We start from the raw sequence: 57671 nt of genomic DNA, 5'->3' as shown, positions 1-57671 counted from the left end.
GAGCGGGTGCTCGCCGCGCTGGCCACCACCCGGGAGCGGGCGGTGCCGGTGGCCCCGGCGCTGCTCCACACCGTGCCGGCCGGCGCCGACCTGGCGCCGCCCCCGCTGCGCGGCCTGGGCAGCCCGTCCGAGCGGGTCACCGGCGCGACCGTCGGGGACGTCTACCTGGTCCGTAACTCCGGCGGCGGCCGGCAGTACGCGGTGGCCGCGCGCAGCGGCCTGGCCGGCGTCACCGAGTTGCAGGCCGCCCTGCTGCTCGCCCGCACCGGCCAGGGCGACCCGGAACCGATCACCGTCGGCCGGTTCGCGGCCCTGCCGAAGCTCCCGGACCTGGTGCCCACCGGGCCGGCCGCCCCGCCCGCCGTCCCGCCCGCGCTGGCCACCATGGAGGGCGGCGCGCTCTGCGCCCGGGCCGGCGACGACAGCGGCGTACGCGAGGTCCGGCTCGGCGTCACCCCGCCGGACCTCTCCGCCGCCGCCCGCACGCCGGCCGGCCGGAGCGGGCTGGCGGACCAGGTGCTGGTCGAGCCCGGGCGGGGCGCACTTGTCGAGTCGGTCGCCGCTCCCGGCGCCACCGGCGGCGCGGTGTGCGTGGTCACCGACCTGGGCCGGCGCTACGCGCTGGCCGGCGCCGAGGTGCCCGGCATGCTCGGCTACGCCGGGGTGCGTCCGGTCCGCCTGCCGGCGGGCCTGGTCAGCCTGGTGCCGGCCGGCAGCCCGCTCGACCCGGCCGCCGCCCGCACCGTGGCCGCCCCGGCCTGACCCGGCCGCCGCCCGCACTGTGGCCTTACCCGGGCCGCTGCGCCCGCTTCTCGCGGCTCGCCGTCCCGGCCGCACCATCGGCCGCGCGCCGGGTGGCGCCGTCCCGGCCGCACCGACGGCCACGCGCCGGAACGGGCGCGGCGACGGCTCAGGCGGCCGGTCTGCGGAACACGGTCACGGCGAACTCCGCGTCGTCGTGCCAGGGGCGCAGGTCCCAGGTGGCGAAGCGGTGTTCGAGGCGGAGCCCGGCGGCCACCGCGTCGGCGTCCAGCCCGGTGACCGGGTAGCCCCGGTCGGTGCCGAAGCCGACCACCACGAGGCCGTCCGGGCGGACGTGCGCGGCGACGCGGGACAGCACCGCGCGCTCGGTGCCGGGGGCGACGAACACCATCACGTTGCCGGCCACCACGGCCGCGTCGAACGGTTCGGGCTCGTCCTGTGCGGCCAGGTCCAGCTCGGCCAGGTCGGCCACCAGGAAGCGCGGGCCGGGATGATCGGCGCGGGCCGCGTCGACGAGCACCGGGTCGGCGTCGACGCCCACCACGGTGTGGCCCCGGGCGGCCAGCGCGGCGGCCACCCGGCCGGTCCCGCAGCCGGCGTCCAGGATCCGCGCGCCGGGCGGGACCAGCGCGTCCAGCAGCCGGGCCTCGCCGGCCAGGTCCGCCCCTTCGGCGGCGAGCCGGCGGAACCGGTCGATATACCACTGCGAGTGGCCTGGCTCGGTCTCGGTCACCCAGCGGGTCGGCTTACCCATGCCGTCACGGTAACTGATCTTGTCGGGCCAGGGCGGGGGAACCTCGGCCGAGGGCTGGAAGGCGCCGGTGGCGGCCGGGGCGCCGGTGCGCGTCCCGGCCACCACCGTCCGCCACGGTCGGTCAGCCCTTCTCGGCGCCGCTGGTGAGGCCCTCGGTGAGCAGCCGCTCGCTGGCGAAGAAGAGGACCACGATCGGCAGGGTGAGGATGACCGAGCCGGCCATCAGCACCGTCTTCGGCACCTCGACGCCGTCGGCGAGCAGGGACAGGCCCAGCGACACGGTCCACCGGTTGGGCCGGTCGACCAGGAAGAGCAGCGCGAAGAGGAACTCGTTCCAGGCGATCATGAAGTCGTAGAGGGCGACCGCCATCACCGACGGCGCGGCGAGCGGGAGGCTCACCCGGCGGATGATGCCGAGCCGGCCGGCCCCGTCGATCGCCGCGGACTCCTCCAGGCTGACCGGGATCGTCTCGAAGTAGTTCTTCAGCATGTAGACCGAGACCGGCAGGGTTTGCGAGATGTAGACCAGCACCAGCCCGACCAGCGACCCGCGCAGCCCGGCCCGGGTGAAGACCACGAAGAGCGGGATCGCGATGACGATCGACGGGAACAGGTAGACCGCCAGGAACAGCGCGCTGACCTGCCGGCGGCCGAAGAACCGCAACCGGGACACCGCGTACGCGCCGGGGATCGCGATCACCAGGGTGAGCGCGGTGGCGGCCAGCGCCACGATGCCGCTGTTGCGGATGAAGGCGAGGAAGCCCTGCCCGCCGTCCTCGACCGACTTGAGCACCTCGGCGTACGTGGCCACGGTCAGCTCGCCGACCGGCACGAGCAGCGAGCCGGGGTCGAGCAGCAGCCGCTCGATGGGGCGCACGGAGAGCACCAGCATGTACCAGAACGGCAGCAGGGTGACCACGAGGAAGGCGGCGATCACCAGTCGGCGCAGCCAGCGCAGGCTCACCGTCTCGACACGGTCCCGGTCCATCACGCCTCCTCCCGCCGGCCGCCGAAGAAGCGCAGGTAGATCGCCACGAAGACGATCAGCACGACGGCCAGCACCACCGCCTGCGCCGCCGCCGCGCCGATATCGGTGCGCGCGGTGAGGAACTGGTAGACCCGGACGCTGACCACCTCGGTGCCGGCCGAGCCGCCGGTGAGCAGGTAGACGTCGTCGAACTTGTTGAAGGTCATGATGAACCGGAGCACCCCGATCAGCGCGATCACGGGCATGAGCTGGGGCAGCAGGATGTGCCGGAAGCGCTGGGTCGGGGTGGCGCCGTCGACCCGGGCGGCCTCCTCCAGCTCGGCGGGCACGGCCTGGAGCCGGGCCAGCAGGAACAGGAAGGCGAACGGGAAGTAGCGCCACGCCTCGAACGCGATGACCGTCCAGAGCGCGGTGGACTCCTGGGACAGGAACGGCACGGGCGCGTCCCAGCCGAGGAACCGCCGTCCCCAGTCGTTGACGAAGCCGATCTGCGGGTCGAGCATGACCTGCCAGACGAACGTCATGGCGACCACCGGCGCCACGTACGGCAGCAGCATCGACGCGCGGACGATCGTGCGGCCCCGGAACGGGCGGCGGACCACGAGCGCCGCCACGAGGCCGACCAGGATCGATCCGGCCGTCCCGCCGGCGCTGTAGACGACGGTGGTCCAGAGCGTGTCGGCGAAACCGGGGGTGTGCAGCACCCGGTCGATGTTGTCCAGGGTCAGCTCTCCGAAGAGGCCGGTGCGGCGCAGGGTCGCGAGGCGTACCCGTTGGAAGGCCAGCACCACGGTCCAGACGATGGGGATGCCGATCACCGCGACCACGACGAGCAGGGTGGGGGTGACCAGCGCGAGCCCGGCGCGGGACTCGCGGCGGCGCAGGGTGAGCGGGCGTCGGCCGCCGGGTCGGCGGGGTCGCTCCCGGGTGGGGGAGCGGCCGGCCTCCGGCGCGGTGGTGGTCAATTCACGCCCTTGGCGATCGCGTCGACGTCCTTCTTCGCCCGCTCGGCGGCGGCGCGGGCGTCGGACTTGCCGCCGATCACGTCGGCGAGCGCCTTGGGCACGGGCAGTTCGCCGAGGATCGCCCCGACCAGCTTCCCCTGGCCCTGGGTCAGCCCCCAGCGCTGGAAGGTGTCCGGGCTCTTGCGCAGGGTGGCGAGCACGTCCTCGCCGTAGACCGCCGACAGCGGCTGCTTGCGGTCCACCCCGGCCTGGCTGGTGTTCCAGGCGGTGAGGAAGTTCTGCTTGTCCTCGGCGGTGCCGGTGCGGACCGGGAAGCGTCCCTCGGGGGACATGCCGAACCAGCGCGGGTAGCCGTCGGAGAGCATGTACTCCACGAAGGACGACGCGGGGTCGCTCGCGCCGTCGAGCACCGTCCAGGAGCTGATCTCGCCGTACTGGGCCGGCTCGGCGCCGTTCGGGCCCTTGATGGCGGTGACGAAGCCGCTGTTCTTCGCCAGCCACGCCGGGTCGGACTGGCACTGCGGGCAGGTCGGCTTGGCGTCGTTCCGCAGCCCGGCCAGCTCGTCGAGGATGAACGGCGACCAGATCAGCATTGCCGCCTTGCCGGCGAAGTAGGTGGCGCGGGTGGTGTCCACGTCCTGCGCGCCCTTGACCGAGTTGTTCCGCATCAGGTCGCCGTAGAAGCGGAACGCCTCCACGCACTCGGGGGAGTCCAGCGTGACCTTGCCCGCGTCGTCCGTGAGCTGGCAGTTGTTGGCCAGGGCCAGGTGCTCGAAGGTCTGCTGGGTGAAGACGTCACCGGGTGCGGTCGCCGCGGTGATGCCGGCGACGCCGCCGGTGTTCAGCTTCGCCGCCGCGGCGGCGATCTTCTCGTACGTGTCGGGGGCGGGCAGGCCGGCCGCCGCGAACAGGTCCTTGCGGTAGACCAGCAGCTGGCCCCACCCGTCGCTCGGCACGGCGAGCTGCCTGCCGTCCTCGCTGGTCAGGTCGAGGGCGCGCGGGGAGAAGGTGTCCCGGCCGAGCTTCTCGACGACCCGCTTGTTGGCGTCCGGCTCCAGCAGGTCGTTGCCGGCCAGGGTGCGCACCCCGGCCAGGGAGACCGAGCCGACCACGTCGGGCAGGTCGCCGGCGGCGGCGCTGGAGGCGATGAGGGAGGGGAACTGGTCCTCGTTGACGGTGACCAGATTGACCTTGACGCCGGTCTTGGCGGTGTAGTCGGCGATGATCGCCTTGGTGGCGTTCACCCGGTCCGCGACGTCTTCCAGGCTCCACACGGTTATCTGGGAACTGTCGGATTTCGGCTCGTCGTCACCGCAGGCCAGCAGGGTTGTCCCGGCAAGTGCCATGATCAGGGTGGAGGCGAGCATCCGCATCGAGGGTGATGACATCGGTGGCACTCCTCTCGAAGGGTACATCAGGGATTCAACGCCCTCGATTGATCAATTACAAGACATTTGTCGATATTTCGGGGTAGGATCGGGTCCGGCACTTCCCTCGGAGCGACGCCATGGGCAACTGGGTTGTCTCTCTGGCCGGGCCCCGGCGCGTGAGCCTGGAGCCCTGCCCCCCGGACCCGCTCGGCCCGGGCCAGGTCCGCGTCCGCACCTGCTACTCCGGGATCTCCGCCGGCACCGAACTGACCCTCTACCGGGGCAGCAACCCCCGGCTCAGCAAGGACTGGGACGACGCCACCCGGATGTTCGTGCCCCGGCAGGCCGCGCCGGCCTACCCCGTGGTGGGCTTCGGCTACGAGGAGGTCGGCGAGGTCGTCGAGGTCGCGCCCGACGTCGCCGACCGCCGGCCCGGCCAGGTCGTCTGGGGCATCTGGGGGCACCGCGCGGAGGCCGTGCTGGCCGCCGGCGCGGTCACCCCGCTGCCGCCCGGGCTCGACCCCCTGGTCGCCGTCTTCGCCCGCCCGGGCGCCATCGCGCTGACCGCCGTGCTCGCCGGTGACCTGCACCTCGGCGACTGGGTCGGTGTCTTCGGGCAGGGCGTCATCGGGCTGCTCGGCACGCGGCTCGCCGTGCTCTCCGGAGCCCGGGTGGTGGCCGTCGACCGGGTGCCCGACCGGCTCGCGCACGCCACCCGGCTGGGCGCCCGCCGGGTCGTCGACGCCGCCGTCGACTCCGCCGCCGCCGCACTGCACGCGGCCACCGGCGGCCGCGGCGCGGACGTCTGCCTGGAGCTGTCCGGGTCGTACCCGGCGCTGCACGAGGCGATCCGCGCCACCGCCCACGCCGGCCGCGTCGTGGCCGCCGGCTTCTACCAGGGGTACGCGCACGGGCTGGGACTCGGCGAGGAGTTCCACCACAACCGGATCCAGCTGGTGGCGGCCCAGGTGTCCGGGCCCGCCCCGGCACCCGGCACGGCCGGCCGGTGGACCGGGGCGCGGATCGCGCACACCTTCATGGACCTGGTGGCCGAGGGCAGCGTCGACCCGCTGCCGCTGGTGAGCCACGTCGTCGACGCGGGCGCGGTGGCCGACGCGCTGGCGTTGCTCGACCGCGGTGACGGTGACGTCCTCCAAGTGGTGCTGAGGTTCTGAATGACCATCCCACTCGCCTGCCAGGAGCAGTTGCTCCCCGGCGCCGGCCTGCCCGAGAAGTACGCCCTCGCCGTTTCCCTCGGCTACCAGGGCATCGAGCTGCGCGGCCGGGGTGACCTGGCCTTCGCCCGGCGGCTGCCGGAGCTGCGCCGCGCCCGCGCCGAGGGCGTGGTCATGCCGACCGTCTGCGTCGAGATGGACCACTTCATCGGCGACTTCGACCCCGAGCGCTCCCGCGACGCCGTGCGCAACCTGCGCTCCCAGCTCTCGGTGATCGCCGAGCTGGGCGGGATCGGCGCCATGACCCCGGCCGCCTGGGGGATGTTCTCCCGCCGGCTGCCGCCGTTCGAGCCGCCCCGCCCGCCCGAGGGCGACCGGCAGGTGCTGGTCGACACCCTGGGCGAGCTGGGCGAGCACGCCCGCGCCGAGGGGGTCACCCTCTTCCTGGAACCCCTCAACCGCTACGAGGACCACATGGTCAACCGGCTCGACGAGGCGGTCGACCTGTGCCGGGCCGTCGGGCTGCCCTCGGTGCGGGTGGTCGCCGACACCTACCACATGAACATCGAGGAGGACGACGCCTGCGCGGCGCTGCGCGCGGCCGCGCCGTACCTGGGGCACGTGCAGGTCAGCGACTCCAACCGGCACCAGCCCGGGGCCGGGCACCTGGACTGGCCGGGCCTGCTCGCGACGCTGGACGGGATCGGCTACCCCGGCTGGCTGGCGCTGGAGTGCCGGCTGCGCGGCGAGCCGGTCGCCGCCCTGCGCCAGGCCGCCACCGTCCTGGCCCAGGCCCGGCCGCGGCGGGCGGCGGCGTGAACGCCGGTGTGCCCGGCGGCGCCGCCGGGGTACGGGCCGGCGGGCCCCGTCGCACCGGCGCCGAGCGGGCCGCCCGGCTGCGCCGGCTGGCGCTGGCCACGCTCGACGCCAACTGGGAGCACGACCACACCGTCCCGTCCCGCACGCTCTACCCGCACCAGTGGAGCTGGGATTCGGCGTTCATCGCGGTCGGGCTGGCCCACGTCCGGCCCGACCGGGCCTGGCGGGAGCTGCGCACCCTGTTCGCCGCGCAGTGGGCCGACGGGCGGGTGCCGCACATCGTGTTCAACCCGGCGCTGCGGGTCGGCGCGTACTTCCCCGGGCCCGAGTTCTGGGACTCGGCCCGGGCCGACGGCGCCCCGGCGGCGGCCACCTCGGGGATCGTCCAGCCGCCGGTGCACGCCCCGGCCGCGTGGCTGGTGCACCGCCGCGCCCCCTCCGAGGCGTCCGTGGCGGCGCTGCGCTGGCTCTATCCGCGGCTGGTGGCCCAGCAGCGCTACCTGACCAGCCGGCGGGACGTCGGCGGGGGCGGGCTGGCCGCCGTCGTGCACCCGTGGGAGTCCGGCCTGGACAACAGCCCGGCCTGGGACGCCCCGCTGGCCGCGGTGCCCGCCGACGAGGCGGTGATGCGGGCGTACCGCCGGCACGACACCGCGCACGCCGACGCCGCGCACCGCCCCACCGACCTGGACTACGCCCGCTACGTCGCGCTCGTGGACGCCTACCGGGCGGGCCGCTACCGGGACGAGGGGCTGCGCGGCCGGCACCCGTTCCTCGTGGAGTGCCCGCTGGTCAACGCGGCGCTCGGGCTCTCCGAGCAGGCCCTCGCGCGGATCGCCACCGTGGTGGGCGCCGACCCGGGCCCGCACCGGGACCGCGCGGCGCGGATCACGCAGGCGCTGGTCGACCGGCTCTACGACCCCGTCACCGGCACCTTCCGCCCGCGCGACGTCCGGGCCGACCGGCTCGTCCCGGCCCGCACCGTGCTCGGGCTGATGCCGCTGATGCTGCCCGACCTGCCGGCCCAGCACGTGCGGGCGGTGCTCGCCGAGGCGTGCTCGCCCCGGTTCGGCCTGGCCGCCCGGATGGACCGCCCGCTGCCCACGTACGACCGCACCGCGCCGGACTTCGAGCCGCTGCGCTACTGGCGCGGCCCGAGCTGGGTGAACACCGGCTGGCTGCTGTGGCGTGGGCTGCGCGCCCACGGTCACGCCGACCTGGCCGCCGGGCTGCGGGAGTCCCTGCTGGACCTGGTCGACGCGGCCGGCTGCCACGAGTACTTCCACCCGGACACCGGCGCCGGGCTCGGCTCACCGGCGTTCGGCTGGACCGCCGCGCTCGTGCTCGACGCCCTCGCCGAGGGCTGAGCCGCCCGCGCCCGCCGGCGTCGCGGGGGGAGGCGACGCCGGCGCCTCAGGCGGGCAGGGTCAGGCGATGCCGGCGGGGGTCGCGCCGCCGGCCCGCAGCGCGGACATCGGCGCGTCGTCGATCGCGTAGCCGAGCGCGTCGACCACCTCGACCACGCCGCTGACCTGCCGGGCCAGCCGCAGCGCCAGGCGCACGGTGGACCAGCGTTCGAGCTGCCCGGTCATGGTCACGACGCCACCGTGCACGGTCACGTCCACCACGCCGTCGGGCATGCCGAGGGTCCGGCGCAGCACCTCCTCGCGGACGTCCCGCCGGATGTCGGCGTCCGGCCGCAGGTGCACCTTGAGCAGGTCACCGCGGGTCACGATGCCGACCAGCCGGCCCAGGTCGTCGACCACCGGCAGCCGCTTCACGCCACGGGCATCCATGGTGCGGGCCGCCTCGACCAGCGACGCGTCCGGCGCGACGGTGACCGGAGGTGCGGTCATCAGGTCGTCGGCCCGGGTCGCGCCGGCCTTCGCCCGCGCCTCCCGCCGGTGCCGGTCGGGCAGGATCCGCCGCGGCTGCGGCTGCCCCAGCAGCTCCACCTTGTACATGAGGTCCGCCTCGGAGACCACCCCGAGGACCAGCCGGGCCTCGTCCACCACCGGCACGGCCGTGACCCGCCGGGCGGTCAGCACCTCCACGATCTCCCGGTACGCCGTGTCCTCCCGTACCGTCGCGACGTCGACGGTCATCACGTCCTGCACCTGCCACGTTCGCATGGCGACCTCCCTCTTCCCTCCGGCACTCCAGCTCGGCGCCTCTTGCGCTCCGCCGCGACCTGGAGCCGCCGGTTCCGACGCTACGGACGGGCGGTGAATGGGAGCAGGGGCTCAGGGACCGGGCCGGCGGGCCGGAAGTCCCGGCTCAGCCGGCCGGCACCGGCGCCGGATCGGCGGGTGCGGCCGGGGTCGGCACGGCCGCCGCGCCGTCGGCGGGCGGGTCGGGGATCAGCAGCTCGGCCGGCACCGGCTCGACCTCGACCCGGCAGTCGTGGAACGTCGGCGCCGCACCCAGGTCGGTGTCGCGCACGGCGGTGACCGCGTTGACCGTGGCCCGGCCCGGGCTCAGCCGTGCCCAGTAGGCCTTGTAGGTGAACGCCAGGCCGGGCCGGGTCGCCTCGTCGACGGCGACCGCCGCGAGGAACGCGCCCCGGTCGTTGCGTACCCGCACCGCGTCGCCGTCGGCGAGGCCGCGCGCCGCCGCGTCGGCCGGGTGCAGGTGCACCCGGGGCGGCCCGGTGCGCCGGGCGTGCCAGGGCAGCGAGGCGAAGGTGGAGTTCATGAGGAACCGGCCGGCCGGGGCGAGCAGCACCAGCGGGAACCGGCGGGCCAGTTCGGCGTCGGCCGCCTCGACGGGCGGGGTGTGCCCGGGCAGCGGGTCCACCCCGAGCCGGGCCAGCGCCGGGTCGTGCAGCCGGGCCCGGCCGTCCGGGGTGGGGAAGCCGCCGGCCGCGAAGGGCGCGGCGCCGACCGGCACCCCGGTGGTCCGGGCGTACGTCTTCTCGCGCAGTTCCTCGAAGCCGACCGGCGTGCCGGCCAGCAGTTGCCGGGCCAGGTCCTCGTCGCTGTCGCGGAACCGGGGGTGGTCGATGCCGAGCGCGGCGGCGATCCGCCGGAAGATCTCGGTGTTCGGCAGCGCCTCCCCGGGCGCCCGGGTGACCGGCAGGTTCAGCGTCGTGTAGTGGTGACCGTAGGACGAGTGCAGGTCGAGGTGCTCGGGCTGCATGGTCGCCGGCAGCACCACGTCGGCGTAGTCGCAGGTGTCGGTCCAGCGCTGCTCCAGCACCACGGTGAACAGGTCGGCGCGGCGCAGGCCGGCGAGGAGTCGGTTCTGGTCCGGGGCGGTGGCGGCCGGGTTGGCGTTGAACACCACCAGCGAGGTCACCGGCGGGTCGGCCTCGCCGGTGAGCAGGGTCGCCAGCCGGCTCATGTTCAGCTTCCGGGCCCGCGGGGCCGGCATGCCGGGCGGCCGGACCACCCGGTCCTCGTCGATCGGGTGGTGCCCGCTGGTCGACACCAGCGCGCCGCCGCCGGGGTGGCGGAAATCGCCGGTGACCAGCGGCAACGCGCAGATCGCCCGGATCGCCTGGCCGGCGCCGTGGTGGCGTTGCAGGCCCAGGCCGACCCGCACGGCGGTGGGCCGGGTGGCGGCGATCCGGTCGCCGAGCCGGCGGACCACCTCGACGGGCAGGCCGCACTCGGCGGCGGCCCGCTCCACCGGCCACTCGTCGAGCCGGGCGGCCAGCTCGGGCCAGCCGACGGTGTGCGCGGCCAGCCACTCCTCGTCGGCCGCGCCGGCGTCGCGCACGTGCCGCATGAGCCCGAGGGCCAGGGCCGCGTCGGTGCCGGGCAGGAGAGCGACGTGCTCGTCACCGCGGGCCGCGGTGTCGGTGCGCAGCGGGTCGACGGTGACCACGTACGCGCCGCGTTCCCGGGCCTGCTGCACGAACGGCCACAGGTGCAGGTTGGTGGCGAGCGGGTTGGCGCCCCACAGCACGACGAGCTTCGCCGCGACGATCGACTCCGGCTCGAAGCCGACCGAGCCGCCGTAGATCGACTGCAGCGCCGCCCGGGCCGCGCCGGTGCAGATGGTGGTGTCCAGCCGGGACGCGCCCAGGTGGGCGAAGAGCCGCTGGCCCATCGTCCAGCCCTGCACGTGGCCCATGGTGCCGGCGAAGTAGTAGGGCAGCACCGACTCCGGCCCGTCGCGGTCGATGCTCGCCCGCAGCCCGGCGGCCACCCGCTCGACCGCCTCCGCCCAGCTCGCCGGCCGGTAGGCGACCCGCCCGGCGCCCTTCGGGCCGGTGCGCACGTAGGGCGTGGTCAGCCGGTCGGAGCCGTTGACCGCGTCGAGGTAGCGGTTGACCTTGCCGCAGAGCGCGCCCCGGGTGAACGGGTGGTCGCGGTCGCCGCGCAGCGCGACGGCCCGGCCGTCTTCCACGGTGAGCTGCCAGACGCAGGTGTCCGGGCAGTCCAGTGGGCAGGCGCCGGGGTGGGTGGTGCGGGCCATGCGGCGAGCCTACCGAGCCGCGGGCGCCGGCCGGTTCCCGCAGCGGTGGCGGGGCGGGTCAGGCGATCGGTCGCCAGTCCGGTCCCTCGGGCCGCCCCGTCGAGGTCAGCGCGGCGAGCATCACGTCCTCGACCTGCTCGGGCGTCAGGTGCTCCCGGCGGTCGGCGCCCGGCACGTACGCGCCCCACGCCCGGCCGTCGGGCTCCTGCAGGACGACACCGACCGGGTCGCGGTGGTCGCTCACCGCCGCGATGACCCCCCACGGCCGGCGGATGTGGACCTGCTGCCGGAGGTCCGGGTCGAGTTCCCGCAGCCATCGCCGGACGGTCTCCCGGTCGTCCAGCCCGACCGTCTCCGTCGTGGTGCGGAAGAGGCTGTACGTGGTCAACAGCTCCGCGACGTCCTGCCGCGGCCGGTCCGGCCTGCCCAGCAGTTCTCCCAGCCATCCCATCCGGCTGCTCCGTTCCCGCGTCGGCGCCCCGGCCTCCGGGCGGCACGGCGGAAGTGCCCCGTCGTGCGGCGGCGGCAAACCCGACGGCCGCCGCGGTGGCCCGCCGGCCCGGGCGGAGCCGCCCGGACGCCGGGCCCGGCGGAGTGCTCGGACGGCACTACGCTCCCCACGCGGTGGTTCGCGGAGAACCGGGTTCGGTGCCTGGATGTGGGGAGCACGAGGAACATATGCGCGAGATCGACAAGGTTGCCTGGATCCGGATCGAGGACGGCCGGGTGCTGAGCACCCGGTCCCGGGGCAAGGACGTCTGGTATCTGCCCGGCGGAAAGCGGGAGGCCGGTGAGACCGACCTGGCCACGCTGGTCCGAGAGGTCGCCGAGGAGCTGGACGTGGCCGTCGTGCCGGAGTCCGCCGCGCCGGTGGGCGTCTTCACCGCGCAGGCCCACGGCCACGGCGCCGGCACGCTGGTCCGGATGACCTGTTACGCCGCCGACTACCGGGGCACGCTCCGGCCGGCGAGCGAGATCGCGGAGCTGGCCTGGCTCGGCTACGCGGACCGGGACCGCGTCTCCCCGGTGGACCAGATCATCTTCGACCACCTCCGGTCCCTCGGCGCACTGCGCTGACCGCCGCTCCCTCCGGCAGCAGTCGGGCCAGGGCGCGCAGCGCGGTGCGGACCGTCTGGTCGTCGGCGCTGAGGCTGACCCGCAGCCCGGCCGGGGCGCCCCGCCGGGCGGCGAACTCGTCGGTGCCGGCGACCGCGACGCCGCGCCGGCGGGCGAGCGCGGTGACCGCCTCGGCGTCGCCGTCGAGGCGTACCCATGCGAAGGGGGCGGGCCCGGGCGCCGCGACCCGGTCGCCGAGCAGTTCCCGGGCGAGCGCCGCCCGGCCGGCCAGCTCGGTGGCGCGGGCGGCGGCGAGCTGGTGCGCGTGCCCGCCGAGCACGAGCTGCGTGGCGACCTCGGCGACCAGGGGAGCGGGCGCCCAGGCGAGGGCGCGGGCCGCGGCGCGCAGCGGCTCGGCCAGCGACGGCTGGGCGTACCGGTAGCCGATCCGTAGCCCCGGGGCGAGGGTCTTGGTGAGCCCGCTCAGGTGGACGGTGCGGGCGTGCCACGCGGCCACCGGCGCCGGGCGGTCGGGCAGCAACGCGCCGAACGGGTCCTCCTCGATGACCACCAGGTCGCGGGCGGTGGCGACGGCGGCGAGCTCGCGGCGGCGGTCGGCGGGCACGGTGAGCCCGGTCGGGTTGTGCAGCGTGGGGTGCAGGTGCAGCGCGGCGACCGGGCGGCGGGCGCAGAGCCGGTCGAGGGCGTCGGGCCGGGGGCCGGCCGCGTCGCTGGGCACCGTGGCCAGCTCGACCCGGAGCAGCCGGGCGGCGGCGAGCAGGCCGGGGTTGGTGAGTTCGGTGGTCACCACCACCTGCCGGGGCGCGGCGAACGCGGCGAGCGCGGCGGCCAGCCCGTGCTGTCCGCCGGCGGTCACCTCGACCCGGTCCGGCTCGGGCCGCCAGCCGGCGTGCGCCATCCAGCGGGCGCCGGCGATCCGGTGCCGGACCGCGTCGGCGTCCTCCGCGCCGATGGCGTGCGGGTCGGCGGCGAGCCGGTGCAGGATCGGCGCGACGGCCCGGTGCACCGGGCCGTGGCCGGGCGGGTGCACGGCGGCCACGTCCAGCACGGGCGCCGCGCCGGCCGGTGGCGGGGCGGGCGCCGGGGCGACGAAGGTGCCCCGGCCCACCTCGCCGGTGAGCAGGCCGCGCCGGGCGGCCACCTGGTAGGCCCGCCCGACGGTGGCGACCGTGACGCCGAGCCGCCGGGCCAGGTCCCGCTGCGGCGGCAACCGGTCGCCGGGGCCGAGCCGGCCGGCCGCGATGTCGGCGCCGATCGCGTCGGCGAGCGCCAGGTAGCGGGGCCCGAGGCTGACCAGACCCGTCGGCTCCCAGATTGTCACCGTGACAATCTAGCTGCCGCGCGCCCCGGCCGCCGCCGGATTGTCACCGTGACAATCCGCACCGGCCGGTTCCCCTGGTACGCGCCGGAGGCTGCCCGCATGACCGCCACCTCGGCCGCCCTCTGGCGGCACGCCACCTTCCGCCGGCTCTGGCTCTCCGACGCCGTGAGCACCCTCGGGACCCACGTGACCAGCGTGGCGCTGCCCCTGGCCGCGCTGACCGCGCTCGGTGCCGGCGCGACCGGGGTCGCCGCGCTCACCGCCGCCACCACCCTGCCGTACCTGCTGCTGGGTGTGCCGGCCGGTGCGCTGGTGGACCGGCTGCCCCGCCGCGCCGTGCTGGTCGGCGCCGACCTGGCCCGGGCCGTGCTCCTGGCCAGCGTCCCGCTCGCCTGGGCGGCGGGCCTGCTGAGCCTGGCCCACCTCGTCGCGGTGGCACTGCTGGCGGGCTGCGCCACCGTGCTGTTCGACGTGGCGTACTTCGCGGCCGTGCCGGCGGTGGTGCCCGCCGCCCGGCTGGCCGACGCCAACGCCCGCCTCGAGGCGACCCGGGCGGTCGGTCAGACCGCCGGCCCCGGCCTGGCCGGCGTCCTGGTCGGCGTCCTCGGCGCGCCGCTGGCCCTGCTGGTCGACGTCGCCAGCTTCGTCACGTCGGCGCTCTTCCTGGCCGGTACGCCCCGGCTGGCCCGCTCGGCGGCGCCGGGATCCGGCGGGCTGTGGCGGGACGCCGCCGGGGGGATCCGTTTCGTGTTCCGGGACCCGGTGGTGCGGGCGCTGACCCTGTGCTCCGGCCTGACCAACCTGTGGCATGCCGGCTTCCTCGCCATGCTGCTGGTCCACGCGGTACGCGAGCTGCGGCTGCCCGCCGCCACGGTCGGCCTGCTGGTCGCCGCCGCCAATGTCGGTTACCTGCTCGGCGCGGCGGTGGCCGGCCGGGCCCGCGCCCGCCTCGGCGTCGGCCGGGCGGTCACCGGGGCGGCGGTGCTCCAGGCCGGGGCGGCCCTGGTGCTCTGGCCGCACCCGGCCGGCATCGCCCTCGGGCTGGCGGCGAGCGCCTTCGCGAGCGGGCTCTACAACGTCAACGCGGTCAGCCTCCGGCAGGCCGCCACCCCGCCGGCGCTGCTGTCCCGGATGACCGCCACCAGCCGGTTCGTCATCTGGGGCGCGATGCCGCTCGGCGCGGCGCTGGGCGGCGCGCTGACCGGGCTGCTGGGTGCGTCGGCGTACCTCGGGCTGGCGGCCGCGGGGATGGCCGCCGCGGCGCTGGTGACCCGCTGCTCGCCGGTCTGGCGTATCCGGGACTTCCCGGTCCCCCGGGCGACGCCGGCGGACGCCGCGACGCCGGCGGCGCGATGAGCGCCGTTTGCCGTCGGAGGAGTCGGGTAACCGCGGGCGCGACACTCCGGGCCGGCTCGGGCCGGGGCTGTCGGACATCCGGCGGCGTCCGGCGACGACAGGAGTACGGCTGTGCGGTTTCCCCGATTCGTCGAGGCGGTGTCCCGCCGGTCCGAGCTGCCCACCGAGCAGGCCGCCACGATCTCCCGGGCGGTGTTGCAGACCCTCGCCGAGCGGATCACCGCCACCGAGTCGGTGGACCTGGCCGCGCAGCTGCCCGACGAGGTCGGCAGCTATCTGGCCGCGCCGGGTGAGGGCGGCACGACCGGCGGGGCGGTCGCCTTCCTGTACCGGGTCGCGGAGCGGGCCGGAGTGGACCCGGCGGTCGCCGAGGTGGGTGCCCGCGCGGTGCTCGCCACGCTGCGCGACACGGTCACGGTCGGCGAGTTCGAGGATCTCGTGGCGCAGCTCCCCAAGGGATTCGACGCGATGGTCGACCCGATCCCGCGTCCGCCGTACGATGTGTAGGCAGGCTCCCCGCGACCCGGGTTGAGCTGCGGCGACGAGGCCGCCCAAAGTGGAAAATCCACGGCCGGGAAGTATTTTCACCGTAAAATAACTCGCGAGTAGACGCCTACGCGGTAAATCGTCTACGCGCTAGAGGGATGATCGGACGAATTCCTCCGGCCGAGCTTCCACGTGTTGTCATCCCTTCGGTCTTACCTGCATCGATGGCCTCCCCATCGAGAGATTGAGCTTTATTCTGCATCCAATGTGAAGTCCTGGGGGGGATCATGATCACATTCACCGAACGCTGCGCTCCTGCCGTCAACGGGGAACACACAGCCCGCTGACATGGCACAGCCGATGATCATCAATCGTTTCGGCGAGATCGCGGCGCGTCACGGTGATCGCAAGGCCCTGCTCGGTGAGACCCACGAGGTCACCTATGCCGAGCTGGCCGCGATGGCCGGGGGACACGCGGCTGCGCTCGTCGCCGCCGGCGTCCGACCCGGTGACCGCGTCGCGCTGCTCACCGCCCATGGCGCCCCGACCGTCGCGGCGCTGCTCGGCGCCCTCGCCGCGGGGTGCGCGTACGTGCCGCTGGACCCGGGTTTCCCGGTCGACCGGCTGCGCCACATGCTCGCCGCCGCCGGGGTCACCGCCCTCGCCTGCGCCGCCGAGCACCGCGAGCTGGCCCGGGACCTCGCCGACGGGCGCACCGTGCTGCCACTGGACCAGGTGCCGCCCGCCCCGCTGCGGCCCGTCCCGGTCGACCCGGACGCGCTGGCGTACGTGCTGTTCACCTCCGGCTCCACCGGCGTGCCCAAGGCCGTCGGGCAGACCCACCGCAACCTGGCGCACGTCGTCGACAACCAGATCGCGGCGCTGGCGATCGCCCCGACCGACCGGCTCAGCCTGCTCGCCTCGTTCAGCTTCGACGCCGCCATCCCCGACCTCTACCCGGCGCTGCTCACCGGCGCCGCGGTGGTCCCGGTCGACCTGCGCCGGCAGGGGCTCGCCCACGCCGTCGCCCAGCTCGACCGGCACCGGGCCACCGTGCTGCACTGCACCCCGACCGTCTACCGCTACCTGCTCGACACCCTCGGCGACCGGCGCCTCGACGCGGTCCGGCTGGTGCTGCTCGGTGGCGAGCAGGCCACGTACGCCGACGCCGCCCGCGGCCGGGACCGGTTCGCCCCCGACTGCCGGCTGGTCAACGGCTACGGCGCCACCGAGATGACGTTCGTGGCCCGGCACGTGCTGCCGCTGTCCACCGTGGATCCGGCAGCCACCGGCCCGTTGCCGATCGGCACCGCGTTCCCCGGCTACCAGCTCGACCTCGCCCCGGACACCGGCGAGCTGGTGGTCCGCAGCCGGCATCTCGCCCCCGGCTACCTCAACCAGGACAGCGACCGGTTCACCGTCGACGCCGACGGGACGCGGTCGTACCGCACCGGCGACCTGGGCCGGCGGCTGCCCGGCGGCGAGCTGGTCTGCCTGGGCCGGCTCGACCGGCAGGTCAAGGTGCGCGGGCATCGGGTCGAGCTGACCGAGATCGAGGCCGTGCTCGCCGCCCAGCCCGGCGTGGCCGGGGTGCGCGCCATCGCCCGCGACGGCGAGCTGCTGGCGTACGCGCGCCCGGCCGGCGACCGCCCCGACCCGGCCGCGCTGCGCGCCGCGCTCGCCGCCGCCCTGCCCGGCTACGCGCTGCCCCGCGCGGTCGTGGTGCTCGACGAGTTCCCGCTCACCGTCACGGGCAAGGTCGACGAGCGGGCGCTGCCCGATCCGGTGGCCGAGGTGCCGGCCGGTGCGGCGCCGGTCACCGACACCGAGCGGGCCGTGCACGACATCTGGTGCGCCGTGCTCGGCCGGCCGGCGGTGGGCCGCACGGACAGCTTCTTCGACGTCGGCGGGCAGTCCCTGCTGCTGGGCCAGGTACAGCAGCGGCTCGCCGATCGGTTCGGCGTGCGCCTGCCGATGCTGCGCCTCTTCGACCACCCGACGGTGGCCGCCCAGGCGGCGCTGCTCGACGCCCCGCCCGAGGCGGTCCGCGCCCCGGTGCTGCCCGCCCCCGCCGCGCCCGCCGCGGCGGCCCGCGAGTACACCGGAGACGAGATCGCCGTGGTCGGCCTCGCCGGCCGGTTCCCCGGCGCGCCCGACGTGGCCACCTTCTGGTGGAACCTGTGCACCGGAGTCGACGCGATCCACGAGCACACCGACGACGAGCTGGCCGCCCTCGGCGTCGGGCCGGGGCTGCGCGCCGACCCCCGGCACGTGCGGGCCGTCGGCCGGCTCGACGGGGTCGCCGACTTCGACGCGGAGTTCTTCTCCTTCGCCGCCGACGAGGCCGCCCGCACCGACCCGCAGCACCGGCTGTTCCTGGAGACCGCCTGGGAGGCCCTGGAGGACGCCGGGCACGACCCGGAGCGCTTCCCCGGCCTGGTCGGGGTCTACTCGGCCACCTCCGCCAACCGCTACTTCCTGTTCCACCTCATGGACAACCCGGCCGTGGTGGGCGACGTCGACCCGGACGACTGGGAGGCGCGGCTCATCGGCCGGCAGTTCACCGACCACCTGCCCGGGCAGGTCGCCTACCGGCTCGGGCTCACCGGGCCCGCCCTGGCCGTGCAGAGCGCCTGCTCCAGCTCGCTGGTCGCGGTCTGCCTCGCGGCGCAGAGCCTCGCCGACTACCAGTGCGACCTCGCGCTGGCCGGCGGGGTGACCGTCACCTGGCCCCGGCACCGGCACGTCCCGGGCGGCCTGGCCTCCCCGGACGGCCGGTGCCGCGCCTTCGACGAGGGCGCCAACGGCTCCGGCTTCGGCTCCGGCGTCGGGGTGGTCGCGCTGCGCAGGCTCGCCGACGCGCAGGCCGACGGCGACCGGATCTACGCCGTGCTGCCCGGCTGGGCGGTCACCAACGACGGTGCGGACCGCGCCGGCTTCGCCGTGCCCGGTCCGGCCGGGCAGGCCGCCGCGGTCGCCAACGCGCTGGCCACCGCCGAGGTCGCCCCCGGCGAGGTCGGCCTCGTCGAGGGGCACGGCAGCGGCACGCCGCTCGGCGACGCCATCGAGGTCGCTGCACTGCACGAGGTGTACGCGGGCGCCGCGCCCGCCGAGAGCTGCGCGCTCGGCTCGGTGAAGACCAACATCGGGCACCTCGACGCGGCCGCCGGGATCGCCGGGCTGATCAAGGCGGTGCTCGCCGTGCGGCACGGGGTGATCCCGCCGAACCTGCACTTCACCCGCCCGCACCCGGAGATCGACCTGGCGGCCGGCCCGTTCTACGTGCCCACCAAGGCGCGGGACTGGCCCGACGGGCCGCGCCGGGTGGCCGGGGTCAGCGCCTTCGGTCTGGGCGGCACCAACGCGCACGTCGTGGTGGAGCAGCCGCCGCCGGCCGACCCGGCCGACCCGCCCGGCGAGGGGCCGTGGCTGCTGCCGGTGTCGGCGCGTACCCCGGCGGCGCTGCGGGCCGCGGTGGCCCGGCTGCGGGCCCACCTCGGCGGCGACGGCCCGGCGCTGCCCGAGGTGGCCGCCACCCTGGCGCTCGGCCGGCGGGCCTTCGCCCACCGGGCCGCGGTGGTCGCCACCGACCTGCCCGGCGCCCTGGCCGGACTGGACGCGCTGCTGGACACCGACGCCCGGATCGCGGGCGAGGGTGGCCCGCTGCGCGAGCTGGCGGCCGACTGGGTCGCCGGGCGGGACGTCGACTGGGACGCCCTTCACCCCGAAGGCACGGTCCGGCGCACCGGGCTGCCCACCTACCCGTTCCAGCGCCAGCGGTACTGGATCGACCCCATGCAGAAAGGTCCGCGGTGAACTGGTTCGTCTCCGCCGGAAGCCGACCCCAGGCGCCGGTGCGGTTGTTCTGCCTGCCCTACGCCGGTGCCGGCGCGAGCGCGTTCCGGCGCTGGCAGGAGGGGATCGGCCCGGACGTCGAGGTCCTGCCGGTGCAGCTGCCCGGCCGGGAGAACCGGATCAGCGAGGATCCGCGCTTCGACGTCGCCGAGGTGGCCGAGGCCGTCGCCGCCCGGGCCGACCGCCCGTACGCCATCTACGGCCACTCGATGGGTGGCCGGGTCGGCTTCGAGGTGGTGCGGGAGCTGCGCCGGACCGGCGGGCCGCTGCCGCTGCGCCTCTACGTCGGCGGCGCCCGCGCCCCGCACGTCACGGCGCCCGGCCCCTTCGACGGGCTGTCCCGCGCCGACGACGAGGAGCTGCTGCGCCGGCTCGCGGACGGCGGTGGCCTTCCCACCGAGCTGTTCGACCACCCGGAGCTGGTGGAGCTGCTGCTGCCGCTGCTGCGGGCCGACTTCGGCCGGGTGGACGCCTACCGGTACGTGCCCGGCGAGCCGCTGCCGCTGCCGATCGTCGCGTTCTGCGGCCGGGACGACCGGGCGGTCACCCGGGAGCAGCACGCCGCCTGGGCCGAGCACACCGCCGCCGGTTTCACCCTGCACGAGCTGGCCGGCGGCCACTTCTTCCTGAACGACCGGCTTCCCGACCTGCTCGCGCTGATCCGCGCCGACCTGGCCGGGGCGCTCGGCGCCGAGACCACCCGCTCCGGCGCGCCGGCCGCGGGTACGCACCCGGTGCGCACCGCCGGCCGCGGGACCGCCGGCGGTGCGCACCGGGTGCCGCTCGGCGACACCGCCTGGTCGGTGTGGCGCGACGCCATCCTGCGTACCACCGGGTTCCCGGCCGACGGCCTGGACCTGTTCGCCGCGCCCCGGGCCGCCGCGGCGGCCGACGAGCTGGTGGCCACCGGCACCGGCGAGGACCGGTACGACAAGGAGTTCGACGAGGCGGTCCGGGCCGTCGCGGGGCGGATCAGCGAGCTGGCCGCCGACCCGCTGCTGCGCGAGGCGGTCACCTGGCAGAACCGCGGCGCGCTGGTCGCGCTCGACGGGCTGGCCCGGGGCGGCGCCGACGCGGCCCGCAACGTGCGGCGCCGGGACCGCGAGCGGGCGCTGCTCAAGTACTGGCAGCGCTACTGCGGCAAGAACGAGACGGTCGGCTTCTTCGGCCCGAGCTGCTGGGTGACCGTCGACCCCGACCAGCCGGAGACCGCCCGCATCCACCCCGGCGCCGGGCTGACCCGCCGGCGCTGGGTCTGGTTCGAGTCCTGGGCGCTCGCCGCGTACGCCGAGCGGATCGGCGCGGACCTGGCCGTCCGCCGGTGGTGGCCGCCGGTGCTGCGCCCGCACCTCGCGATCCGGGACCGCACCGTGCTGCGCCCCGGCCGGCCCCCGCTCGCGCTGACCCCGGTGGAGGCGGCGCTGCTCGCCGCCGCCGACGGGCACCGCCACGCCGCCGACCTGGTGGCCGACCCGGCCATCGGGCTGCGCCGCCCCGAGGACGGCTACGCCCTGCTGGACCGGCTGGTCGAGCGGGAGCTGATCAGCTGGGACGCCGCACTGCCGGTCAGCCCGGACGCCGAGGCGGTGCTGGCGGACCGGATCGCGGCGATCGGCGACGAGACCGCCCGGACCGCCGCGCAGGCCGGGTTCGACCGGCTCCGCGCCGCCCGCGACGAGGTGGCCGCGGCGGCCGGCGACCCGGCGCTGCTGCGGTCCGCCCTGGACGCCCTCGACGCCACCTTCACCGAGCTGACCGGTGTCCCCGCCGTCCGCCGGGCCGGCCAGATGTACGCCGGCCGGACCATCTGCTACGAGGACAGCGCCCGCGACCTGGACGTGGTCTTCGGGGCGCCGCTGCTGGCCGAGCTGGCCGCCCCGCTGGACGTGCTGCTGCGCGCCGCCCGGTGGATGGCGAACGCGCTGGCCGAGGCGTACGACGAGGTGTTCCGCGGGCTCTACGAGGAGTTGCGCGCCGAGGCCGGCGACGGTCCGGTCGCCCTGGCGGACCTGTGGTTCCTGGCCCAGGGCTTGTTCTGGGGCGGCGGCGAGCGGCCGGTCGACGCGGTCGCCGCCGACTTCGCCGCCCGCTGGGCCGGGCTGTTCGGGCTGGACGCGCTGCCGGCCGGCACCACCGACGTGCGGCTGCGCGTGGCCGACCTGGCCGACCGGGTCGACGCGGTCTTCCCCGGCGCCCGGCCGACCTGGTCCAACGCCGTGATGCACAGCCCTGACCTGCAGATCTGCGCCACCGACGCGGCGGCGCTGGCCCGGGGCGAGTTCACCGTGGTGCTCGGCGAGCTGCACGCCGCCTGGTCGTCGTTCGACTGCGCGGTGTTCACCCCGTCCCACCCGGAGGTCGAGCGGCTGCGCGCCGCGCTCGCCGAGGACATGGGCGACCGGCGGGTCCGCCTGCTCTTCCCCACCGAGTGGCCGCGCCGGACCAGCCGCACCTCCGAGTCGCTGACCGGGCCCACCGACCGGCACCTGGCCTTCCAGGACGCGCCGGGCGCCGAGCCGGCCCGGGTGCTGCCTACCGTGGACCTCACCGTCGGCGAGGTCGACGGCCGGCTCGTCGCCACCGCCTCGGACGGGCAGCGGTGGCCGCTCACCGAGGTGTTCGCCGAGCTGCTCAGCGCCCACGCGGTGGACGGCTTCAAGCTGGTCGCCGCCGCGCCGTACACGCCCCGGATCACGCTGGACCGGCTGGTCGTGGCCCGGCAGACCTGGCGGACCACGGTGGGGGAGAGCGGTCTGGCGCTGGCCACCGGCGAGCGGCAGCGCTTCCTGGCCGTGCGGGAGTGGCGACGCGGTCTGGGCCTGCCCGAGCAGGTCTACGTCAAGCTCGGCACCGAGACCAAGCCGTGCTTCGTGGACCTCTCCAGCCCGGCCTTCGCCAACATGTTCTGCGCCATGGTGCGGGCCGCCCGGGTCGACGGCGGCGACGACGTCTCACTCACCGTCAGCGAGATGCTGCCGACCACGGACCAGGCCTGGGTGCCCGACGGGGCCGGGCGGCGCTACTTCAGCGAGCTGCGTCTGCACATCGTGGACACCCAGGGGACGGAGAACCGATGAGCCACCTGCTGCCCCTGGGACGGACCGGCTGGTCGGTCTGGCGGGACACGGTGGTGCGGACGGCCGGCTTCCCGGCCGCCGGGCTCGACCGGTTCGCCGGGCCGGAGGCCGCCGCGGCGGCCGACGCCCTGCTCGACGGGGACGGCACGCGGGAGGTCTTCGAGAAGGCGCTGGCGGACGCGGCCGACGAGAGCTCCGCCGCGGCCCTCGACCTGGCCGCCGACCCGCTGCTGCGCGAGGCGGTCACCTGGCAGAACCCGGACATGCTCATCGCCCTCGACGGGCTGCTGCGCACCGACCCCTCGGTCCGCAACAGCCGGCGCCGCAAGCGGGAGATGGCCCTGCTGCGCTACTGGCAGCGCTACTGCGGCAAGGCGGAGACCATCGGGTTCTTCGGGCCGGTGAGCTGGGGCACCCTCGAACCGGAGACGGCCACCTCCGTGGTCACCCCCGGCGCGGGCCTGGTCCGCCACCGCCGGGTGCACTTCGAGGCGTGGGCGCTGACCGCGTACGCCGACCGGCTCGGCGCCGACCTGGCGGTGCGCCGCTGGTGGTCACCGACCCGGCCGCCGCACCTGACCGTGACCGGCCACCGGCTGCACCGGCCGCTGCACCCGCCGGTCGAGCTGCCCCCGGTCGAGGCCCGGCTGCTCGCCGCCGCCGACGGCCGCACCCCGGCCACCGAGCTGGTCGAGCGGTTCCGGGCGGCCGGCGACCTGCGGACCGCCGACGACGGCTACCTGCTGCTCGACCGGCTGGTCGAGCGCGGCCTGCTCGCCTGGGACGCCGCCCTGCCCACCAGCCCGGCGGCGGAGCGGGTGCTGGCCGGGCGGATCGCCGCGATCGGCGACCCGGCCGCCCGGGCGGCGGCCGAGGCCGGCCTCGACCGGCTCCGGGCGGCCCGCGACGCGGTGGCCGCGGCGGCCGGCGACCCGGACCGGCTGGGCGCCGCGCTGGCCGTGCTGAACAGTGAGTTCACCGAGGTGACCGGTAGCGCCGCGACCCGGCACGCCGGCCAGATGTACGCCGGCCGCACGCTGGTCTACGAGGAGACCGAGCGGGACCTGGACGTCCGGGTGGGCGCGGCCGTGCGGGAGGCGCTGGCCGACCCGCTCGCCGTGGTGCTGACCGCCGCCCGCTGGCTGACCGCCGAGGTCGGCGCGGCCTGCACGGCGGTCGTCGCCGACCTGCACGCCGAACTCGCCGAGGACGGCCCGGTCCGGCTCGCCGACGTGTGGGCGCCCGCCCAGGGGCTGCTGCTCGCGCCGGACGGCCCGCTCCAGCGCGCCGCCGCCGGGCTGACCGCCCGCTGGCGGGAGCTGTTCGGGTTGGCCGACCTGCCGCCGGAGCAGGCCGAGCTGACGCTGCGCAGCGCCGACCTGGCCGCGCGGGCGGCCGAGCTCTTCGCGGCCGACGGTCCGGGCTGGCCGTCCGCCCGGATCCACAGCCCCGACGTGCAGATCGCCGCCGCCGACCTCGACGCGCTCAACCGGGGCGAGTTCCTGCTGGTCCTCGGCGAGCTGCACCCGAGCCTGAGCACCTTCGACAGCGCGGTGCTCACGCCGTTCCACCCGGACCCGGCGGCGCTGCGTGCCGGCTTCGACGCCGACCTCGGGTCGGTCCGGCTCCGGGTGGTCTACCCGGCCAACTACCCGCGCCTGACCACCCGGACCACCTACGAGCTGACCGGCCCCCAGGACCGGCAGATCGGCATCGACACCGCCCGGGGCGCCGACCTGGACCGTCTGGTCCCGGCCACCGACGTGCGGATCGAGCGCGCCGGCGCCGCGTTCGACGCGGTCTTCCCCGACGGGCGGCGCTGGCCGCTCACCGAGGTGTTCGGCAACCTGTTCTCCGCGCTGCTGCTGGACAGCTTCAAGCTGCTCGACCCGGCCCCGCACATGCCCCGGATCACCATCGACCGGCTGGTCGTGGCCCGGCGCACCTGGCGGACCACAGTGGGGGAGTGCGGGCTGGCCGGGGTGACCGGTGAGGCCGAGCGCTACCTCGCGGTGCGCCGCCTGCGGCAGCGGCTCGGCCTGCCCGAGCGGGTCTTCGTGAAGGTCGGCACCGAGGTCAAGCCCTGCTACGTCGACCTGACCGGCCCGCTGCACATCCGGTCGCTGTGCGCCATGGTCGACGCCGCCGCCCGCACCGGCCCCGACGTCGCCGTGGTGGTCACCGAGCTGCTGCCCGACCCGGCCCGCTCGTGGATCACCGACGCGCAGGGCCGCGGCTACGTCAACGAACTCCGCCTCCAGATCACCGACCCAGCCCACCACCGGGGAGACCACGGGTGACCGACATCCTGACCGTCAGCGCCGCGTACGGGGCTGACCTGCCCTGGCCCGACGCCACCGTGGCCGACCTGGTCACCGCGCAGGCCGCCCGCACACCCGACGCGGTGGCGGTGCGCCAGTGGGACACCCGGCTGACCTACCGGCAGCTCGTCGACCGGGCCGCCGGGGTGGCCGCCGCCCTGCGCGAGCGCGGGATCGTCCCCGGCGACCGGGTCGGGGTCTGCGGCGCGCGTACCCCCGACCTGGTGGTCACCGTGCTCGGTGTGCTGCTGGCCGGCGCCGCGTACGTGCCGCTGGAGCCGGGTGGGCCCCGCGAGCGGCTGCGCGAGATCGCCCGGGACGCCGGGGTACGGGTGGTGGTCGGCGACGCGGCGGCGGCCGAGTTCGGCGACGAGCCCGGCGTCGAGGCGGTCGGCCTGCCCGGCCCGGCCCCGCTCGCGCCCTGCCCGGCCCGCCCCGGCGACCCGGCGTACGTGCTGTTCACCTCGGGCTCCACCGGCCGGCCCAAGGGGGTGCTCACCAGCCACCGCAACGTGGTCGAGTTCGTCACCGGGGTGGTGGCGCTGACCGGCGCCGACGCCTCGGTACGCAGCCTCGGCATCGCCTCGCTCGGCTTCGACGCGGCCACCATGGACCTGTTCGTGCCGCTGCTGCTCGGCGGCGCGGTGCAACTGCTCGGCGCCGACGACCGCGCCGACCCGGTCCGGCTGGCCCGGTTCATCGCCGCGCACGAGGTGACCTGGGGCTTCATCACCCCGACCGTGCTCGCCCTGCTCGACCCGGCGGAGCTGCCGTCCTGGCGGGTGCTGCTCTGCGGGGGCGAGGCGGTCCCGGCCGAGCTGGTCGCCCGCTGGGCCCCCGGCCGGCGCTTCCTCAACGGCTACGGCCCCACCGAGACCACCGTGCTGGCCGTCAGCGACGACCTCACCGCCGGCGACACCGACCCGGTGCCGATCGGCCGGCCCCTGCCCAACCACCGGGCGTACGTGGTGGACGCCGACCTGCGCCCGGTGCCGCCGGGGGAGACCGGCGAGCTGCTCATCGGCGGTCCCGGCCTGGCCGACGGCTACCTGAACCGGCCCGGGCTGACCGCCGAGCGGTTCGTCCCCGACCCGTTCGGCGACCGGCCCGGCGAGCGCCTCTACCGCACCGGCGACCTGGTCCGGCAGGCGCCGGACGGCCGGATCGTCTACCTCGGCCGGGCCGACCGCCAGGTCAAGGTGCGCGGCCAGCGGATCGAGCTGGGCGAGGTCGAGGCCGTGCTGGCCGGGCACCCCGGCGTCGACCAGGTCGCCGTGGAGGCCGTGCCCGGTCCGGCCGGCACCGAGCTGGTCGCCTTCCTCACTCCCGCCGACGCGCCCGGCCACGAGGCGCTGCGGGCGTACGCCGGGCCGCGGCTGACCGCCGCGATGCTGCCCGTCCGGACGGTGCGGCTGGCCGCGCTGCCGGTCAGCCCGACCAGCGGCAAGCTGGACCGGCCGGCGCTGCGCGCGCTCGCCGCGGCCGCACCGGAGGTGGCCGAGGAGGCCGACGGCGGCGACCCGGTGGAGGCGGCGGTCCGGCGGCTGTGGATCCGGCTGCTCGGCGTGAACCCCGCCCCGGACAGCGACTTCCTCGCCGCCGGCGGCAACTCGATCGCCGCCATGCGGCTGGTCGCCGCGCTCCGCGCCGAGCTGGGCCGGCGGGTCGACACCCGGGTGCTGTTCACCGACCGCACCTTCGCGGCACTGGTCGACCGCGTACGGGCCGCCGACCCCGCCGGCGGCGACGAGCTGACCACCGGCAACCCGCCCACCCTCTCCCCGCCGCAGCGGCGGCTCTGGTTCATGGACCAGCTCGCTCCGTCGAGCGCGCCCTACAACATCGCGGTGGCGCACCGGCTGCGCGGGCCGCTGGACACCGCCGCGCTCGGCGCCGCGCTGCGCGCCGTGGCCGAGCGGCACGACGTGCTGCGCTGGCGGATCCCGCAGACCGGCGGCGTGCCGTACGCGGTCCGCGAGGAGCCGACCGACGTGGCCGTGCCGGTGGTCGACCTGACCGGCGCCGCCGACGCCGAGGCGGAGCTGGCCACCATGCTCGCGGCCGGTGCCGGGCACTCGTTCGACCTGGCCACCGGCCCGCCCTGGCAGGTGACCGTCTACCGGCTCGCCGCCGACACCCACGTGCTCGCCGTCACCGTGCACCACGCGGTCTTCGACGGGTGGTCCGAGGCGCTGCTCTACGACGAGCTGGCCGGCGCGTACGCCCGGGCGGTCGCCGGTGAGCCGCCGGTCCGGCCGCCGCTGCCCGCCACGTACGCCGACTACGCCGTCTGGCGGGCGGAGCGGGACCGGCACCGCGGCGCGGCCGACCTGGCCTGGTGGACCGACCACCTGGCCGGCGCACCGACCGTGCTGGACCTGCCCCGCGACCGGCCCCGCCCGGCGGTGCAGACCTACGCCGGCGTGGAGGCCGCGGTGCGGCTCACCGAGGCGGCCGACCGGGCGGTGCGCGACCTGGCCGCCCGGCGGGGCACCACGGTGGCGGCAGTGCTGCTGGCCGGCTTCGGTGAGCTGCTGCGCCGGCTCACCGGCGGCGACGACCACGTGCTCGGCGCGATCGTCGCCGACCGGCGGCTGGCCGCCTTCGACGACGTCATCGGCTTCTTCATCGACACCGTGCCGGTGCGGGTCCGCACCGGCGGGGCGACCTTCGCCGGCCTGGTCGACCGGTGCGCCGCCGAGCTGCACGCGGTCACCGAGCACCCCGGCGCGCCGCTGGAACGGATCGTCGAGGCGCTCGGCGTCGGTCGGGACACCTCCCGCGCCCCGCTCGTGCAGGTGCTGTTCAACGTGCTCAACTTCGTCCCGCCCCGGCTCGCGCTGACCGGCCTCACGGTCGAGCCGGTGCCGGTGCCGAAGCCCGGCTCGCCGTTCGACATCACCGTCTACGTGGTGGAACGCGACGGCCGGGCCGGCGTCGAGGTGGTGCACAACCCGGACCTGTTCGACGCCGACCGGATCGAGGCGCTCCTGGCCGACCTGGCCGGCCTGGTCGGCGCCCTCGCGGCCGACCCGGACGCGCCCGCCGACCAGGTCGCCCCCGAGCTGCCACGTCCCGCGGTGCGGGTCGCGGCGCTCGGCGCGATGAGCGTGGCCACCGCCGAGCCGGCCCGCGCCCCGCTGCCCACCGGGCCGGACGCGCTCACGGCCACCGAGGAGCTGATCGCCGGCATCTGGCGGGAGGTGCTCGGCCGGGACCGGGTCGGCGTCGCCGACAACTTCTTCGACATCGGCGGCCACTCGATGGCCCTCGCCGCGGTGCACGCCCGGCTCACCGAGGCCACCGGCCGCTCCCTGACCATGCTCGACCTGTTCCGTCACCCGACCGTGCGGGCCCTCGCCGCCAGCCTCGACGGCGCCGCCGACCGGCCGGAACTGGCCCGTGCCGCGATGCGGGCCGCCGCCCGGCGTGGCCGCGCCCGCCGTACCCCACCCCGACGACCGAACCAGCCGTAACCCCTCCCCGACGCACCGCGTGAGTTAAGGACAGCCCCGATGCAGAACGACATTTCCTCCACCGACGACGGCATCGAACCGATCGCGATCGTCGGGCTCGCCGCCCGCCTGCCCGGGGCGGCCGACGTCGACGAGTTCTGGCGCAACCTGGTCGACGGCGTCGAGTCGGTGACCGAGCTGACCCGCGAGGAGCAGCTCGCCCGCGGCGCCACCCCCGAGGAGGTCGACGACCCCGGCTGGGTGAACCGGGCCCCGCTGGTCGACGGCTACGACGAGTTCGACGCCGGCCTGTTCGGCATGACCGCCCGCGAGGCGGAGATCACCGACCCGCAGCACCGCCTCTTCCTGGAGACCTGCTACACCGCCCTCCAGGACGGCGGCTACGACCCGGGCCGCTACGACGGCGCGGTCGGCGTCTACGCCGGCACCGGCGGCAACACCTACCTGCACCGCAACGTGCTGCGCAACAAGCGGGTCGGTGGCAGCCCGCACGGCGCGGTCTCCCTCGCCACCGGCAACTCGCCGAACTACGTGGCCACCAACGTCTCCTACCGGCTCGACCTGCGGGGCCCCAGCCTCACCGTGCACACCGCCTGCTCCACCTCGCTGGTGGCCTTCCACCTGGCCTGCGAGGCGCTGCGCAACGGCGAGTGCGACATGGCCCTGGCCGGTGGCGTCAACATCGAGCTGCCGCACGTCGGCTACCTCGGCATGGACGGCTTCACCTCGCCGGACGGCCGTTGCCGCCCGTTCGACGCCGGGGCCAACGGCACGGTGTGGGGCAGCGGAGTCGGGGTGACCCTGCTCAAGCGCCTCTCCGACGCGATCGCCGACGGCGACACGATCCGCGCCGTGGTGCTCGGCAACGCCATCAACAACGACGGCGCCGGCAAGGTCGGTTTCACCGCCCCCAGCATCGACGGGCAGATGGAGGCGGTCGCCCAGGCCGTCGGCCTGGCCGGCATCGACCCGCGCACCATCAGCTACGTCGAGGCGCACGGCACCGGCACCGCGCTCGGCGACCCGATCGAGATCGCCGCCCTCTCCGCGGTGTACACGAAGGACACCGAGGACCGGGGCTGGTGCGGCATCGGCTCGGTGAAGTCCAACATCGGCCACCTCAGCCAGCCCTCCGGCATCGTGAGCGTGATCAAGACGGTGCTGGCCATGGAGCACGGCCTGATCCCGCCGACCATCAACTACGAGACCCCGAACCCCGGCATCGACTTCGCCGACACCCCGTTCTACGTGGCGAACACGCTGACCAAGTGGGACACCGACGGCGGGCCGCGGCGCGCCGGGGTCAGCTCGTTCGGCATCGGCGGCACCAACGCGCACGTGGTGCTGGAGGAGGCGCCGGCCGCGTACCGGACCGAGCGGCGGGTCCGCCCGGCGCACCTGCTCCAGGTCTCGGCGAAGTCCGCGACCGCACTCGACACCGCCGTGAAGCGCCTCGCCGACCACCTGGAGAGCGGCACCGCGGGCGGTCCGGAACTGCTCGCCGACGTCGCGCACACCCTGCGGGTCGGCCGCCAGCAGTACGCGCACCGCGCCGCCGTGGTCGCCACCGACCTGCCGTCCGCGGCAGCGGCCCTGCGCGACAAGCGCAAGGCGCACCGGGGCGCCCTCGACGGGCCCGCCCCCCGGGTGGCCTTCCTGTTCAGCGGCCAGGGTTCCCAGTACGCCGGCATGGGCGCCGAGCTGTACGCCGAGGACCCCGCGTTCGCGGCCACCGTGGACGAGTGCGCCGAACTGCTCCGCCCCGAGCTGGGCCTGGACATCCGGGACCTGATCCTGGGCCGCGACCCGGAGGCGGCGGAGAAGCTCACGCAGACCCGCTACACCCAGCCCGCCCTGTTCACCGTCGAGTACGCCCTCGCCACCGCCTGGCAGCGGGCCGGGGTCGCCCCGGCCGCGATGCTCGGACACTCCATCGGCGAGTACGTCGCCGCCACCGTGGCCGGCGTGCTCACCCTCCCCGACGCGCTGCGGGTGGTGGCCGCCCGGGGCCGGCTCATGCACTCGCTGCCCGCCGGCTCGATGCTGGCCGTGACGCTGGACGAGTCGGCCGTCGCCGACCGGCTGCCCGAGGGCCTGTCCGTGGCCACCGTCAACGGCCCGGGCACCTGCGTGGTGGCCGGCGAGACCGCGCTGATCGAGGAGTTCGCCGCGAGCCTCGGCGGCAAGAACAAGTCCAAGGTGCTGCGCACCTCGCACGCCTTCCACTCGCCGATGATGGACCCGATCCTCGACGAGTTCACCGCGCTGATGGCGAGCGTCCCGCTGCGCCCGCCGGCCGTGCCGTTCCTGTCCAACGTGACCGGCACCTGGATCACCGAGGCGGAGGCCACCGACCCGGCGTACTGGGCCGCGCACCTGCGCCGGCCGGTCCGCTTCGGCGCCTGCGTGGCCACGCTGCTGGCCGAGGGCACCTGGGCGCTGGTCGAGTGCGGCCCGGGCCGGCAGCTCGCCAACCTGGCCCGGATGCAGGTCGCCAAGGCCACCGAGGCGCAGCGGAAGCTGACCCCGCTGGGCAGCCTGCCGGGGCCGGGCGAGCCCGTCGGCGATCTGGCCACCCTGCTCGGCAGCGCCGGCGCGCTGTGGTGCGCCGGGGTGCCGGTGACCCTGGCCGTCGACCCCGACGCCCGCCGGGTGCCGCTGCCCACCTACCCGTTCGAGCGCCGCCGCTACTGGGTCGACCCCGACCCGGTGGAGCTGGCGGCGGCCCCGGTCGAGACCGGGCCCCGGCCGCTGCCCGAGTGGTTCGCGGTGCCGGTGTGGCGGCAGGCCGCCCCGGCGCGGACCGTCGTCCCGCTGGGCCGGTGCCTCGTGCTGGCGGACGGCCCGCGCGGTGACGCGCTCGTCGCCGCGTTGCGCGCCGCCGGCGACGACCCGGTCGAGGTACGCGCCGGCGACGCCTTCGCCGCCACGGCCACCGGCTTCCGGCTGCGCCCCGGCGCCCGCGAGGACCACGAGGCGCTGGTCGCCGCGCTCGGCGCCGACCTGCCGCGCCGGATCGTGCACGCGTACGCCCTGGACGGCGACCCGGCCGGCACCGACATCGCCGCGGCCTGGGCCGCCCAGGACCGGGGCTTCTTCAGCGCGCTGCACCTGGTGCAGGCGCTCGCCGGCGCCGGGCTGACCGCCGACGAGGAGGGCATCCGCCTCGACCTGGTCACCGCCGGCATCGGCGACGTCCGGGGCGACGACCTGGTCCGGCCGGAGCACGCCACCCTGGCGGGCCTGGCCCGGGTGCTCCCCGTCGAGCTGCCCGGGCTCACCGTCCGGCTGGTCGACGCGGACACCGCCGCGCGCGGGGTCGCCGCGCTCGCGGCCGAGCTGCGCGGCCCGGCCGACCCGGAGCACCCGGAGGTGGCGCTGCGCCGCGACCGGCGCTGGGTCGCCGGCTACGAGCAGGTCACCGTGGACGCCGAGGGCGACCCGGGCGTGCTGCGCGAGGCGGGCCGCTACCTGATCACCGGTGGTCTCGGCGGCATCGGCGTCACCCTGGCCGAGGACTTCGCCCGCCGGGCCCGCGCCAAGCTCGTGCTGCTGGCCCGCTCCGGCCTGCCCGAGCGGGACAGCTGGGACGAGCACCTGGCCGTGCACGGCGGCGCCGACCGGGCCGGCCGGGCCATCGCGGCGATCCGCCGGATGGAGGCGGCCGGGGCCGAGGTGCTGGTGCTCGCCGCGGACGTCACCGACCCGGACGACCTGCGCCGCGTCCGCGAGGCCGCCGAGACGCGGTTCGGCGGGCTGGACGGCATCGTGCACGCCGCCGGCCTGCCCGGCGGCGGCATGGCCGAGATCAAGGACCGGGCGGAGGCGGAGCGGGTGCTCGCCCCGAAGCTCGCCGGCACCCTCGCCCTGGCCCAGGTCTTCGGTGACCTGCCGCTGGACTTCGTGGCGCTCTGCTCCTCGATCACCGCCGTGATCGGCGGCTTCGGCCAGGTCGACTACTGCGCGGCGAACAACTTCCTGGACGCCTGGGCCCGCTCCGGCGCCGGCTTCCGCGCCCCCGTGGTCTCCCAGAACTGGGGCGGCTGGGCCGAGGTCGGCATGGCCGTGGAGACGAACGCGCCGGCCGCCTTCCGGGCCGCCGGCCGGGACACCGTCACCGCCCCGGTGGACCACCCGGTGCTCACCACCCGGGTGACCGGCCCGGACGGCACGGTGCTGCACGGCCTGGTCTCCGCGAGCACCCACTGGCTGCTCGACGAGCACCGGATCGGCGGGGTGCCGGTGGTGCCCGGCACCGCCCACCTGGAGTCGGTGCGGGCCGCGGTGACCGCCGCCCTGCCCGCCCCGGCGCCGGACGCCGCCGTGGAACTGCGGGACGTGGTCTTCCTGGAGCCGTTCTCGGTGCCGGACGGCACGGTCGCCCAGTACCGGGTGGAGCTGACCCCCGCCGAGGACGGGGTCGACTTCACCGTGGCCAGCCTCGCCGCCGGCCAGCTGCGCACCCACGTGCGGGGCGCCGCCGGCTGGACCACCGAGCCCGCCCCGCCGGCCGGCACCCCCGCCGTCGCCGGCCGCCGCGTCGACGACGACGCCTCGTTCGGTCGGGGCCGCACCAGCATGCTCACCTTCGGCCCCCGCTGGGCCGCCCTGGCCGAGCACCACCTGGCCGAGGGGGAGGAGCTGGCCCGGGTCGAGGCGCCCGCTGCCGCGCTGGGCGACCTGCCCTCCTGGGGGCTGCACCCGGCGCTGCTGGACGTGGCCACCGCGTTCGGCCGCGGCCAGGGCTCCGGCACCTACCTGCCGCTGTCGTACGGGCGGATCGTGGTGCGCGGGTCGCTGCCGGCGACCTTCCACAGCCACCTGCGGCACCGCACCAGCGCCACCGAGGAGGTGGTGGCGGCCGACCTGTCGCTGCGCGACACCGACGGCCGGGAACTGGTCGCCATCAGCGACTTCGTGCTGCGCAAGGTGGACCAGGGTGCGGTCACCGGTGGCCTCGCCGACGCCCCGGCCGCCGCCGAGGCGGCGCCGGCCCCGGTCACCGAGGACATCCGGCCGGTCGACGGGGCCGAGGCGTTCCGCCGCAGCCTCACCGCCGGCCTGGGCGCCCAGGTGGTCATCACCACCCGCACGGTCGCCGACATCCGGCGGCGCGCGGCCCGGGTGACCACGGACAGCCTGGAGGCGGAGACCGAGGCGCCGGCCACCGCGGCGGCCGGCGCGGGCGGTGGCTCGGCGGCCCCGTCGACAGAGCTGGAGAAGACCATCGCCCAGGTGTGGCGCGACGGCCTCGGCGTCACCGAGGTCGGCGTGGACGACGACTTCTTCGCCCTCGGTGGCAACTCGCTGGTCGCGGTGCAGCTGATCGCCGCGATGCGCAAGGCCACCGGCGTGCGGCTGCCCATGCGCAGCCTCTTCGAGACCCCCACGGTCGCCGGGCTGGCGGCCCGGATCGAGGAGCTGCGGGCCAGCCAGCCCGCCGACGAACCGGCCGCTCCGGCGGCGATCCCGGCCATCCCGCGGCTGCCCCGCGCCTGACCCCCGAAGAACAAGGAGACACCGCACATGAGCGACACGATCGCCACGCTCCCGGTGGTCGTCGAGAACGACGGCCGGGCCCTGACCGACCTGATCGCGGCGCGCCGCGCGGAGCTGCGGGCCACCCTCGTCGAGCACGGCGGGCTGCTGTTCCGCGGCTTCGACGTCGGCGGGGTGGACGGCTTCGACGGGGTGGTCCGCGCCCTGTCCGGCGAGCCGCTGACCTACACGGAGCGTTCCTCGCCCCGGCACTCCATCAAGGGCCGGGTCTACACCTCGACCGACTACCCGCCGGACGAGGAGATCTTCCTGCACAACGAGAACTCGTACCAGGCGCGTTGGCCGCTGACCCTGTTCTTCTACTGCATCACGGCGCCGGAGACGCAGGGCGCCACCCCGCTCGCGGACGTCCGCCGGGTCCACGACCTCATCGACCCGGCCGTGCGGGAGGAGTTCGTCCGGCGGCGCTGGATGCTGGTGCGCAACTTCCACGGCGACTTCGGCACCCGCTGGCAGGAGGTGTTCAACACCGAGAACCGGTCCGAGGTCGAGGCGTACGCGGCGGCCAACGGGATCACCGTCGAGTGGGTCGGCAAGGACGGCCTGCGCACCCGGGCGGTGCGGAACGTGGTGCACCACCGGCCCGGCTCGGACACCCCGCGCTGGTTCAACCACGCCACCTTCTTCCACGTGAGCACCCTGCCGAAGGACTACCAGGAGGGACTGCTCGCCATGTTCGGCGCCGACGGGCTGCCGTCGAACACCTACTACGGCGACGGCGGCGAGATCCCCACCGACGTCATGGATCACCTGCGCGCCGCCTACCGGGCGGCCACCGTCCGCTTCGACTACCAGCGCGACGACGTGCTGGTGGTGGACAACATGACCGCCGCGCACGGCCGGGAGCCCTTCACCGGCCCCCGCAAGATCGCCGTGGCGATGGCCGAGCCGCACACCCCCGACACCTCTGGAGCGAACTGAGATGGCCGAACCCCGATTCCTGGTCGTCCGCAATGACGAGGAGCAGTACTCGATCTGGTCGGCCGACCGGGACCTCCCCGCGGGCTGGCACGACGCCGGCTTCGCCGGCACCCGCGAGGAGTGCCTGGCCCACGTCGACACGGTCTGGACCGACATGCGTCCCCGCTCCGTCCGCGAGGCCCACTCATGAGTCAGGAGTGGACCTTCCCGGCCTCCTTCGCCCAGGAGCGGGTGTGGATGGCCAACCAGCTCGACGCCGGCTCGCCGGTGTTCAACGTGTCCATCCCATGGCGCTTCCCGGCCGGCCTCGACGCCGACGCGGTCAGCGACGTGGTCAACCGGGTGGTGGCCCGGCACGAGGCGCTCCGTACCCACCTGCGGGTCGACGACGGCGCGCTGGTGCAGGTCGTCCGGGCGCACGAGCCGGCCCCGCTGCCCACCACCGACCTGCGGCACCTGCCGGAGCCCGAGCGGCTGGCCGCGTTCGAGGCGATCCGGGCCGAGCTGGCCCGCACCCCGATCCCGCTGGACACCCCGCCGCTGTGGCGGGCCCGGCTGGTCCGCCTCGACGACGCCTGGGCGCTGGTCTTCGTGGTGCACCACGCCGTCTTCGACAGCCACTCGGCGGTGCTGTTCCACGCCGAACTCGCCGCGTTCTCCGCGGCCGCGCAGACCGGCGCCGAGCCCGCCGTGCCCGAGCTGCCCATCCAGTACGCCGACTTCGCGGTCTGGCAGCGCGACCAGCTCGCCGGGGCGGAACTGGACCGGCAGCTCGCCTTCTGGACCGGCCACCTGGCCGGGGCGCCACCGGCGACCAACCTGCCGCTGGACCGGCCCCGGCCCGCGCAGCTCGGCTTCGCCGGCGACGAGGTGCGCTTCGACCTGCCCGACGGGCTGCTCGACCGGGTCGGCCGGCTGGCGGCCGGCGCCTCGGCCACGCCGTACATGGTGCTGCTGGCCGGCTTCGCGGCGCTGCTGTCGCGGATCTCCGGCGACAGCGACGTGGTGGTCGGCGTCTCCACCGCGGGCCGGGACACCCCCGAGCTGGCCCCGCTCATCGGCATGTTCGTCAACCCGGTGGCGCTGCGCTGCGACGTCGCCGGCGACCCGTCCTTCGCCGCGCTGCTCGGCCGGGTCCGCGACGGCCTGGTCGACGCCATGGAACACGGGCAGACCCCGTTCCAGAAGATCGTCGAGGCGGTCGACCCGCAGCGCGACCCGTCGGTGCAGCCGATCTTCCAGACCGCGCTGAACTACATCCCGGACTCCGGTCTCGACCCGGTGGAGCTGGGCACCACCAAGGACGACCTGGCCTTCGACATCACCACCGGCGAGTGCCGCCTGGTCTACCGGACCGCGTTGTTCGACCGGGCCACCGCCGAGACGGTGGTGCGCCGGTACGTCCGGCTGCTCACCGCCGCCGTGGCCGACCCGGAGCGCACCGTCGCCGCGCTGCCGCTGCTCACCGACGACGAGCGGGACCTGGTGCTGGGGGCCTGGAACGACACCGCCCGCGAGGTGCCGCCGGCCACCGTGGTCGACGAGGTGCAGCGGCAGGCCGCGGCCACCCCGGAGGCCACCGCGCTGGTCTGCGACGGCGTGCCGCTGACGTACGCCGAGCTGAACACCGCCGCGAACCGGCTGGCCCGATTGCTGGTGGCCCGTGGCGCCGGCCCGGAGGCCCGGGTGGCGCTGGCCCTGCCCCGCTCCTGCGAGCTGGTGGTGGCGATGCTGGCCGTGCTCAAGTCCGGCGCCGCGTACGTGCCGGTGGACACCGCCTACCCGGCCGGGCGGATCGCCTACCTGCTGGAGGACGCCGCGCCGGCCCTGGTGGTGACCACCCCGGACACCGCCGGCCTGGTGCCCGGCGACGCGCTGGTGCTCGACGGCGAACTCGGCGCGGACCAGCCCGGCGGCGACCTGACGGACGCCGACCGGCGGAGCCCGCTGCGCCCCGAGCACCCGGCGTACGTGCTCTACACCTCCGGCTCGACCGGGCGGCCCAAGGGCGTGGTGGTGGAGCACCGGTCGGTGACCGCCTACCTGGCCTGGGCCCGGGCCACCTACCCGGGGCTGGCCGGGACCGCGCTGCTGCACTCGCCGGTCTCCTTCGACCTCACCGTCACCGGCCTGCTCGGCACGCTCACCGCCGGTGGCACGGTCCGGCTCGCCGCGATCGACGAGCCGACCGCCCGCGCCGGTGGCCGGCCGGCCTTCCTGAAGGTCACCCCGAGCCACCTGCCGCTGCTCGACGGCGAGCTGTCGCCCACCACCGACCTGGTGATCGGCGGCGAGGCGCTCACCGGCGAGCAGCTCACCGGCTGGCGGGCCGCCCACCCCGACGTGGCGGTGATCAACGAGTACGGCCCGACCGAGGCCACCGTGGGCTGCGTGGCCGCCCGGATCGCCCCGGGCGAGCCGGTCCCGGCGGGCCCGGTGCCGATCGGCACGCCCACCTGGAACACCCGGGCGCTGCTGCTCGACGCCGCCCTCCAGCCGGTGCCCCCGGGCGTGGTCGGCGAGCTGTACGTCACCGGCACCCAGCTCGCCCGCGGCTACCACCGCCGCCCCGGCCTCACCGCCGAGCGCTTCCTGCCCTGCCCCTACGGCCCGCCCGGCACCCGGATGTATGCCACCGGCGACCTGGCCCGCTGGCGGCCCGACGGCACCCTCGACTACCTGGGCCGCCGGGACGACCAGGTCAAGGTGCGCGGCATGCGGATCGAGCTGGGCGAGGTCGAGGCCGCCCTGCTGGCCCACCCGGACGTCCGGGCGGCCGCCGCGGCGGTGCGCACCGACACGGGCGAGCCGACCCTGGTCGGCTACCTGGTGGGCCCCGCGCACGAGGACTCGGTCCGCGCCGAACTGGCCCGCGAGCTGCCCGCGCACCTGGTGCCGACGGCCCTGGTCCGGCTCGACGCGTTGCCGCTGACGCCGAACGGCAAGCTGGACCGGGCCGCGCTGCCCGCGCCGGCCGCCGCCATACCGGCCGAGGACGCCTACGTCGCGCCGCGCACCGAGGCCGAGTCCCTGGTCGCCGAGGTGTACGCCGAGATCCTCCAGGTGGAGAAGGTCGGCGCCCTGGACGACTTCTTCACCCTCGGCGGCAACTCGCTGCGCGGCATGCGGGCGATGGCCCGGATCCGCGCCGAGGTGGACGTCGACCTGCCCATGCGGGCGCTGTTCAGCAGCCCCGTGGTGGCGGACCTGGCCGCCCAGATCGAGCAGCGGATCGCCGCGGAACTCGACGGGCTCTCCGACAGCGAGGTCGCCGCGCTGCTCGCGGCGGAAGAGGAAAGCAGCTGATGACCGACCTGAAGGATCCGGCCCGCGAGGCGGCCCGGCAGGCGCTGATCGCCAAGCGGCTGCGCGCCCGCCAGGCCGCCCCGGCGGCCCGGATCACCCCCCGGCCCGCCGGCGCCGAGGTGCCCCTGTCGTACGCCCAGGAGCGGGTCTGGTTCATGGACCAGCTCGCGCCGGGCGAGGCGGCGTACCACATCGCGGTGCCGCTGCGGGTGCGCGGCCCGCTCGACGTCGAGGCGCTGCGCGCGGCCCTGGCCGCGCTCGCCGCCCGGCACGAGTCGCAGCGCACCCGCTTCCCGGCCGACTCCGACGGCCGCCCCACCGTGGTGGTGGAGGAGTCCGTCGAGGTGCCGCTGACCATCGTGGACGCGCCGGACGAGGCGAGCGCGCAGGCGCTCGTGGACGCGGCCGCCGCCGAGCCGTTCGACCTGGCCGACGGGCCGCTGCTGCGCGCCCTGCTGATCCGGCTGGCCGCCGATGATCACGTGCTCTTCCTCGGCCAGCACCACATCGTCGGCGACGGCTGGTCGGTGGACGTGCTGCTGCGCGACCTGATCACCCTCTACCGGGGCGGGGAGCCGCCCGCCCTGCCGATCCAGTACGGCGACTTCGCGGTCTGGGAGGCGGGGGAGCTGGACGGCCCGCAGGCCCGGGCGCACATCGACTACTGGAAGCAGCGGCTCGCCGGCATCACCCCCCTCGAACTGCCGCTGGACCTGCCCCGCCCGGCCACCCAGACCTACCGCGGCGACTTCGTCGAGTTCCAGCTCGACCCGGCGGCCACCGAGGCGCTCAACGCGCTCACCCGGGCCACCGGCGGCACGCTGTTCATGACGCTGCTCGCCGCGTACCAGGTGCTGCTGGCCCGGCACGCCGGCCAGGACGACTTCGCCGTCGGCGCGTCGGTGGCCGGCCGTTCCGCGCCCGAGCTGGAGAACGTCGTCGGCATGTTCATCAACATGCTGCCGCTGCGGGCCGAACTGGCCGGCGACCCCACCTTCACGGAGCTGCTGGCGCGCACCCGGCGCAGCGTGCTCGACGGCTTCGAGCACGCCGAGGTGCCGTTCGCCAAGGTCGTCCACGAGCTGGGACTGCCCCGCGACGTCAGCCGCTCCCCGGTGTTCCAGGCCATGTTCGTGTTGCAGAACTACGAGATGGGCCGGTTCAGCGGGGTGTCCCGCGCCGACGAGGTCAGCTTCGAGTGGACCCCGATGGAGCTGCGGGCCACCCGGTTCGACTTCGAGCTGCACGCGGTGGAGACCGTCGACGGGCTCTGGGGCAAGCTGATCTTCAACACCGACCTGTTCACCCGGGACACCGTCGAGCGGATGGCCCGGCGGTGGACGTCCCTGCTGGCGGCGATCGTCGCCGCGCCGGACACCCCGGTCTCCCGGCTGGAGCTGCTTCCCGCCGACGAACGGGCGCTGCTGGCCGGGTGGAACGACACCGCCGCGGACTTCCCGCGCGAGCAGACCCTGCACGGCCCCATCGAGGAGCGCGCCGCCGCCACCCCCGACGCGGTCGCCGTCACCATCGAGGGGCGCAGCCTCACCTACGCCGAGCTGAACGCGGCGGCCAACCGGATCGCGCACCGCCTCCGCGCCGCCGGCGTCGGCCCGGAGACCCTGGTGGGGGTCTGCGCGGAACGCTCCGTCGAACTGGTCGCCGGCCTGCTCGGCGTGCTCAAGGCCGGCGGCGCCTACCTGCCGCTGGACCCGGAGTACCCGGCCGACCGGCTCGCCTTCATGGTCACCGACGCGGACGCGCCGGTGGTGCTGGTCCAGGAGCACCTGCGCGACGTGCTGCCGGCCACCGCCGCCACCGTGCTCGCCCTCGACGACGCCACCGTCTGGGCCGACCAGCCGGCCACCGACCCGGCGCCCACCGCCGGCCCCGAGCACCTGGCGTACGTCATCTACACCTCCGGCTCGACGGGCCGACCGAAGGGCGTGCCGAACACCCACCGGGGCATCGTCAACCGGCTCGACTGGATGCAGAAGACCTACGGCCTGGGCGCCGACGACGCGGTGCTCCAGAAGACCCCGGCCAGCTTCGACGTCTCGGTCTGGGAGTTCTTCTGGCCGCTGCGCACCGGCGCCCGGCTGGTGCTCGCGAAGCCCGGCGGCCACAAGGACGCCGGCTACCTGCGTGACCTGCTGGTCGCCGAGCGGATCACCACCGCGCACTTCGTGCCGTCCATGCTCACCGTGTTCCTCGCCGAGGAGGGCGTCGAGGCGGCCACCGCGCTGCGCCGCGTGATCTGCTCCGGCGAGGAGCTGCCGCTGACGTCCGCGCTCGACTTCACGGCCCGGCTGCCGCGGTGCGGCCTGCACAACCTGTACGGCCCGACCGAGGCGGCCATCGACGTCACGGCCTGGCACTGCGACCCGGCCCGGCTGGCCGAGGTGACCGGCGTGCCGATCGGCGCGCCGATCGCCAACCAGCGGCTGCACGTGCTCGACCCGGCCGGCGCGCAGTGCCCGGTCGGGGTCGCCGGGGAGCTGCACATCGGCGGCGTCGGGCTGGCCCGCGGCTACCACCGCCGGCCGGCGCTCACCGCCGAGAAGTTCGTCCCCGACCCGTGGTCCGGTGAGCCGGGCGCCCGCCTGTACCGCACCGGTGACCTGGCCCGCTGGGTCGTCGCGCCGGACGGCACCGGGGTCATCGAGTTCCTCGGCCGGATCGACCACCAGGTCAAGCTGCGCGGGCTGCGCATCGAGCTGGGCGAGATCGAGAGCGCGCTGCGCGAGCAGCCCGGGGTGACCGAGGCGACGGTGATCGTCCGCGAGGACAGCCCGGGCGACAAGCGGCTCACCGCGTACCTGGTGGGGCCGGCCGAGCACGCGACGCTGAAGGCGGCGCTCAAGGAGACCCTGCCGGAATACATGGTGCCGGCCGCGTTCGTCACCCTCGACGCGCTGCCGCTGACCCCGAACGGCAAGCTCGACCGCAAGGCGCTGCCCGCGCCCGTCGTCACCCGCGAGGCGTCGGTGGCGCTGGTCGAGCCCCGCGACGACACCGAGCGCGCGCTCGCCGCCATCTGGTCGGAGGTGCTGGGCGTCGACACGCTCGGCATCGACGACGACTTCTTCGACCTGGGCGGGCACTCCATGCTCGCCACCCAGGTGGTCGCGAAGATCCGCAAGGCGGAGCTGGGCGGCCGGGCGGTCGGCGTCATGGACCTGTTCCAGCAGCGGACCATCCGCGAGCTGGCCGCGTTCATCTCCGGTGACGCCGCCGACGCCGGCCCGCGCCGGCTGCTCTACGAGCTGACCAAGCCGATCCCGGCCGCCCAGCGGGTGCTCACCTACGTCTGCGTCCCGTACGGCGGCGGCAGCGCCATCGTCTACCAGCCGCTCGCGGACGCGCTGCCCGCCGGGCACGCGCTGTGGTCGCTGGCCATCCCCGGCCACGACGTGGGCCTCAGCGAGGACGCGCTGCCGTTCGACGAGCTGACCACCCGGGTGGCCGACGAGATCCTGGAGCGGGTCGAGGGGCCGCTGGCCCTCTACGGCCACTGCGGCGTGGGCAGCGCCATCGTGGCGGAGGTGGCCCGCAAGGTGGAGGCGGCCGGGCGGAACCTCGACGCCGTCTACATCGGCGCCATGTTCCCGTTCGCCCGCCCCAAGGGCCTCTTCGCGGCCGCCCGCAACCGTCTCGAACAGCTGCGCAGCAACAAGCACTACGCCAGCTGGCTCAAGTCGATGGGCGTCGACACCGACGAGCTGGACCCGGAGCAGGCCGACCGGATCATCAGCAACATGCGGGCCGACTCCCGCGCCTCCGAGGAGTACTTCACCCGGCTGCTCGACCAGCGGGCGGCGAAGCTGCGCGCACCGATCATCTCGGTGGTCGGCTCCGAGGACCCGGTCACCGACTACTACCGCGAGCGGTACGCCGAGTGGCAGTTCCTCAGCGACACCCTCGGGCTGGTGGTCCTCGACCAGGCCGGGCACTTCTTCCTGAAGTACCGGGCCGAGGAACTGGCCGAGATCGTCACCCGGGTGCACCCGGCCGTGGTCGCCGGCGACATCACGGAGCTCGGCCCGGAGGCCCGGGGCGAGGACGCCGGCTGGGCGGTCCTCGACCACCTCCGGGTCGGCGCCGAGGAGCGGCCGGCGGCCACGACGGTCAAGCCGAGCATGGCGCGCTTCCTGTCGATCACCGTCGGGCAGCTCATCTCCAGCACCGGCTCGGCACTGACCGCGTTCGCCCTGCCGATCTGGCTGTTCAACCGGACCGGGTCGGTGGCCGACCTCGGCCTGCTCTGGGCGCTCGCGCTGATCTGCGGCGTGTTCATGCTCCCGGTGGCCGGCGCCATCGTGGACCGGGTCAGCCGGCGCCGGATCATGATGCTGGCGAGCTCCGCGGCCGGCTCGGTCCAGTTGGTCCTGGCCACCCTGCTGTGGACCGACAACCTGGTGCTCTGGCACATCTACCTGCTGGTCGCGCTCAGCTCGGTGGCCGGCTCGTTCCAGCGGATCGCGTTCCAGTCTGCGGTGCCGCAGCTCGTACCGAAGCGCTACCTCGGCCACGCCATGGGCATCACCCAGCTCTCCACCGGCGTGGCCACCCTGCTCATGCCGGTCTTCGCGGCCGGCCTGCTCGCCGCGATCGAGCTGAAGGGCATCCTGCTCATCGACGTGGCCAGCTACGTGCTCGCCGTGCTCACCCTGGCCGTGGTCCGCTTCCCCGACCTGCTCGGCTGGCGGCCCCGGGAGCGGCTGCTGGTGGCCATCGCCAACGGCCTGCGCTACTCCTGGCAGCACCGCGGGTTCCGGCTGATGCTCGGCTACTTCGCGCTGGGCAACATCTTCCTCGCCCCCGCGCTGGTGCTGACCACCCCGCTGGTGCTGTCCTTCGGCAGCCCGACCCAGGTGGCCCAGGTGGCCCTCGCCGAGGCGGTCGGCGCGGTGGCCGGCGGCGTGCTCATGTCGCTGTGGGGCGGGCCGCGCAAGCGCCGGATGATCGGCGTGCTGATCGGCAACCTGGGCACCGCCATCGGCTGCGTGCTGATCGGCCTGGACGCCTCGCTCGCGATGATCTGCGTGGGCATGTGCTGGCTGGCCATGGCGATGACCACCGCGCAGTCCATCTACGCGACCATCGTCCAGGTCAAGGTTCCGCAGCGCTTCCACGGCCGGGTGTTCAGCCTCAACCAGACCATCGCCTGGTCGACCCTGCCCATCGGGTTCGCGCTGCTCGCGCCGGGCGCCACCGCCCTGTTCGAGCCGATGCTCGCCCCGGGCGGTGCGCTGGCCGGATCGGTGGGCGCGGTGATCGGCACCGGTCCGGGCCGCGGCATCGGCTTCGCGTACGTCTGCTTCGGGGTGATCCTGGTCCTGATCACCCTCGGCGGCTTCGCGATCCGCCTGCTGCGCCGCTTCGACCTGGAGGTCGAGGACTCCCTGCCCGACGACCTGATCGGTGCGCAGGAGCGGGAACGGCGGCTCGCCGCCCGCGCCGCCGAGCGGGAGAAGGTGGCGGTCTAGGCCGGTGGGGGCCTCCGGCCGCGTCCGGAGGCCCCCACGCTCACCACTGCACCGGCGGGTCCGCCACCTCGTCCTCGGGTAGTTCCGCCGGCTCGGCCACCCACCCCGAGTAGACCGGCAGCCCATGCCACGGCCCGCCCGCCTCGTCGGTGGCCACGGCCACCACGGCGTACGGGTTCCCGAACCGCAGCTCCGCGATTCGCGCCACGCCCTCCGGCGGCAGCCCCGCCGCGACACCGAACGCGGTCACCGCGGCGGCCTCGAAGCCGTACCGCCCGAACCGGGCCACCGCCGACTGCACCGCCTCGAACGGCGGCTCCGCGAGCCCGAGCAGCGCCCCCAGCGCCCGCGCCGCCCCGTCGAAGCCGAACCCGGCCGGCGTCAGATCGTGCCGGCTCTCCGCCGACCAGCAGGGCAGCACCGCCGCGGCCCGCTCCTCCCGGCCGTCCGGGGCGAACGTCCGGGTCGGCTCCTCCCGCAGCGTCCACAGCGGCGTCTCGCCCAGCGGCAGGTCGAACAGCGACCGCCGGCCCGGCTCGGCGCCCCCCGGGACGGTGGCGGCCGTCGCGGCGAGGTCCTGCGCGGCGGCCAGCACGTCCGCCGAGGGCACGTCCGGCGCGGCGGCCACCGACACCACCAGCAGCCCGGCCCCGCCCTCCGCCGGCCGGGCCGGCGCCACATGCACCGCCACGTCGCCGGCCCGGTCGGTGGCCGCCACCCAGCAGCGGTGCCCCCAAGGCGGCGTCCGCAGCACCCGCCGCAGCCGGCCCGCCCAGGCGCTGCCGGCGCCCAACTCGCCCGCGGGCGCGACCCGGAACGGGTCGGCCCAGGACACCCGGGTGGCCAGCGCGCTGGCCAGGATCAGCAGCGTGTCCGGGGTGACGGCGACCGGGAACCGCTCGATGAGGCCGCCGGTGCGCTCCCGGGCCCAGGCGTCCAGCGTCGCCTGGTCGGGCAGCGGGCCGCGCTCGGTGCGCTCCGGCAGGCCGGCCCGCCAGGCGGCCAGCTGCTCGAAGGGGGTCCGCTCCCACAGCGCGGTGGCCGCGGCGACCAGTGGGTGCGGCTCGGCGAGCAGCGCGCGGGCCGCCGCCGCGGCATCGTCCGCGTCGGTGCCGAGCGCGTCGGTGAGCGTCGCTCTCGTCTCGCCGGTGGCCGCCGGACCGGTCAGTGCGAGCAGCAGCCAGGCGCCCAGCGGCGAGGCGACGTGGTGGGCGTCGCCGGCGGCGCGGTGCAGCCGCTCGGCGTAGTGGGCCAGGGGTGCGTGGAGTGGATTCACCGCTCCACTGTGCCGGTCGGCGGCGCACCCGGCACGCCGGTCAGGACCACAACTCGAACGGCTCGTCGATCTCCTCACCGGCCAGGAACGCCGGCAGCAGCTCCGGCAGCCGCCCCGGGTAGCAGCGCGGTTGCTCGGCGACCACGTCGGCCACCGGCCACCAGCGGAACCCGAAGTAGTCCTCCACCTCGTAATCCAGCCGTTGCGCCTCGTCCACGTCCGGCCCCGGCCCGGGCAGCCGTACCGGCACCACCACCTCGTCCTGGAGGTGCCGCCGCTGTCGGTGCCGGAAACTGGCCCGTCGCCGCCAGGTCGGCGCACCCACCTGCGCGGGCGCGACGGCGATGCCAGCCTCCTCGCGCAGCTCCCGCACGGCGGCCTCCAGGTAGGTCTCCCCGGGGTCGAGCCCGCCGCCGGGCAGCTCCCACCAGGTGCCCAGGACGGGATGGTCGGGGTCGCGGGTGTGGAACAGCAGCACCCGGTCGGTGGCGTCCAGCACCACCAGCCGGACCGCCTGCCGCTCGAACAACGGCAGGTCGCGGGGCAGCTCCGGGTCCACGGCATTCCCTCCGTCGGGGCGGTGGCGGCCGGCCGGGCCTGCGATGATGTCGATCATGTCGCAGCTCTTCGGTGAGGTGGCCGGCGCCTACCACGAGGCCCGCCCAGGCTATCCGGCCGAGATCGTCGCGGCGATCCGCGCCTACCACGGCGGGACACCCGAGCTGCTAGCCGAGGTGGGCGCCGGCAGCGGCCTGGCCACCGCCACCCTGCTCGGTCTCGGGGCGCCGACGACCTGCGTCGAGCCGGACCGCCGGATGGCCGGGGTGCTGGCCGAGCGCTTCCCCCAGGTCGACGTGGTGACGGCGGCCTTCGAGGAGTGGATCCCGCCGGCTGGCGGCGTGTCGGTGCTGGCCTGCGCCATGGCCTGGCACTGGCTCGACCCGGCCACCCGCAACCGGCGTGCACACGACGCGCTGCGTCCCGGCGGCACGCTCGCCGTCTTCGGTCACCGCTACGACTACGTCGACCCGGAGCAGCGGGCCGCCCTCCGGGCGGCGTTCGAGTCGGCCGACCCGCAACGGCAGACCGACCGCCCCGACGGCTGGTTCCACGACGACATCGCGGGCAGCGGCCTCTTCACCGACGTCCGGGCGCCGTTCTTCCGCCGCGACGTGCCGCTGGACACCGCGGCCTACCTGCGGCTGGTCAGCACCTTCTCGCCGCAGCTGCGCCGCCCGCCCGCGCTGCGCGAACGGGTGCTCGCCGCGGTGGGCGCCGCGATCGACGGGTTCGGCGGCACCGTCGTCCTCGACCTGCGCACCACGCTCGTCCTGGCCCGCCGGCCTGGCTGACCCGGCCGGCACCGGCCGGTGCCGACGCGAGCGTCACACGGCGTGCGCCTCGGCCTGCCGGCCGAAGGTGACGGCTTCGCGGACCAGCCGAGGCGCCTTCTCGGCAAGCTGCGGATCCGGGCGTGCTCCCAGCGCGTCGTTGACGGTGGAGAACGCCAGCCGGAACGCGATCCAGGTCGTCGCCTCGAAGATCTCCTGGTCGTGGAGACCCGCGTCGCGCAGGCGCTGCACGTCGGCCTCGGTCGTGGCGTTCGGGTCCTGCACCACCTGACGAGACCAGGCGGCCAGCGCGTTCTCCCGCTCGGACAGGTCGGCGTCGCCGCCCCGCAGCACCTGCGCGGCGGTCGCCTCGTCACTGAGTTCGGCGAGCCTGGCACCCCAGGCCAGCGCGCAGTAGGCGTCGTCGCGGGCGGCGGCGGTGGCGGCGACCAGCACGGCCACCTCCCTCGGTGACAGGCCGGAACCGGCCAGGAGATCAGCACGCACGGCCTGGAAGGACGCCAGCACATCGGGACGCCAGCACCAGACCCGGGTGAGGTTGTTGACATAGCCGTCGGAGGCGACGTCGCCCTCGTAGGCGGCGGTCACCGCCTGGCTCAGCGGCGGATCGGCGAGGAATGCGGCCGGACGATTCATCGGGCCAGTGTGCGGCACCCGGCGATCGCGGAGAGACCGATCAACGACAGTTCGGATGTCACGTCGCTCTTCCGTCGCTCCGGCCGGGTCCGGATGTCGCCGAGCGTCACCTCGCGGGGTCGTGCAGTGACGTCGGGGACAGTAGCGGCCGAAGCAGGGCGTCGTCGACGATCCCCGGCGACCTCCGCGCCACCCCCGCGAGGAGGTCGGCGACCTGGACCCGTGGATCGTCGCGGGAGTCGACCATCACGAGCCCGGCCAGCGGCGATGTTCCGGCCGGCAACGCACCGACCGTGCCGGCGTCCGCCGCCGACGACCCGCCGTGGCCGGCCAGCGCCTGCTGGAGGCGGGTCAACCGGTCGGCCGTGAGGGCGCTCTGCTCGTCGTGGGTCACCAGCACCTGCCGCTGTCCGCCGCTCCAGGACAGGACCGTTTCCGCCAGCGCCGGCAGCATCGGTTCCAGCGGTGGCGGGATCGACCGGTCGTCGTTGTCGAGCCTGGTCACCACAGCCCACACCCGGGGCGGGTCGAGCCCGTCGAGGACGGCGTCGGCCGGTCCGCCGAGACCGGTTCGTGCCAGCGCGTCCCGGGCCTCGAAGAACCGCTCCACGGGCCGGCGGCCCGGTGGCCGCCGTTTGTGCCGGACCAGGTCGACGAAGGCCGCCAGGAAGGCGCCCCAGTCGCCGCCGGCCGAGCGCCTCGCCCGGTAGAGAGCGAGAGCGGCCGGACGGTGCTCCTGCGTCAGGCGGGTGCCGGCCGCGTACGACGGCTCGGTCAGCAGCAGGTCCACGATCCTGGTGACGAGAAAGAACTCCTTGTCGACCAGGTGAACGGAGGCGCGGCCCCGGAGCGCCCCCAGGAACCACCCCAGCGCCTCGGCCGCGCCCGGTCCGCGAAGGAACTGCCCGGACTTGAACTCGTGCGGCGAGAACCGGAACCCGGACCGCAGCGTCGTGATCAGCTCGATGGCCTCGTCCACGCCCAGGTCGACACTCGCGTGGGTGATCACCGGGGCCGTCGAACGGAGCAGGTTGGTGCCCGAGAACCCGGACTCGTCACAGGCGATCTCGACAACGGCGCCGACCACCGCGTCGACCGGCGGGAGCCCGCCCTGAAGCGGCGTTCTCACTCCCGATCTCCCGCCATGCCGACCATGGTCGGCCGTGCACCACCGTCGAACAACCGAATTGTGCGCGGAACGGAGGGCATCGCTCGACCGGTGCGGCGTGATCCCGGCAGGCCGCGACGACCAGGCCGACTCGACCATCCCGGGCCGGCCGGCGCCTCAGTCGGAATGGGCGCCGGCCACCCGGGCCACCTCGGTCGGCAGCGCGTACGGCCGCTCGACCGGCAGCAGCGCGGTCGCGCCGGGCTCGTCGCCGGCCGTGAGCCGGGCGTGTACCGCCCGGGCCAGCGGCGTGACGTCGGTGAGGCCGACCAGCCACTCGTCGACGTACCGGCGTACCGCCTCGCCGGACAGTCCCACCTGCACCGACCGGTACGCCAGCGGGGCCAGCCGCAGCGAGCGTTCCGGGTCCCACTGCACCCGCACCGGGCTGGTCCGCAGCTGCCGCCGCCAGCTCTCCCGGTCCGGGTGCCGCCGGGGGTCGAAGTCGCTCAAGCAGGCGTGCCCGAGCGCCCACTCGAAGCCGGAGCGGCTGATCTCCACGGCGAGCACCCGCTCCTGGCCCGGCTTGAGCGCCCAGCCGCAGCGGTACATCATCCACCGGAACGAGGGCTTGATCCACGTCATCCGCTCGCGCTTGAACGGCGGCACGAACCGGCCGGCGGCCAGCGCGGCGTCGGCGATCTCGGGCCGGTACGCCTGGTAGACGGTGACGGTGTCGGCGGTGAAGGCGGCCCGGATCTGGTGGCGGGGAACGGTCACCGGGGCATCGTCGCGGAGCACCGGCCGGCGCGGCCACCGGTTTCCCCGCCTCCGCCGCCGCGCGCCCATCCGGGGCGGAGGATAGGCTGCCCGCCGTGGCAGGTCTGTTGAGGAACGTGGCGTCCCGGCTCGGCCGGATCGCCGGGGGCGCCGCCGCGCCCACCCGTACCGCCGGGCCGATCCCGGCCCAGGTCGCCCGGCGCCGCCAGGTCACCGCGCTGCAGCGGCGCGAGCTGGCGTACGCGCCGGAGCTGGACGGGCAGGCGGACCCGGGGGAGATCGTCTGGACCTGGGTGCCCTACGAGGACGACCCCCGCCAGGGCAAGGACCGGCCGGTGCTGGTGGTCGGCCGGCAGAGCCGCACCCTGTTCGGGCTGATGCTGTCCAGCCAGAGCGACCGGAACGGCCAGCGGCACTGGCTGGCGTTGGGCCCGGGGGAGTGGGACCGGGACCAGCGGCCGAGCTGGGTCCGCCTGGACCGGGTGCTCACCATGCGCGAGGACAGCATCCGCCGCGAGGGCGCGGTGCTGGACCGGCGCCGGTTCGACCGGGTGGGCCAGGCGTTGCGGGCCGGCTACGGCTGGCGCTGACGCAGGCGCTGCGGATCGGTTCGGGGCTGTAGCTGAGGCCGGCTCAGCACTCGCCGACGAGCTGGCGGGCCGCGCGGGCGGCGCCGACCGCCTTCGCCCGGTACATCGCCGCGTCGGCGCGGCACAGCGCGTCGGTGAGCTGGGTCGGGCCGTGCACGGGGGCGAGCCCGACCGACGCGGTCACCCGCACGCTGCGATGGCCCAGCGGGATCGGCGCGGCGAGCGCCTCGCAGAGCCGGCGGGTGGCGTGCTCGATCCAGCGCCGGTCCACGGTCGGGCTGACCAGCAGGCCGGCGAACTCGTCGCCGCCGAGCCGGGCGACCAGGTTGTCCCCGGCGAACGCGGCCAGCCGCTGTGCCACGCTCACCAGCACCTGGTCACCCGCGGCGTGCCCGTAGCGGTCGTTGACCTGCTTGAAGTCGTCGAGGTCGAGCACGACGGCCACCAGCGGCTTGCCGGCGGCGTCGGTGAGGAGGGTGGCGGCCAGCCGGAAGAAGGCCCGCCGGTTGGGCAGCCCGGTGAGGGGATCGTGGCTGGCCGCGTGCCGCTCGGCCGCCAGCTCGGCGTGCAGCAGCGCGATCTCGGCCTCGGCGCGCAGCGCCCGGCGGCGTAGCTGCCAGGCGGAGAGCAGGGCACCAGCCGCGGAGATGCCGGAGGCGACGGTCATCGGATCCGGCACGCGCCCTCCCTCACCGCAGTCCCCGGCCTCGCCGGACGGATGCCGGGCCGGACCTGTTCTGTCTGCTCGCAACCGGGATCCGGGTAACCGAACGTGAACGTCCGGGTACACCGCACGTGCAGTATCATGCTCGCTGTCCATTGCAGATGCAATAGCAGATGCACGTGCATCTCCGTCCTCAGTCGACAGCCCCCCGTCGCCACCCACCGCTCCTCCCCGCGGCACGGCTGGCTCTTCCCGCGAAGGACGCCCCATGCAACACCCCTCGAACGGCGTACCCACCTCCGAGCTGCCGCCGGTGCGGTGGCTGAAGAGCCGGCGCAGCAACCCGAGCGGCAACTGCGTCGAGCTGGCCGAGCTGCCGGACGGCGGCGGCATCGCGGTGCGCAACTCCCGGCATCCCGAAGGGCCGGCGCTCATCTACACGGTCGACGAGATCGCCGCCTTCGTGCTCGGTGCCCGGGACGGCGACTTCGACCACCTGATCGCGCGCCCGACGTCCCGCTGACGGGATCGTATTCCTCCGTCCGGAGGTGTTCACCTCACTGTCGGTTCATGGCATGCTTACTCCTCGCCGGGCTGGGGCGTCCGGTGAGGACAGTCGGCAAAGGACGGTCAGGTGACGACGGTGTCCGTCGAGGGAGGCCCGACCAGCGGCCCGACCGTGCTGCGCATGCTGCTCGGGGCACAGCTGCGCCGGCTCCGGGAAGGCGCCGGGGTGAGCCGGGAGAGCGCCGGCTGGGAGATCCGGTCCTCCGAGTCCAAGATCAGCCGGATGGAGCTGGGCCGGGTCGGCTTCAAGGAGCGCGACGTGGCCGACCTGCTCACGCTCTACGGCGTCGGCGCGCCCGACGAGCGGGCCGCGCTGCTCCGGCTCGCCCGCGACGCGAACAGTCCCGGCTGGTGGCAGCGCTACGGTGACGTGCTCCCCGCGTGGTTCCAGTCCTACCTGGGGCTGGAGGCCGCCGCCGCGCTGATCCGCACGTACGAGGTGCAGTTCGTCCCGGGCCTGCTCCAGACCCCCGCGTACGCCCGGGCGGTGGTCCTGCTCGGTCACCACGGCGCCCCGCCCGCGGAGATCGACCGGCGTGTGAGCCTGCGCATGGAGCGCCAGGGGCTGCTGCGCCGCAGCGACCCGCCGCAGCTCTGGGCGGTGCTCGACGAGGCGGTGCTGCGGCGGCCGGTCGGTGGTCCGGCGGTGATGCGCGAGCAGGTCGACGCGCTGATCGCGGCGACCGCCGCGCCGCACGTGCGGCTCCAGATCGTCCCGTTCGACGCGGGCGGGCACGCCGCCGCCGGCGGCGCCTTCAGCATTTTGCGCTTCGGTGACCAGGACCTGCCGGACATCGTCTACATCGAGCAGTTGACCAGCGCCGTCTACCTCGACAAGCGCGACGACCTCGACCACTACACGGGGGCCATGGAGCGGCTCTGCGGCGAGGCCGCACCGCCGGAGCGCACCCCCGAGCTGCTGTCCCGCATCCGGGGCGAGCTCTACCCGGCCTGACCGCGCCGCTTTCCCGTTGACGCCCGCCGATCGGCGGGGTAACTTCTGAATCGATACAGCACTGAATCGATTCAGAAGGGCAGACCGGTGAAGCCGACCCTGCAGGACGTCGCCAACGCGGTGGGTGTCTCCCGCAGCACCGTCTCCAACGCCTACAGCCGGCCGGACCAGCTCTCCGCCGCCCTTCGGGCGAAGATCCTCGACGCCGCGCGCCGCCTCGGCTACCCCGGCCCCGACCCGACCGCTCGATCACTGCGCCGCGGCTTCGTCGGCGCGATCGGCGTCCTCTTCACCTCCGAGCTGTCCTACGCCTTCACCGACCCGTTCGCGGTGCGCTTCCTCGCCGGCGTCGGCCAGGTGGCCGAGCAGCACGGCACCAGCCTGCTGCTGGTGCCGCTGCCGCGGGACCGCGAACGGGCCCGGGCCGCCGTGGACAACGCGGCTGTCGACGGCTTCTGCGTCTACTGCGTCGGCGACGAGGAGCACGTGCTCGGGGCGATCCGCGACCGCGGGCTGCCGCTCGTCACCACCGCGCCCGAGGCGGCCGGTCCCGCCGACCGCTTCGTCGGCATCGACGAGCGGGCCGCCGCCCGGTCCGTCGCCGCGCACGTCGCCGGTCTCGGGCACCGACGGGTGGCCCTGCTCGCCGACACCGTGCTGCCCGACGCGCCGGCCGGGCCGCTGCGGCTGGCCGATCCCGCCGACGCCCCCCATCCCACGACCCGCGGCCGGCTCACCGGCTTCGCCGACGCGTTCGCCGCGGCCGGCGTCCCGTGGTCGGCGATCACCGTGGTCAACGCCGCCGGCAACAGCCGGGCGGCCGCCACCGCGGCCATCGCCCCGGTGCTGGCCGGCGACGACCCGCCCACCGCCGTGCTGGCCTGCTCCGACGTGCTCGCGCTCGGGGTGCTCGACGCGGCCGGCCCGCACCCGGGCCTGTCCGTCACCGGCTTCGACGATGTCGCCGAGGCCGCCGAGGCGGGGCTGACCACCGTCCGGCAGCCGGCCGAGGAGAAGGGCCGGCTCGCCGCCGCACTGCTGCTGGAGCCGCCGGCCGACCCGGCCGACGGCCACCTCCTGCTCCCCACCGACCTCGTCGTCCGGACCTCTACCGGTCCCGTCCACAGGAGTTGACCATGGAACACTCCACCGGATTCGTCCTCGCCGTCGACGCCGTGACGCGGCACGTGAACTCGGCCCGCCCCGACGCCCCCGTCCGGCCCGACCGGCCCCGCACACCCCGGCTGGCGCCCACCCGGCTGGCCGCCGCGACGGCCCTGCGCCGCCTCGCCGACCGGATGGAACCGCGCCCGGCCCCCCTGCCCACCTGCCGGTCCTGAGCCGCGGGGCGGCCCGGACCGAGTGGCCGCCGCCACCCCGGCCGGCCCGGAACCGCCCGATCGGCACGCAACCGGGCACCGGGTTGGTGAGGCGCCCCTGCGGCCAGGCACACTGGACCACCATGTCGCCGTTCACGCCCTCGCTTCGGCTGCACGACCGGTACGTCCTGCGCGAGCGCATCGGGCTCGGCGGGATGTCCGAGGTCTGGCGCGCCGACGACGAGGTCCTGCACCGCCCCGTCGCGGTCAAGGCCCTCGCCACCCAGCTCGCCGCCGATCCGCAGCTGCGCGCCACCATCCAGCGCGAGGCCCGCGCCGCGGCGCGGCTCACCCACCCGCACGTGACCCAGGTGTACGACTACGGCGAGGCGACCCTGCCCGACTCCTCGGTCGTGCCCTACCTCGTGATGGAGCTGGTCGAAGGGCAGACCCTCGCCGACCGGCTGGCCGGTGGGCCGCTCGCCTGGCCGGAGGCCGTCCGGCTGGCCGGGCAGATCGCCGCCGCCCTGGCCGCCGCGCACCGGATCGGCGTGGTGCACCGCGACATCAAGCCCGGCAACGTGATGCTCACCGAGACCGGGGCCAAGGTGCTCGACTTCGGCATCGCCACCCTGGCCGGCCCGCGGCACCCCCTCGCCGGGCAGACCGGCGAGCTGCTGATGGGCACCCCGGCGTACTTCGCGCCGGAACGGATGACCCCCGGCCCGGCGAACCCGGCCAGCGACGTGTACGCCCTCGGCGCCCTGCTCTACCGCACCCTCACCGGGCGCGCCCCGCTGCCCGTGCAGACCTGGGACGACGTACTCGACGTGCGGGCCCACCGGCCCCCGGTGCCGCCGCTGCGGATCCCCGGGCTGCCCGCCGACGTCGCCGAACTCACCCTGGCCTGCCTGGACGTGGACCCGGCGCGGCGCCCCACCGCCGCCCAGCTGGCCACCCGCCTCGGCGCCGGCCAGCCGGCCGACCCGCCCACCGCGATCCTGCCCACCGTGTCCCGGCCCCAGCACCCGCCGACGCTGATCGAGCGGGCCCCCCGCTCGGTGCCGCCGCCACCGCCGCCACCCGCGCGGCCGGCCGCCCGGTCGAACCGGCTCGTCGGGGCGCTGGTCGCCGCCGGGGTGGTGCTGTTGCTCGCCCTCGTCGGCACGCTGCTGCTCGATCACGACTCCGGCACACCGACGGGCACCGGGCCGGTCGCCGGCCCGTCCACCGGCCCGTCGACCGACACGGCGCCGGCCGAGGAGCCGAGCCCGTCCGGGCCGGCCACGTCCAGCCCGGCCCGTCCCGCGCCGGTCACGCTGCGCCAGCTCGCCGCTCAGTTCGCCGAGGTGGTCGACCAGGCCGTGGCGGAGGACCGGATCGAACGGAAGACCGCGAACGACCTGCGCGAGAAGGCCGCCGAGCTGGACCGCGGCAAGCCCAAGGACCGGGCCAAGCGCGTCGACGACCTGCGCGAGCGGATCGACGACCTGGCCGAGGACGGCAAGCTCGACGACGGCACGGCCGCCGCCCTCCAGGACCTGCTCGACGCGTACGCGGGGCTGCGCGGCGACGGCCGCGGCGAGGGCTGAGTCACCCGGCTCCGGCCAGCCGCACCGGGTCGCCCGGCCGGACCCGGCCGGGTCGCACCACCTGCGCGTAGGCGCCCACGCACGGCTGCGGCCCCAGCCCGTCCAGCGGCACCACCCGGTTCAGCCGGGCCGGCACGCGCAGCGCCTCCGGGTCGCGGGGGAGCGGGCCGTGTGCCAGCGTCGGTACCGCGCAGCGGGGCGTACGGGCCAGCACCCGCAGCACCAGTTCCGCGCCGATCCGCAGCTCGCGGCCCGGCCAGTCGTTCTCCTCGAATCCGGCGCCGGCGGTGTCCAGCACCAGGTTCGGCCGGTACCGCACCGGGTCCACGGCGCCGGACGTCAGCTCCGCGCCGATCCGCCGCAGCGTCGCCGTGGTGAGCAGGTGCACCGGGGCGAAGTCGACGAAGCCACCCGGCGGCGCCGCCCCGCCGAGTCGCCCCTCGTCCACCGGCACCGGCACCGCCACCCCCGCGGCGAGCACCTCCTCCGGGCGGGACCGTTCGAGCACCGCGTCCGGCGGCGGGGTGTCGATCAGCGTCACCGGCGCGCCGAGCACCTCGGAGAGCACGTCGTCCACCCCGTCGTCGCCGGCCTCGACGCCGCGGCCGTCCGGCAGCACGATCCGCACCGCGCCGGCATCGCCGGTGGCCCGGAGCGTGGTCAGCGCCCGCCACCGGTACGGGTTCTTCGCGCTCGCCACCCGCCCCGTCTCCCGGTGCAGCAGGGCGAGCCGCCGGTCCCCGGCCAGCCCGGCCTCGTCCACGGCCACCTCGTCCAGCGGCTCACCCAGCAGCGACTTCACCGGGTAGCGGCAGATGCTCAGCACCCGCCCGATCACCGGCGGTCCGCCAGTCGTGCCGTCGGTCCCGGCGGCGCCCACGGTCGGTGTGCTCGCCATCCCCCGCTCCGTCCCGGGGGCCGGCGGCCCCACCGGCCCACCGTAGGCGGCTCGCCGGACCGTACTCAGTGGAGGGTCGCCGTCACGAGGTCCCCGACCCCCGCTCCGGCCCGGGCCACCGCCACCCCGTCCGGGGACCAGATCCCCGACCCGCCGGCCGCCTGCGCGTAGCCGCCGCCGGTGGCCCCGGCGAAGCTGGCCAACGCCACCCACACCTCGTGCGCGGTGGCGATCCGGCTGGCCCGTTCCTCGGGGACCGCCGCGTCGTCGGCGGACTCCAGTACGCCGGCCAGGTAGGCGTCCGCGCCCCGGGCCACCGTCTCCGCGGCGTGCGCAGGGATGCCGGTGTCCTTGCAGACTGCCAGGCCCAACCGCCAACCATCCACGTCGAGCACCGCCGGCTCCGGCCCCGGCCGGAAGTGTCGCGACTCCGCGCCACCCAGCCACATCTTCCGGTACGCCACCCGTGCGCCATCGCCGTCCACCGCGAGGACCGCGATGTGCCGTCCCGCCACCGGCGCGCCCGCCAGCGCCAGGGCACCGCTGTCGGCGCACGCCGCGACCAGGGGCGCGAGCCGGGTGTCGGCCGGGTTCAGCGCGTCCGCCTCCAGTTCGTACCCGGTGAGCGACAGTTCGGGGAAGACGACTACCCGCGCTCCCGCGGCCCGGACCGCGGCCGCGTGCCGCTCGGCGTTGCCGGCGACGTCGTGCGAGCGGCAGAGCGGCTGGGCGACGGCGAGGCGCAGCGGCGTACGCATGTCCCGCAGCGTAGTGGCCCGCGTTTTCGTGGTCGCCCGCCGCGTCGCCTCGTAACGTTGTCGGATGATCGGAAACGCGCAACTCCTCGTCGGTCCCCGGGTGGCGGCCCCGCGCGCCGCGGAGCCGGCCGGCGAAGGACCCGTCGGCTGGGTCACCGGCCTGGTCGAACGGCTCGGCGGCCCCGGCGCGGGCCTCGCGGTGGCCCTGGAGAACCTCTTCCCGCCCATCCCCAGCGAGGTGATCCTGCCGCTGGCCGGTTTCACCGCCAGCCAGGGGCGGATGAGCCTGATCGGGGCGATCGCGTGGACGACCCTCGGGTCGGTTCTGGGCGCGCTGGTCCTCTACCAGATCGGCGCGGCCCTCGGCCGCGACCGGATGCGGGCCCTCGTGGGCCGGCTGCCGCTGGTCAAGCTGGAGGACGTCGACCGCACGGAGGCGTGGTTCCTCCGGCACGGCGTCAAGGCCGTGTTCTTCGGCCGGATGATTCCGATCTTCCGCAGTCTCGTGTCCATCCCGGCCGGCGTGGAACGGATGCCCGTGCCGGTCTTCCTGCTCTACACCGCACTGGGCAGCCTCATCTGGAACAGCGCCTTCGTGCTCGCCGGCTACCTGCTCGGCGAGAACTGGCACGTCGTCGAGGCGTACGTCGGGACGCTGCAGAACGTGGTCATCGTGGCGTGCGTGGGCGGGGTCGGCTGGTTCGTGGTCAGCCGGGTGCGCCGTTCGCGCCGCTCCCGCCCCGCCTCGGCCGAGCCGCCCCGCGGCACCCTGTACCGGGGCGGCTGGTGGACGCCCGAGGAGTCCGACGACCGCTGAGGTCGCACCCGCCCGGTTCACGCCCGGTCGGCATGGTGGCGGTGTCCGGGTGGGGTGAATTCGCCGGTCTGAAAGTCGGTCGTGCCCGCCCTCCCCGGCGCGGGTGGCGGTGCCCATCTCCTCGCCTTTGCTCTGCAGCCGCGGACGCAACGCTGACGGCCCCGAAGTGTTGCGCCCGTGGCTGCAGAGCAAAGGGCCGAGCGGGTGAGTGGGTGTGGCTGGGGTTGGGCAGGTCTCGGCCGCGGGGTGTATGTCCGGTGCGCGTCCCGGCTCGACCGATGAGTGGAACGCTACGTGTGTATCCGAGGTCCGGATACCCACACAGCGTTCCACTGACGGGCCTCACTTGCCCTGCCGGGGGAGTGGTCTGCCGGGTGTCGTGGCCGGCGAATGCGAGGCGGAGTGTTCTGCGGGTCCTGGCTAACGGATGTGGGGCGGCGGGTGTCCGGCCTGGCAATGTGGGCGGGGTGTCCGTTTCGCGGGTGACCGGCGGCGCCCTGGTGGCGGAATGGCTGGTGGGTGGGGGTCGTTATACCCGGTGCACGGCCGAGGACCACGCCCCGCCCTGCGGGGTGGCCGGTCGCCCCGCCGATCGAGGTGGGTGTGCCGGGCCCGGAATGATGGCGGGCCTCCGGTCGTTGTACATGGTCCCGGCGCTGCGAAGAGGCCCCGCCCCGCGCGCCGGATGATCCCCCCTGAGACTTTCCCCCCTTTGAGCGCCTGACGTGGTGCTTGCGCACACCGCCCCAGCCGACCCCCGTCGGCGTGTGTGCGCCAACCCCCGAGGAGCTTTCTCATGAACACGATGCTGCGTAAGAGTGTGCTGGGTATTGCTGGTCTGGCTTTCACCGGTGGTGTCT

40 protein-coding genes (1 of these 40 running past the window's edge) are annotated in these 57671 nt (G+C 75.6%); 24 read left to right on the top strand and 16 right to left on the bottom strand.

Annotated features, from left to right (window positions below; genetic code table 11):
• Window positions 1-762: the 3' portion of a type VII secretion protein EccB gene (eccB, locus tag ABZW14_RS20450; protein WP_355348602.1), read on the top strand. Its footprint begins 621 nt before the window's first position; only the last 762 of its 1383 coding nucleotides appear in the window; the start codon falls outside the window, past its left edge; the stop codon is at window positions 760-762.
• A 148-nt stretch (window positions 763-910) separates the two neighbouring features.
• Here eccB and ABZW14_RS20445 read toward each other — a convergent pair whose 3' ends face one another.
• The 4 genes from ABZW14_RS20445 to ABZW14_RS20430 form a co-directional block, all read right to left on the bottom strand.
• The gene (locus ABZW14_RS20445; RefSeq protein WP_355348599.1) at window positions 911-1516 is read right to left on the bottom strand and encodes a class I SAM-dependent methyltransferase; all 606 of its coding nucleotides are present in this window, start codon (window positions 1514-1516) and stop codon (window positions 911-913) included.
• A 121-nt stretch (window positions 1517-1637) separates the two neighbouring features.
• Window positions 1638-2504 (bottom strand): carbohydrate ABC transporter permease, encoded by an 867-nt coding sequence (locus ABZW14_RS20440; RefSeq protein ID WP_355348597.1) that lies wholly within the window; start codon window positions 2502-2504, stop codon window positions 1638-1640.
• Window positions 2504-3469, bottom strand: a complete 966-nt coding sequence (locus tag ABZW14_RS20435) for a sugar ABC transporter permease (RefSeq protein ID WP_355348594.1) — start codon at window positions 3467-3469, stop codon at window positions 2504-2506. Before ABZW14_RS20435 ends, ABZW14_RS20440 begins: the two co-directional genes overlap by 1 nt.
• Window positions 3466-4857, bottom strand: coding sequence for an extracellular solute-binding protein (locus tag ABZW14_RS20430; RefSeq protein ID WP_355348591.1), 1392 nt, complete (start codon window positions 4855-4857; stop codon window positions 3466-3468). The genes ABZW14_RS20435 and ABZW14_RS20430 overlap by 4 nt, the downstream gene beginning before the upstream one ends.
• Before the next feature lie 119 nt (window positions 4858-4976).
• On the opposite strand from ABZW14_RS20430, the gene ABZW14_RS20425 reads away from it, so the two are divergent.
• From ABZW14_RS20425 to ABZW14_RS20415, 3 genes are all read left to right on the top strand, one after another.
• Window positions 4977-6014 (top strand): zinc-binding alcohol dehydrogenase, encoded by a 1038-nt coding sequence (locus ABZW14_RS20425; protein WP_355348588.1) that lies wholly within the window; start codon window positions 4977-4979, stop codon window positions 6012-6014.
• Window positions 6015-6833, top strand: a complete 819-nt coding sequence (locus tag ABZW14_RS20420) for a sugar phosphate isomerase/epimerase family protein (protein ID WP_355348585.1) — start codon at window positions 6015-6017, stop codon at window positions 6831-6833.
• Between the two features lie 77 nt (window positions 6834-6910).
• Window positions 6911-8200, top strand: a complete 1290-nt coding sequence (locus ABZW14_RS20415; protein ID WP_355348841.1) for a hypothetical protein — start codon at window positions 6911-6913, stop codon at window positions 8198-8200.
• A gap of 60 nt (window positions 8201-8260) precedes the next feature.
• On the opposite strand, the gene ABZW14_RS20410 is transcribed toward ABZW14_RS20415, so the two are convergent.
• The 3 genes from ABZW14_RS20410 to ABZW14_RS20400 form a co-directional block, all read right to left on the bottom strand.
• Window positions 8261-8965, bottom strand: a complete 705-nt coding sequence (locus ABZW14_RS20410; RefSeq protein WP_355348582.1) for a CBS domain-containing protein — start codon at window positions 8963-8965, stop codon at window positions 8261-8263.
• Window positions 8966-9110: 145 nt separating this feature from the next.
• Window positions 9111-11255, bottom strand: coding sequence for a molybdopterin-dependent oxidoreductase (locus tag ABZW14_RS20405; protein WP_355348579.1), 2145 nt, complete (start codon window positions 11253-11255; stop codon window positions 9111-9113).
• Between the two features lie 58 nt (window positions 11256-11313).
• The gene (locus ABZW14_RS20400) at window positions 11314-11706 is read right to left on the bottom strand and encodes a hypothetical protein (protein WP_355348576.1); all 393 of its coding nucleotides are present in this window, start codon (window positions 11704-11706) and stop codon (window positions 11314-11316) included.
• 227 nt (window positions 11707-11933) lie between these two features.
• On the opposite strand from ABZW14_RS20400, the gene ABZW14_RS20395 reads away from it, so the two are divergent.
• On the top strand, window positions 11934-12332 hold the full coding sequence (locus ABZW14_RS20395; RefSeq protein WP_355348574.1) for an NUDIX domain-containing protein: 399 nt from the start codon (window positions 11934-11936) through the stop codon (window positions 12330-12332).
• Here the strand turns inward: ABZW14_RS20395 and ABZW14_RS20390 are convergent.
• Window positions 12292-13653, bottom strand: coding sequence for a PLP-dependent aminotransferase family protein (locus tag ABZW14_RS20390; protein ID WP_355348571.1), 1362 nt, complete (start codon window positions 13651-13653; stop codon window positions 12292-12294). The genes ABZW14_RS20395 and ABZW14_RS20390 overlap by 41 nt on opposite strands.
• A 48-nt stretch (window positions 13654-13701) precedes the next feature.
• Between ABZW14_RS20390 and ABZW14_RS20385 the strand changes: the two genes are divergently transcribed.
• The 11 genes from ABZW14_RS20385 (at window position 13702) to ABZW14_RS20335 (ending at window position 43499) form a co-directional block, all read left to right on the top strand.
• Complete coding sequence (locus tag ABZW14_RS20385) at window positions 13702-15009, top strand: MFS transporter (protein ID WP_355348568.1); 1308 nt, start codon at window positions 13702-13704, stop codon at window positions 15007-15009.
• Between the two features lie 111 nt (window positions 15010-15120).
• A complete protein-coding gene (locus ABZW14_RS20380) occupies window positions 15121-15516 on the top strand; it encodes a DUF2267 domain-containing protein (protein ID WP_355348565.1) in 396 nt (131 codons plus the stop codon).
• A 327-nt stretch (window positions 15517-15843) separates the two neighbouring features.
• Window positions 15844-19311, top strand: coding sequence for an amino acid adenylation domain-containing protein (locus ABZW14_RS20375; protein WP_355348562.1), 3468 nt, complete (start codon window positions 15844-15846; stop codon window positions 19309-19311).
• Window positions 19308-22427 carry a thioesterase domain-containing protein gene (locus ABZW14_RS20370; protein WP_355348559.1) on the top strand — a complete coding sequence of 1040 codons (3120 nt, stop codon included), beginning with the start codon at window positions 19308-19310 and terminating at the stop codon, window positions 22425-22427. Before ABZW14_RS20375 ends, ABZW14_RS20370 begins: the two co-directional genes overlap by 4 nt.
• The gene (locus ABZW14_RS20365) at window positions 22424-24727 is read left to right on the top strand and encodes a lantibiotic dehydratase (protein WP_355348556.1); all 2304 of its coding nucleotides are present in this window, start codon (window positions 22424-22426) and stop codon (window positions 24725-24727) included. Before ABZW14_RS20370 ends, ABZW14_RS20365 begins: the two co-directional genes overlap by 4 nt.
• Window positions 24724-28224 (top strand): amino acid adenylation domain-containing protein, encoded by a 3501-nt coding sequence (locus tag ABZW14_RS20360; RefSeq protein WP_355348553.1) that lies wholly within the window; start codon window positions 24724-24726, stop codon window positions 28222-28224. Before ABZW14_RS20365 ends, ABZW14_RS20360 begins: the two co-directional genes overlap by 4 nt.
• 39 nt (window positions 28225-28263) lie before the next feature.
• Window positions 28264-33723: an SDR family NAD(P)-dependent oxidoreductase gene (locus ABZW14_RS20355; RefSeq protein ID WP_355348550.1), complete on the top strand. Its 5460-nt coding sequence runs from the start codon at window positions 28264-28266 to the stop codon at window positions 33721-33723.
• Window positions 33724-33750: 27 nt separating this feature from the next.
• Window positions 33751-34704, top strand: coding sequence for a TauD/TfdA family dioxygenase (locus ABZW14_RS20350; protein ID WP_355348547.1), 954 nt, complete (start codon window positions 33751-33753; stop codon window positions 34702-34704).
• A gap of 1 nt (window position 34705) precedes the next feature.
• Complete coding sequence (locus ABZW14_RS20345; protein ID WP_091266326.1) at window positions 34706-34894, top strand: MbtH family NRPS accessory protein; 189 nt, start codon at window positions 34706-34708, stop codon at window positions 34892-34894.
• A complete protein-coding gene (locus ABZW14_RS20340; protein WP_355348544.1) occupies window positions 34891-38010 on the top strand; it encodes an amino acid adenylation domain-containing protein in 3120 nt (1039 codons plus the stop codon). Before ABZW14_RS20345 ends, ABZW14_RS20340 begins: the two co-directional genes overlap by 4 nt.
• A complete protein-coding gene (locus ABZW14_RS20335) occupies window positions 38010-43499 on the top strand; it encodes an amino acid adenylation domain-containing protein (protein WP_355348541.1) in 5490 nt (1829 codons plus the stop codon). Before ABZW14_RS20340 ends, ABZW14_RS20335 begins: the two co-directional genes overlap by 1 nt.
• A gap of 40 nt (window positions 43500-43539) precedes the next feature.
• Here ABZW14_RS20335 and ABZW14_RS20330 read toward each other — a convergent pair whose 3' ends face one another.
• Entirely contained in the window at window positions 43540-44775 is a 1236-nt protein-coding gene (locus ABZW14_RS20330; protein ID WP_355348538.1) for a hypothetical protein, read from the bottom strand.
• A gap of 40 nt (window positions 44776-44815) precedes the next feature.
• Window positions 44816-45391, bottom strand: coding sequence for an NUDIX domain-containing protein (locus tag ABZW14_RS20325; RefSeq protein WP_355348535.1), 576 nt, complete (start codon window positions 45389-45391; stop codon window positions 44816-44818).
• Here ABZW14_RS20325 and ABZW14_RS20320 point away from each other — a divergent pair.
• On the top strand, window positions 45390-46127 hold the full coding sequence (locus ABZW14_RS20320; protein WP_355348532.1) for a class I SAM-dependent methyltransferase: 738 nt from the start codon (window positions 45390-45392) through the stop codon (window positions 46125-46127). The two genes, ABZW14_RS20325 and ABZW14_RS20320, sit on opposite strands and share 2 nt — an antisense overlap.
• Before the next feature lie 33 nt (window positions 46128-46160).
• On the opposite strand, the gene ABZW14_RS20315 is transcribed toward ABZW14_RS20320, so the two are convergent.
• From ABZW14_RS20315 to ABZW14_RS20305, 3 genes are all read right to left on the bottom strand, one after another.
• Window positions 46161-46763 carry a hypothetical protein gene (locus ABZW14_RS20315; RefSeq protein ID WP_355348529.1) on the bottom strand — a complete coding sequence of 201 codons (603 nt, stop codon included), beginning with the start codon at window positions 46761-46763 and terminating at the stop codon, window positions 46161-46163.
• 106 nt (window positions 46764-46869) lie between these two features.
• Window positions 46870-47892: a hypothetical protein gene (locus tag ABZW14_RS20310; protein ID WP_355348526.1), complete on the bottom strand. Its 1023-nt coding sequence runs from the start codon at window positions 47890-47892 to the stop codon at window positions 46870-46872.
• 156 nt (window positions 47893-48048) lie between these two features.
• Window positions 48049-48651 (bottom strand): DUF4291 domain-containing protein, encoded by a 603-nt coding sequence (locus ABZW14_RS20305; protein WP_355348523.1) that lies wholly within the window; start codon window positions 48649-48651, stop codon window positions 48049-48051.
• A gap of 95 nt (window positions 48652-48746) precedes the next feature.
• Between ABZW14_RS20305 and ABZW14_RS20300 the strand changes: the two genes are divergently transcribed.
• Window positions 48747-49241 carry a type II toxin-antitoxin system PemK/MazF family toxin gene (locus tag ABZW14_RS20300; RefSeq protein ID WP_355348520.1) on the top strand — a complete coding sequence of 165 codons (495 nt, stop codon included), beginning with the start codon at window positions 48747-48749 and terminating at the stop codon, window positions 49239-49241.
• A 43-nt stretch (window positions 49242-49284) separates the two neighbouring features.
• Here the strand turns inward: ABZW14_RS20300 and ABZW14_RS20295 are convergent, their stop codons facing one another.
• Window positions 49285-49920, bottom strand: a complete 636-nt coding sequence (locus ABZW14_RS20295; RefSeq protein ID WP_355348517.1) for a GGDEF domain-containing protein — start codon at window positions 49918-49920, stop codon at window positions 49285-49287.
• Between the two features lie 253 nt (window positions 49921-50173).
• On the opposite strand from ABZW14_RS20295, the gene ABZW14_RS20290 reads away from it, so the two are divergent.
• The 5 genes from ABZW14_RS20290 (at window position 50174) to ABZW14_RS20270 (ending at window position 54338) form a co-directional block, all read left to right on the top strand.
• A complete protein-coding gene (locus tag ABZW14_RS20290) occupies window positions 50174-50428 on the top strand; it encodes a DUF397 domain-containing protein (RefSeq protein WP_355348514.1) in 255 nt (84 codons plus the stop codon).
• 111 nt (window positions 50429-50539) lie between these two features.
• Entirely contained in the window at window positions 50540-51427 is an 888-nt protein-coding gene (locus ABZW14_RS20285) for a helix-turn-helix transcriptional regulator (RefSeq protein WP_355348511.1), read from the top strand.
• Window positions 51428-51514: 87 nt separating this feature from the next.
• Entirely contained in the window at window positions 51515-52561 is a 1047-nt protein-coding gene (locus tag ABZW14_RS20280; protein WP_355348508.1) for a LacI family DNA-binding transcriptional regulator, read from the top strand.
• Between the two features lie 2 nt (window positions 52562-52563).
• A complete protein-coding gene (locus ABZW14_RS20275; RefSeq protein ID WP_355348505.1) occupies window positions 52564-52767 on the top strand; it encodes a hypothetical protein in 204 nt (67 codons plus the stop codon).
• A gap of 122 nt (window positions 52768-52889) precedes the next feature.
• Window positions 52890-54338 (top strand): serine/threonine-protein kinase, encoded by a 1449-nt coding sequence (locus tag ABZW14_RS20270; protein ID WP_355348502.1) that lies wholly within the window; start codon window positions 52890-52892, stop codon window positions 54336-54338.
• 1 nt (window position 54339) lies between these two features.
• Here ABZW14_RS20270 and ABZW14_RS20265 read toward each other — a convergent pair whose 3' ends face one another.
• Together ABZW14_RS20265 and ABZW14_RS20260 are read right to left on the bottom strand one after the other, a co-directional pair.
• On the bottom strand, window positions 54340-55236 hold the full coding sequence (locus tag ABZW14_RS20265; RefSeq protein ID WP_355348499.1) for an MOSC domain-containing protein: 897 nt from the start codon (window positions 55234-55236) through the stop codon (window positions 54340-54342).
• Between the two features lie 65 nt (window positions 55237-55301).
• A complete protein-coding gene (locus ABZW14_RS20260; RefSeq protein ID WP_355348496.1) occupies window positions 55302-55994 on the bottom strand; it encodes a carbon-nitrogen hydrolase family protein in 693 nt (230 codons plus the stop codon).
• A 64-nt stretch (window positions 55995-56058) separates the two neighbouring features.
• On the opposite strand from ABZW14_RS20260, the gene ABZW14_RS20255 reads away from it, so the two are divergent.
• A complete protein-coding gene (locus tag ABZW14_RS20255) occupies window positions 56059-56811 on the top strand; it encodes a DedA family protein (protein ID WP_355348493.1) in 753 nt (250 codons plus the stop codon).
• The last annotated feature ends 860 nt before the right edge of the window (window positions 56812-57671 follow it).

This window comes from Micromonospora sp. NPDC004551, assembly GCF_040609975.1.
GTDB lineage: Bacteria > Actinomycetota > Actinomycetes > Mycobacteriales > Micromonosporaceae > Micromonospora.
The sequence above is the reverse complement of the archived record's forward strand: the minus strand, read 5'-3'. Positions and strand labels throughout refer to the sequence as shown.

Excerpts from the sequence above, each read along its gene's own strand:
- ABZW14_RS20445 (WP_355348599.1), bottom strand. The coding sequence starts at position 1,516 with ATGGGTAAGCCGACCCGCTGGGTGACCGAGACCGAGCCAGGCCACTCG.
- ABZW14_RS20440 (WP_355348597.1), bottom strand. The coding sequence starts at position 2,504 with ATGGACCGGGACCGTGTCGAGACGGTGAGCCTGCGCTGGCTGCGCCGA.
- ABZW14_RS20430 (WP_355348591.1), bottom strand. The coding sequence starts at position 4,857 with ATGTCATCACCCTCGATGCGGATGCTCGCCTCCACCCTGATCATGGCA.
- ABZW14_RS20425 (WP_355348588.1), top strand. The coding sequence starts at position 4,977 with ATGGGCAACTGGGTTGTCTCTCTGGCCGGGCCCCGGCGCGTGAGCCTG.
- ABZW14_RS20420 (WP_355348585.1), top strand. The coding sequence starts at position 6,015 with ATGACCATCCCACTCGCCTGCCAGGAGCAGTTGCTCCCCGGCGCCGGC.
- ABZW14_RS20410 (WP_355348582.1), bottom strand. The coding sequence starts at position 8,965 with ATGCGAACGTGGCAGGTGCAGGACGTGATGACCGTCGACGTCGCGACG.
- ABZW14_RS20405 (WP_355348579.1), bottom strand. The coding sequence starts at position 11,255 with ATGGCCCGCACCACCCACCCCGGCGCCTGCCCACTGGACTGCCCGGAC.
- ABZW14_RS20400 (WP_355348576.1), bottom strand. The coding sequence starts at position 11,706 with ATGGGATGGCTGGGAGAACTGCTGGGCAGGCCGGACCGGCCGCGGCAG.
- ABZW14_RS20395 (WP_355348574.1), top strand. The coding sequence starts at position 11,934 with ATGCGCGAGATCGACAAGGTTGCCTGGATCCGGATCGAGGACGGCCGG.
- ABZW14_RS20375 (WP_355348562.1), top strand. The coding sequence starts at position 15,844 with ATGGCACAGCCGATGATCATCAATCGTTTCGGCGAGATCGCGGCGCGT.
- ABZW14_RS20365 (WP_355348556.1), top strand. The coding sequence starts at position 22,424 with ATGAGCCACCTGCTGCCCCTGGGACGGACCGGCTGGTCGGTCTGGCGG.
- ABZW14_RS20355 (WP_355348550.1), top strand. The coding sequence starts at position 28,264 with ATGCAGAACGACATTTCCTCCACCGACGACGGCATCGAACCGATCGCG.
- ABZW14_RS20350 (WP_355348547.1), top strand. The coding sequence starts at position 33,751 with ATGAGCGACACGATCGCCACGCTCCCGGTGGTCGTCGAGAACGACGGC.
- ABZW14_RS20345 (WP_091266326.1), top strand. The coding sequence starts at position 34,706 with ATGGCCGAACCCCGATTCCTGGTCGTCCGCAATGACGAGGAGCAGTAC.
- ABZW14_RS20340 (WP_355348544.1), top strand. The coding sequence starts at position 34,891 with ATGAGTCAGGAGTGGACCTTCCCGGCCTCCTTCGCCCAGGAGCGGGTG.
- ABZW14_RS20335 (WP_355348541.1), top strand. The coding sequence starts at position 38,010 with ATGACCGACCTGAAGGATCCGGCCCGCGAGGCGGCCCGGCAGGCGCTG.
- ABZW14_RS20320 (WP_355348532.1), top strand. The coding sequence starts at position 45,390 with ATGTCGCAGCTCTTCGGTGAGGTGGCCGGCGCCTACCACGAGGCCCGC.
- ABZW14_RS20325 (WP_355348535.1), bottom strand. The coding sequence starts at position 45,391 with ATGATCGACATCATCGCAGGCCCGGCCGGCCGCCACCGCCCCGACGGA.
- ABZW14_RS20315 (WP_355348529.1), bottom strand. The coding sequence starts at position 46,763 with ATGAATCGTCCGGCCGCATTCCTCGCCGATCCGCCGCTGAGCCAGGCG.
- ABZW14_RS20290 (WP_355348514.1), top strand. The coding sequence starts at position 50,174 with ATGCAACACCCCTCGAACGGCGTACCCACCTCCGAGCTGCCGCCGGTG.
- ABZW14_RS20275 (WP_355348505.1), top strand. The coding sequence starts at position 52,564 with ATGGAACACTCCACCGGATTCGTCCTCGCCGTCGACGCCGTGACGCGG.
- ABZW14_RS20270 (WP_355348502.1), top strand. The coding sequence starts at position 52,890 with ATGTCGCCGTTCACGCCCTCGCTTCGGCTGCACGACCGGTACGTCCTG.
- ABZW14_RS20265 (WP_355348499.1), bottom strand. The coding sequence starts at position 55,236 with ATGGCGAGCACACCGACCGTGGGCGCCGCCGGGACCGACGGCACGACT.
- ABZW14_RS20260 (WP_355348496.1), bottom strand. The coding sequence starts at position 55,994 with ATGCGTACGCCGCTGCGCCTCGCCGTCGCCCAGCCGCTCTGCCGCTCG.
- ABZW14_RS20255 (WP_355348493.1), top strand. The coding sequence starts at position 56,059 with ATGATCGGAAACGCGCAACTCCTCGTCGGTCCCCGGGTGGCGGCCCCG.